The 57,671-nt window shown below is 71.4% G+C and carries 48 protein-coding genes and 2 tRNA genes (1 of these 50 only partly in view); 10 read left to right on the top strand and 40 right to left on the bottom strand.

Annotation, left to right across the window (positions count from 1 at the left end):
* Positions 1–470: the final stretch of an MFS transporter gene (locus tag CG723_RS17145; protein WP_100594259.1), read on the top strand. 907 nt of this gene lie to the left of the window's left edge; 470 of the gene's 1,377 nt are visible here — the last part of the coding sequence; the start codon falls outside the window, past its left edge; its stop codon occupies positions 468–470.
* Here CG723_RS17145 and CG723_RS17140 read toward each other — a convergent pair.
* The 9 genes from CG723_RS17140 to hrcA form a co-directional block, all read right to left on the bottom strand.
* Positions 431–1,435, bottom strand: a complete 1,005-nt coding sequence (locus CG723_RS17140) for an adenosine deaminase (RefSeq protein WP_100594258.1) — start codon at positions 1,433–1,435, stop codon at positions 431–433. The genes CG723_RS17145 and CG723_RS17140 overlap by 40 nt on opposite strands.
* 21 nt (positions 1,436–1,456) lie before the next feature.
* Positions 1,457–2,365: a ribonuclease Z gene (locus tag CG723_RS17135; protein WP_100594257.1), complete on the bottom strand. Its 909-nt coding sequence runs from the start codon at positions 2,363–2,365 to the stop codon at positions 1,457–1,459.
* Between the two features lie 20 nt (positions 2,366–2,385).
* Complete coding sequence (locus CG723_RS17130; RefSeq protein WP_100594337.1) at positions 2,386–2,739, bottom strand: histidine triad nucleotide-binding protein; 354 nt, start codon at positions 2,737–2,739, stop codon at positions 2,386–2,388.
* Positions 2,740–2,827: 88 nt separating this feature from the next.
* Positions 2,828–6,076 carry a S41 family peptidase gene (locus CG723_RS17125; protein WP_100594256.1) on the bottom strand — a complete coding sequence of 1,083 codons (3,249 nt, stop codon included), beginning with the start codon at positions 6,074–6,076 and terminating at the stop codon, positions 2,828–2,830.
* A gap of 91 nt (positions 6,077–6,167) precedes the next feature.
* Entirely contained in the window at positions 6,168–6,560 is a 393-nt protein-coding gene (locus CG723_RS17120; protein WP_100594255.1) for a VOC family protein, read from the bottom strand.
* 20 nt (positions 6,561–6,580) lie between these two features.
* Positions 6,581–7,324: a 16S rRNA (uracil(1498)-N(3))-methyltransferase gene (locus CG723_RS17115; protein WP_100594254.1), complete on the bottom strand. Its 744-nt coding sequence runs from the start codon at positions 7,322–7,324 to the stop codon at positions 6,581–6,583.
* Positions 7,321–8,394 carry a nitronate monooxygenase gene (locus tag CG723_RS17110; RefSeq protein ID WP_100594336.1) on the bottom strand — a complete coding sequence of 358 codons (1,074 nt, stop codon included), beginning with the start codon at positions 8,392–8,394 and terminating at the stop codon, positions 7,321–7,323. The genes CG723_RS17115 and CG723_RS17110 overlap by 4 nt, the downstream gene beginning before the upstream one ends.
* A gap of 112 nt (positions 8,395–8,506) precedes the next feature.
* Positions 8,507–9,643 (bottom strand): molecular chaperone DnaJ, encoded by a 1,137-nt coding sequence (dnaJ, locus tag CG723_RS17105; protein WP_100594253.1) that lies wholly within the window; start codon positions 9,641–9,643, stop codon positions 8,507–8,509.
* A complete protein-coding gene (gene hrcA, locus CG723_RS17100) occupies positions 9,644–10,660 on the bottom strand; it encodes a heat-inducible transcriptional repressor HrcA (RefSeq protein ID WP_100594252.1) in 1,017 nt (338 codons plus the stop codon). It abuts the gene before it with no gap.
* Positions 10,661–10,781: 121 nt separating this feature from the next.
* Here hrcA and CG723_RS17095 point away from each other — a divergent pair, with 121 nt between their 5' ends.
* Both CG723_RS17095 and CG723_RS17090 read left to right on the top strand, forming a co-directional pair.
* The gene (locus CG723_RS17095; RefSeq protein ID WP_100594251.1) at positions 10,782–11,513 is read left to right on the top strand and encodes an MBL fold metallo-hydrolase; all 732 of its coding nucleotides are present in this window, start codon (positions 10,782–10,784) and stop codon (positions 11,511–11,513) included.
* A 34-nt stretch (positions 11,514–11,547) separates the two neighbouring features.
* Entirely contained in the window at positions 11,548–12,432 is an 885-nt protein-coding gene (locus CG723_RS17090) for a DUF3097 domain-containing protein (protein ID WP_100594250.1), read from the top strand.
* 177 nt (positions 12,433–12,609) lie between these two features.
* On the opposite strand, the gene hemW is transcribed toward CG723_RS17090, so the two are convergent.
* A complete protein-coding gene (hemW, locus tag CG723_RS17085) occupies positions 12,610–13,842 on the bottom strand; it encodes a radical SAM family heme chaperone HemW (protein ID WP_100594249.1) in 1,233 nt (410 codons plus the stop codon).
* 54 nt (positions 13,843–13,896) lie between these two features.
* The gene (locus CG723_RS17080) at positions 13,897–15,849 is read right to left on the bottom strand and encodes an ATP-binding SpoIIE family protein phosphatase (RefSeq protein WP_100594248.1); all 1,953 of its coding nucleotides are present in this window, start codon (positions 15,847–15,849) and stop codon (positions 13,897–13,899) included.
* Positions 15,850–15,941: 92 nt separating this feature from the next.
* On the opposite strand from CG723_RS17080, the gene CG723_RS17075 reads away from it, so the two are divergent.
* Positions 15,942–16,235, top strand: coding sequence for a hypothetical protein (locus CG723_RS17075; RefSeq protein WP_100594247.1), 294 nt, complete (start codon positions 15,942–15,944; stop codon positions 16,233–16,235).
* A gap of 327 nt (positions 16,236–16,562) precedes the next feature.
* On the opposite strand, the gene CG723_RS17070 is transcribed toward CG723_RS17075, so the two are convergent.
* Together CG723_RS17070 and lepA are read right to left on the bottom strand one after the other, a co-directional pair.
* Positions 16,563–18,452, bottom strand: a complete 1,890-nt coding sequence (locus CG723_RS17070; protein ID WP_100594246.1) for an AMP-dependent synthetase/ligase — start codon at positions 18,450–18,452, stop codon at positions 16,563–16,565.
* A gap of 261 nt (positions 18,453–18,713) precedes the next feature.
* Positions 18,714–20,573: a translation elongation factor 4 gene (gene lepA / locus CG723_RS17065; RefSeq protein WP_100594245.1), complete on the bottom strand. Its 1,860-nt coding sequence runs from the start codon at positions 20,571–20,573 to the stop codon at positions 18,714–18,716.
* 220 nt (positions 20,574–20,793) lie between these two features.
* On the opposite strand from lepA, the gene rpsT reads away from it, so the two are divergent.
* Entirely contained in the window at positions 20,794–21,060 is a 267-nt protein-coding gene (rpsT, locus tag CG723_RS17060) for a 30S ribosomal protein S20 (protein ID WP_100594244.1), read from the top strand.
* 481 nt (positions 21,061–21,541) lie between these two features.
* On the opposite strand, the gene holA is transcribed toward rpsT, so the two are convergent.
* Positions 21,542–22,528 (bottom strand): DNA polymerase III subunit delta, encoded by a 987-nt coding sequence (gene holA / locus CG723_RS17055; RefSeq protein ID WP_100594243.1) that lies wholly within the window; start codon positions 22,526–22,528, stop codon positions 21,542–21,544.
* 57 nt (positions 22,529–22,585) lie between these two features.
* Between holA and CG723_RS17050 the strand changes: the two genes are divergently transcribed.
* The gene (locus CG723_RS17050) at positions 22,586–22,831 is read left to right on the top strand and encodes a hypothetical protein (RefSeq protein ID WP_100594242.1); all 246 of its coding nucleotides are present in this window, start codon (positions 22,586–22,588) and stop codon (positions 22,829–22,831) included.
* A gap of 102 nt (positions 22,832–22,933) precedes the next feature.
* On the opposite strand, the gene CG723_RS17045 is transcribed toward CG723_RS17050, so the two are convergent.
* The 6 genes from CG723_RS17045 to leuS form a co-directional block, all read right to left on the bottom strand.
* Positions 22,934–23,815, bottom strand: coding sequence for a YceI family protein (locus tag CG723_RS17045; RefSeq protein ID WP_100594335.1), 882 nt, complete (start codon positions 23,813–23,815; stop codon positions 22,934–22,936).
* Positions 23,816–24,049: 234 nt separating this feature from the next.
* Positions 24,050–26,689: a ComEC/Rec2 family competence protein gene (locus CG723_RS17040; protein ID WP_100594241.1), complete on the bottom strand. Its 2,640-nt coding sequence runs from the start codon at positions 26,687–26,689 to the stop codon at positions 24,050–24,052.
* Positions 26,686–27,525 carry a ComEA family DNA-binding protein gene (locus CG723_RS17035; RefSeq protein WP_324903393.1) on the bottom strand — a complete coding sequence of 280 codons (840 nt, stop codon included), beginning with the start codon at positions 27,523–27,525 and terminating at the stop codon, positions 26,686–26,688. Before CG723_RS17035 ends, CG723_RS17040 begins: the two co-directional genes overlap by 4 nt.
* Before the next feature lie 538 nt (positions 27,526–28,063).
* A complete protein-coding gene (locus CG723_RS17030; RefSeq protein ID WP_100594239.1) occupies positions 28,064–28,909 on the bottom strand; it encodes a DegV family protein in 846 nt (281 codons plus the stop codon).
* 63 nt (positions 28,910–28,972) lie between these two features.
* Entirely contained in the window at positions 28,973–29,719 is a 747-nt protein-coding gene (locus CG723_RS17025; RefSeq protein WP_100594238.1) for a hypothetical protein, read from the bottom strand.
* Positions 29,720–29,856: 137 nt separating this feature from the next.
* Positions 29,857–32,751, bottom strand: a complete 2,895-nt coding sequence (gene leuS / locus CG723_RS17020) for a leucine--tRNA ligase (RefSeq protein WP_100594237.1) — start codon at positions 32,749–32,751, stop codon at positions 29,857–29,859.
* A gap of 430 nt (positions 32,752–33,181) precedes the next feature.
* Here leuS and CG723_RS17015 point away from each other — a divergent pair, with 430 nt between their 5' ends.
* Positions 33,182–34,495, top strand: coding sequence for a ferric reductase-like transmembrane domain-containing protein (locus tag CG723_RS17015; protein WP_234374347.1), 1,314 nt, complete (start codon positions 33,182–33,184; stop codon positions 34,493–34,495).
* Positions 34,492–36,081: an NADH-ubiquinone oxidoreductase-F iron-sulfur binding region domain-containing protein gene (locus tag CG723_RS17010; protein ID WP_100594236.1), complete on the top strand. Its 1,590-nt coding sequence runs from the start codon at positions 34,492–34,494 to the stop codon at positions 36,079–36,081. Before CG723_RS17015 ends, CG723_RS17010 begins: the two co-directional genes overlap by 4 nt.
* 81 nt (positions 36,082–36,162) lie before the next feature.
* Here CG723_RS17010 and CG723_RS17005 read toward each other — a convergent pair.
* The 10 genes from CG723_RS17005 to CG723_RS46920 form a co-directional block, all read right to left on the bottom strand.
* Positions 36,163–36,235, bottom strand: a tRNA-Ala gene (locus CG723_RS17005).
* A 135-nt stretch (positions 36,236–36,370) separates the two neighbouring features.
* Positions 36,371–36,604, bottom strand: coding sequence for a hypothetical protein (locus tag CG723_RS17000; protein WP_016643127.1), 234 nt, complete (start codon positions 36,602–36,604; stop codon positions 36,371–36,373).
* A gap of 3 nt (positions 36,605–36,607) precedes the next feature.
* Positions 36,608–36,835, bottom strand: coding sequence for a hypothetical protein (locus CG723_RS16995; RefSeq protein ID WP_324903382.1), 228 nt, complete (start codon positions 36,833–36,835; stop codon positions 36,608–36,610).
* A 300-nt stretch (positions 36,836–37,135) separates the two neighbouring features.
* Positions 37,136–37,208 (bottom strand) — tRNA-Ala (locus CG723_RS16990).
* 97 nt (positions 37,209–37,305) lie between these two features.
* A complete protein-coding gene (locus CG723_RS16985) occupies positions 37,306–37,983 on the bottom strand; it encodes a histidine phosphatase family protein (RefSeq protein WP_100594235.1) in 678 nt (225 codons plus the stop codon).
* Entirely contained in the window at positions 37,980–38,438 is a 459-nt protein-coding gene (gene rsfS / locus CG723_RS16980; protein ID WP_100594234.1) for a ribosome silencing factor, read from the bottom strand. Before rsfS ends, CG723_RS16985 begins: the two co-directional genes overlap by 4 nt.
* A gap of 124 nt (positions 38,439–38,562) precedes the next feature.
* Positions 38,563–40,263 carry an LCP family protein gene (locus CG723_RS16975; RefSeq protein ID WP_234374346.1) on the bottom strand — a complete coding sequence of 567 codons (1,701 nt, stop codon included), beginning with the start codon at positions 40,261–40,263 and terminating at the stop codon, positions 38,563–38,565.
* Between the two features lie 16 nt (positions 40,264–40,279).
* On the bottom strand, positions 40,280–40,942 hold the full coding sequence (gene nadD, locus CG723_RS16970; protein ID WP_100594232.1) for a nicotinate-nucleotide adenylyltransferase: 663 nt from the start codon (positions 40,940–40,942) through the stop codon (positions 40,280–40,282).
* Positions 40,943–40,989: 47 nt separating this feature from the next.
* Positions 40,990–41,154, bottom strand: coding sequence for a hypothetical protein (locus CG723_RS46925; protein WP_199841792.1), 165 nt, complete (start codon positions 41,152–41,154; stop codon positions 40,990–40,992).
* 153 nt (positions 41,155–41,307) lie between these two features.
* Positions 41,308–41,472 (bottom strand): hypothetical protein, encoded by a 165-nt coding sequence (locus tag CG723_RS46920; RefSeq protein ID WP_199841791.1) that lies wholly within the window; start codon positions 41,470–41,472, stop codon positions 41,308–41,310.
* A 107-nt stretch (positions 41,473–41,579) separates the two neighbouring features.
* Between CG723_RS46920 and CG723_RS16965 the strand changes: the two genes are divergently transcribed.
* Positions 41,580–42,668, top strand: coding sequence for a M48 family metallopeptidase (locus tag CG723_RS16965; protein WP_100594231.1), 1,089 nt, complete (start codon positions 41,580–41,582; stop codon positions 42,666–42,668).
* Between the two features lie 12 nt (positions 42,669–42,680).
* Here the strand turns inward: CG723_RS16965 and CG723_RS16960 are convergent, their stop codons facing one another.
* The 5 genes from CG723_RS16960 to proB form a co-directional block, all read right to left on the bottom strand.
* Positions 42,681–43,754, bottom strand: a complete 1,074-nt coding sequence (locus CG723_RS16960; RefSeq protein ID WP_100594230.1) for an SCO2583 family membrane protein — start codon at positions 43,752–43,754, stop codon at positions 42,681–42,683.
* A gap of 101 nt (positions 43,755–43,855) precedes the next feature.
* Positions 43,856–44,443 (bottom strand): SCO2584 family spore wall biosynthesis protein, encoded by a 588-nt coding sequence (locus CG723_RS16955; RefSeq protein ID WP_100594229.1) that lies wholly within the window; start codon positions 44,441–44,443, stop codon positions 43,856–43,858.
* A gap of 78 nt (positions 44,444–44,521) precedes the next feature.
* On the bottom strand, positions 44,522–45,805 hold the full coding sequence (locus tag CG723_RS16950) for a glutamate-5-semialdehyde dehydrogenase (RefSeq protein WP_100594228.1): 1,284 nt from the start codon (positions 45,803–45,805) through the stop codon (positions 44,522–44,524).
* Between the two features lie 62 nt (positions 45,806–45,867).
* Positions 45,868–46,329 (bottom strand): hypothetical protein, encoded by a 462-nt coding sequence (locus CG723_RS16945; protein WP_100594227.1) that lies wholly within the window; start codon positions 46,327–46,329, stop codon positions 45,868–45,870.
* A gap of 174 nt (positions 46,330–46,503) precedes the next feature.
* Positions 46,504–47,610: a glutamate 5-kinase gene (gene proB, locus CG723_RS16940; protein WP_100594226.1), complete on the bottom strand. Its 1,107-nt coding sequence runs from the start codon at positions 47,608–47,610 to the stop codon at positions 46,504–46,506.
* A 369-nt stretch (positions 47,611–47,979) separates the two neighbouring features.
* On the opposite strand from proB, the gene CG723_RS16935 reads away from it, so the two are divergent.
* Positions 47,980–50,091 carry a hypothetical protein gene (locus tag CG723_RS16935; RefSeq protein WP_100594225.1) on the top strand — a complete coding sequence of 704 codons (2,112 nt, stop codon included), beginning with the start codon at positions 47,980–47,982 and terminating at the stop codon, positions 50,089–50,091.
* A 195-nt stretch (positions 50,092–50,286) separates the two neighbouring features.
* On the opposite strand, the gene obgE is transcribed toward CG723_RS16935, so the two are convergent.
* The 5 genes from obgE to CG723_RS16910 all read right to left on the bottom strand — a co-directional run.
* A complete protein-coding gene (obgE, locus tag CG723_RS16930) occupies positions 50,287–51,723 on the bottom strand; it encodes a GTPase ObgE (protein ID WP_100594224.1) in 1,437 nt (478 codons plus the stop codon).
* Between the two features lie 193 nt (positions 51,724–51,916).
* Positions 51,917–52,171, bottom strand: coding sequence for a 50S ribosomal protein L27 (rpmA, locus tag CG723_RS16925; RefSeq protein ID WP_100594223.1), 255 nt, complete (start codon positions 52,169–52,171; stop codon positions 51,917–51,919).
* 14 nt (positions 52,172–52,185) lie between these two features.
* Positions 52,186–52,506 carry a 50S ribosomal protein L21 gene (gene rplU / locus CG723_RS16920; protein WP_055566950.1) on the bottom strand — a complete coding sequence of 107 codons (321 nt, stop codon included), beginning with the start codon at positions 52,504–52,506 and terminating at the stop codon, positions 52,186–52,188.
* Positions 52,507–52,721: 215 nt separating this feature from the next.
* Positions 52,722–54,074, bottom strand: coding sequence for a phospholipase D-like domain-containing protein (locus CG723_RS16915; protein WP_100594222.1), 1,353 nt, complete (start codon positions 54,072–54,074; stop codon positions 52,722–52,724).
* 219 nt (positions 54,075–54,293) lie between these two features.
* Positions 54,294–57,671, bottom strand: a 3,378-nt coding sequence (locus tag CG723_RS16910) for an Rne/Rng family ribonuclease (protein ID WP_234374344.1), incomplete at its 5' end; no start/stop codon positions are given.

Raw genomic sequence — 57,671 nt, 5'->3', positions numbered from 1 at the left:
TCCTGTCGTATCTGATCGGCCTGGCCGCGTCCCTGGACCCGCGCGGCCGCTGGGCGGTCCTCGTCGGCTCGGCGGCGTCGCTCGGCACGGCCTGCGGCCCGCTCACCGGCAGCGTCCTGTCGCAGACGGCGGGCTATCCGGCGATGGGCACGACGCTCGCCGTGGCGCTGCTCGTCCTGGCACTGCCGCTCACGGCGGTGGCGCTGCACACGGGCGGCAGCCCGCTGCTGCGGCCCGGCACGGTCCGCAGGAGGGGCGGCGCCCCCGCCGCTCTGGTGGCCGGCGTGACGGGCGCCCCGGCGGGCGCGGTCCCGCAGATGGGCGCGGCCGAGCAGCCGGTCGTGGAGATCACGGTGAGCACACCCCAACCGGCCCCGACGCAGGAGGAGTTCTCCACGGCGGGACCGCGGGGCGGCTCGGCGGCGCTCGGTCAGTCGTCGAACGCGAACGCGTCGACCTCGGCGAGGTAGCGCGAGCGCAGCTCCTCGTCGTCGTCGAGGAACGACGCGACGAACGAGTTGCGGGCGAGCTCCCGCAGCCGCTCGTGGTCGAGCGCGAGCGCCTCGTGGACCGCGTGGAAGGTGTCTCCGACGTATCCGCCGAAGTAGGACGGGTCGTCGGAGTTCACCGTGCAGAGCAGACCGGCGTCCATCATCCGCGGCAGCGGGTGGTCTTCGAGTACGTCGATGGCGCGCAGCCGCACGTTCGACAGCGGACACAGCGTCAGCGGCACCCGGTCCCGCACGAGTCGCTCGACGAGCGCCGGGTCCTCGACGCAGCGGAGCCCGTGGTCGATGCGCTCGACTCCGAGCACGTCGAGCGCCTCCCATACGTACGAGGGGTCGCCCTCCTCGCCCGCGTGGGCGACCTTGCGCAGCCCGAGCGCGCCCGCGGCCTCGTACACCTCGCGGAACTTGGAGGCGGGGTTGCCGACCTCGGCGGAGTCGAGGCCGACGCCGACGATCCGGTCGAGGTAGGGCTTCGCGGACTCCAGGGTCTGCATCGCCGACTCGGCGGACTGGTCGCGCAGGAAGCACATGATGAGACGGGTGGAGACGCCGTGGCGCTCCACGCTCTTCGACAGGGCGGCGCTCAGGCCCTCGACCACGGTCCCGATCGGCACACCGCGGGCGGTGTGGGCCTGCGGGTCGAAGAAGATCTCGGCGTGCCGCACGCCCTGCGCGGCGGCGCGCGCGAGGTAGGCGTCGGCGAGCTGCTCGAAGTCCTCCTCGGTGCGCAGGACGGCCATCAGGCCGTAGTACAGGTCGAGGAAGGACTGCAGGTCTTCGAAGAGGTAGGCCTTGCGGAGGGCCTCGGTGTCGGCGAACGGCAGGTCGACGCCGTTGCGGGCCGCGAGTTCGAAGGCGAGCTCGGGTTCGAGGGTGCCTTCGATGTGCAGGTGGAGTTCGGCTTTGGGGAGCGAAGCGAGGGACATCAGAGCATGGTACGCCCGGGATTAGACGCGTTTGGGCACCTGTACGCGGTCGAGGTCCCGCGCCACGGTGAGCTCGCCGGCGAAGCCGGCGGCGCGGGCCTGGCGCTCGAACTCCTCGGGGTCGGAGTAGCGCTGGCTGAAGTGGGTGAGCACGAGATGCCGCACCCCGCCCTCGGCCGCGACGCGCGCGGCCTGCCCGGCGGTCAAGTGGCCGTGGTCGGAGGCCAGTCGGTGGTCCCCGTCGAGGAACGTCGACTCGATGACGAGCATGTCGCACCCCTCGGCGAGCTCGTTCACCCCGTCGCAGAGCCGGGTGTCCATGACGAACGCGAACCGCTGCCCGCGCCGCACCTCGCTCACGTCGTCGAGGGTGACGCCGCGCAGGGACCCGTCCCGCTGGAGGAGCCCCACGTCGGGCCCGGAGATGCCGTGTTCGGCAAGCAGGTCCGGCAGCATGCGGCGCCCGTCGGGCTCCACGAGGCGGTAGCCGTAGGACTCGACGGGGTGGGAGAGGCGGCGCGCGTCCAGCGTGTACGACGGCGTCTCGGCGAGCACGCCGCCCTCGCCGGACACCGGCTCCTCGGCGAGCGCGACGCTCTCGCGGTACGCGGTGGCGTACCGCAGCCGGTCGAAGAACCGCTGACCGGAGCGCGGGTAGTGCGCCGTGACGGGGTGCGGCACCCGGTCCAGGTTGATGCGCTGGATGACCCCGGCGAGGCCGAGGGAGTGGTCGCCGTGGAAGTGGGTGACGCACAGCCGGTTGAGGTCGTGCGCGGCGACGCCGGCCCGCAGCATCTGGCGCTGCGTGCCCTCGCCGGGATCGAAGAGGATGCCCTCCCCGTCCCAGCGCAGCAGGTAGCCGTTGTGGTTACGGTGCCTCGTCGGCACCTGACTCGCGGTGCCGAGCACCACCAATTCCCTTACGGACACGGCGCGTTGCCCGGCGCCCGCTAGCCGGGGGGCCACTGGAGGCCGCGGCCCCCGAGGACATGGGCGTGGGCGTGGAAGACGGTCTGGCCCGCGCCGCTGCCGGTGTTGAACACGACGCGGTAGCTGTCGAGCTTCTCCTCGGCGGCGACCTCGGCCGTCTCCCGCAGCACGTCGGCGGCGATCTGCGGCTCGGCGGCGGCGAGGGCCGCGGCGTCGCGGTGGTGGACCCGCGGGATGACGAGGACATGGGTCGGCGCCTGCGGGTTGATGTCCCGGAAGGCGACGGTGGTCTCGGTCTCGCGTACCAGCGTGGCCGGGACCTCCCCCGCGACGATCTTGCAGAACAGGCAGTCGGCCTGCGGCTCTCCGGCCACGATCACGTCTCCTCACACCGTCCGGTCACTACGCCGGGAATGCTATCCGGCCCGCCGCCACCCGCGGCGCCTGCCTCCACGACAGGCCTCACTCCCGTACGCGCGGTTCCGGGAGTTCGGGTGCCGTGCGCGCCGGGTTCTCGGCGAGCGCCGCCAGCGCGATGCGCACGGCCTCGTCGAGCTGCGGGTCGCGCCCGGCCGCGTGGTCCTGCGGGGCGGCGACCACTTCGACGTCGGGGTCGACGCCGTGGTTCTCCACCCCCCACTCGTAGCCGTCCAGCCAGGTCGCGTACTTCGGCTGGGTCACCAGCGTGCCGTCGACGAGCCGGTAGCGGCTGTCGATGCCGATGACGCCGCCCCAGGTGCGCACACCGACCACGGGGCCGATCCCGAGCGCCTTGATCGCCGCGTTGACGATGTCGCCGTCGGAGCCGGAGAACTCGTTGGCGACGGCCACCACGGGGCCGCGGGGCGCGTCCATCGGGTAGCTGAAGGGGCGGGAGCCGCGCGGCAGGTCCCAGCCGACGACCCGGCGGGCCAGCTTCTCGACGACGAGCTGCGAGGTGTGTCCGCCGCGGTTCTCGCGCACGTCGACGATGAGCCCCTCGCGCGCCACCTCGACCCGCAGGTCGCGGTGGATCTGGGCCCAGCCGGGGGCCTGCATGTCGGGCACGTGGAGATAGCCGAGGCGGCCGCCCGACTGCTCGTGGACGTGGGCGCGGCGGTCGACGACCCAGGCGTGGTAGCGCAGCGGCTCTTCGTCGGCGACGGGGACGACGACCGCGTGGCGCGGGTCGCCGCCGCCGGCCGGGGAGACGGTCAGCTCGACGGGCTTGCCCGCTGTCCCGACGAGGAGCGGTCCCGGACCGGTGACGGGGTCGACGGGGCGTCCGGCCACCGCGATGATCGCGTCACCCGCGCGCACGGCCACCCCGGGCGCGGCGAGCGGTGCGTGGGCGCGTGGGTCGGACGTCTCGGTGGGCAGGACGCGGTCGATGCGCCAACTGCCGTCCTCGTGGCGGGAGATGTCCGCGCCGAGGAGGCCCTGCCGCCTGTCGCCGCCGCTCCAGCCGCCGCTCGGCGTGACGTAGGCGTGGGAGGTGCCGAGTTCGCCCTGGACCTCCCACAGGAGGTCGACGAGGTCGTCGTGGGTGGCGACGCGGTCGAGGACGGGCCGGTAGCGCTCCAGGACGCCGTCCCAGTCGACGCCGTCCATGTCCGCGCGCCAGAAGTTGTCCCGCATGAGGCGGCCCGCCTCGTCGTACATCTGCCGCCACTCGGCGACGGGGTCGACGTCCTGGCGGACCCGGCTCAGGTCGACCGTGATGTTGGTGTCGCTGTCGTCGTCGGAGGAGGCGCGCCGGTCGCTCGGCACGACCTTGAGCTTGCCGTCGGTCCACAGCAGGACGCGCTTGCCGTCGCCGCTGACGGTCAGGTGGTCGGCGTCCGAGGCGAGGTGCTCGATGCGCTGCTGGGCGAGGTCGTAGCGTTCGAGCTCGCTCTTGGGGTCGGGGTCGTCGGGGGTGGCCCGGGACGCGCCGAGCACGCCCTGGACCGGGTGCCGCAGCCACAGGACGCCGTCCTTGGCGGCCCGCAGGGTCGTGTAGCGGGCGGCCTCCACGGGGAACGCGACGATGCGGTCGGCGAGCCCTTCGAGGTCGATACGGGTGGTGGGGGTGCCCTCGCTGTCGGGGGTCTCGGCGCCGGGGCTGTCCGGGGTGTCGAAGGGACGGCCGTGGCGCTGGGGGCCGAACGGGGACGGCGTGGCCGCGGCGAGCGTGATCAGGTGCGGCCGCGAGCCCCCGACGAACGCGAGGTCGAAGACGTGCTCGTCGTAGACCGGGTCGAAGGAGCGCGCGGAGAGGAACGCGAGGTGTTTGCCGTCGAGGGTGAACGCGGGCGCGTAGTCCCGGAACCGCAGCGGCGTCGCCTCCGTCACCGACAGGTCGGCGGTGTTGGCGAGCTTGAGCTGGCGCAGGGGCGAGGGGCCGGGGTGCGACCAGGCGAGCCACGCCGAGTCCGGCGAGAAGACGAGGCCGCTCACGTGGCCGTCCTCGCTGCGGTCGACCTCCCTGACCTCGCCGTTCTCGCGCTCGACGAGCAGCACACGCCCGTCGTGCGAGGCGACGGCGGCCCGGCTGCCGTCGGGCGCCATCGCGAGGTTCAGTACGCGGCCGAGCTGCCCGGCGGCGAGCCTGCGCGGGGTGGCGCCGGGCGCGATGCCGGTGGCGGGCGCGAACTCCAGGGCGTCGTCGCCCTCGGCGTCCGTCACCCACACCACGTGTTCCTCGCCCTCGACGCGGAAGGTGCGCGGGAGGCGGGCCCGTACGCCGGGCCGGGCGGCCAGCGCGCGGGCGGGCCCGGAACGGTGGGTGACCCAGTGGACCGCGCCGCGCACCGAGACGGCGCTGCCGCGCGCGGTGTGGTCGGGTGCCGCCGCGCCGAACCAGCGGGCGGCGCTGACGGGGTGGGGCTGGAGGTCGACGCGCTGCCCGCCGAGGCGGATGTCGAGGCGGCGCGGCACGGCGCCCTCCGCGCCGGCCGCGCTGTCGAGGGCATCCACGATCCACAGCTCACCGGCCGAGGAGTACACGACGCGCGTGCCGTCGCTCGACGCGTGCCGGGCGTAGAAGCCGTCGACCGGCGTGTGCCGGCGCAGTGAACTGCCGTCGGCGAGCGACGAGTACAGGGCGCCGACACCTTCGTGGTCGGACAGGAAAGCCACCCGGTCGCCGACCCACATCGGGTACTCGATGTTCCCGTCGAGCTCCTCGTGGAGGCGGACGAACTCGCCGTCGCCCGCCCGGTCGATCCACAACTTCCCTGCGGTGCCGCCCCGGTAGCGCTTCCACCAGGCGGCCTCGCGGCCCATCGGCGCGGACAGCAGGACGACCTGCCCGCCGGGCCCGGTCACGACGTCGCCCACGGGCCCGTACGGCAGTGTGGTGGCGGGTCCGCCGTCGAGGGGTACGGCCCTCGCCCAGCTGCGGCGCAGGGACGCCTGGCCCTGGGTGCTGAGCGCGAGGACCCGGCCGTCGGGGGTCCAGCCGCGCACCGTCGTCCTCGAACTGCCCCAGTACGTAAGGCGTTTCGAGGGTCCGCCGTCGACCGGGGCGATGTGCACCTCGGGGGCGCCGTCGCGGGTGGACGTCCAGGCGACGGTGGTGCCGTCGGGCGAGATCCGGGGATGGCTGACGGGGACGTTGTCGGCGCTGACGCGCCAGGCGCGCCCACCGTCGAGAGAAGCGACCCAGACGTCGTCCTCGGCGGTGAAGGCGGCCAACTCGCCGTGCAGATGCGGGAACCGGAGATATCCAGAGTGCGCTGTCCGTGTCACCCGATCACCCTAGGCACGCGCGCACGGCCAGGTCAGGGGGTTTGGTCACTTGCCCCGGACCGCTGCGCGACGCCACCGCCGGCGAGGGGGGTCAGCCGCGCATCAGGAGCCACTCCTGGAGCTCCACGATGTTGCCCTCGGGGTCCTTGAGGTGGGCGACCCGCATCCGGTCGGTCATCGGCGCGGGCCCGTGGAGGATCTCGGCGCCGCGCGCGACGATCTGCTCGCAGTACTCGTCCAGGTCGTCGACCCGCAGCACGACGAGGGACCGGTGCCCGTCCGGGGCGTCACTCAGATCGCCGATGACCTGCGCCATCAGCGCCCGGTCCTCGAGCCCGATGCCCGCGGAGCCCGCCGTGGGGCTGAACTTCTCGTACGGCCCGTCCTCCGCGCCCGACTGCGGCTTGAGGCCGAGCACGTCCGCGTAGAAGTGGTAACAGGCACGGAAGTCGGAGACGAGGAGTCTGACCTGGGCGAGTTCCACGCGTTCCCCTCAGGGGTTGATCAGGACCAGCGGCCGGTGCGGCCGAGGAGCAGCGCCGTCGCGGCGGTCCCCGCGGTCGACGTACGCAAAACGCTACGCCCGAGCCGGTACGGGCGCGCGCCCGCCTCGGCGAACGCGGCGAGCTCGTCGGGCGAGACGCCGCCCTCCGGGCCGACCACGAGGACGACGTCCCCGGCCGTGGGCAGCTCCACCGTGGCGAGGGCGCCGCTGTCGCAGTCGCGGTCCTCGTGCAGTACGGCCGCGAAGTCCGCCCCGGCGAGCAGTGCCGCGACCTGCTTGGTCGACGCGGCGTCCGCGACGTCCGGGAAGCGCACCCGGCGGGACTGCTTGCCCGCCTCACGCGCGGTGGCCCGCCACTTGCCGAGCGCCTTGGCACCGCGGTCGCCCTTCCACTGCGTGATGCAGCGGGCGGCCTGCCACGGCACGATCGCGTCGACGCCGGTCTCCGTCATGGTCTCGACGGCGAGCTCGCCCCGGTCGCCCTTGGGCAGGGCCTGGACGACGGTGATCCTGGGTGCCTGCGCGGGCTCCTCCTGGGCGGGGCCCGCCGTGACGACGAGCCGGTCCTTGCCCTCGGCGGCCTCCACGACCGCCTCGGTCCAGCGCCCGCGACCGTCGGTCAGGACGACGTCCTCACCGGCGCGCAGCCGCTTCACGGACACCGCGTGCCGTCCCTCGGCCCCGTCGAGCACGAACGTTCTGGCGGACGGCACCTCGTCGACGACGAACACCGGCGCCGTCATGCGGCACCCCGCGCGCCCAACGCGTCCTTCGCCTCCGCGAGTTCCGCCGCGAGCGCCTCGACGAGCCGGCCGGCGGGCAGCTCACGGGCGAGCCGGTGGCCCTGCCCGGCCCACAGCGCCATCCCCTGCGGGTCCCCCGCCTTGGCGGCGGCCTTGCGCAGCGTCGACGTCATGTGGTGGATCTGGGGGTAGGCGGCGGGCGCGTACGGGCCGTGCTCGCGCATGAACCGGTTCACGAGGCCGCGCGCGGGGCGGCCCGAGAAGGCCCGGGTCAGCTCGGTCCGCACGAACAACGGGTTCGTCATGGCCTGCTTGTGCAGGACGTTGGCGCCGGACTCGGGGCAGACCAGGAAGGCCGTGCCGAACTGTCCGGCGTCGGCGCCCGCGGCGAGCACGGCGGCGAGCTGTCCGCCGCGCATGAGTCCGCCGGTGGCGATGATCGGGATCTGTACGGCCTCGCGGACCTGGGTGATCAGCGCGATGAGCCCGATGCCGGATCCGTCGGCCTCCGGGTTGTCCCGGTGGGTGCCCTGGTGGCCGCCCGCCTCGATGCCCTGGACGCACACCGCGTCGGCGCCGGCCCGCTGGGCGGCCTGCGCCTCGTCCGCGGTGGTCACGGTGACGGCGGTGAGGGTGCCGACGCGGGCGAGGGAGTTGAGGACGTCGCGGCTCGGGCAGCCGAAGGTGAAGGTGACGACCGGTACCGGGTCGTCGAGGAGGATGGCGAGCTTCGCGTCGAAGCCGTCGTCGAGGCCGCAGTCCGGGTCCCCGAGCTGTGTGTCGTACCAAGCGGCCTCACCGGCGAGCTGGCTGGCGTAGACGGCGACGGCCGCGGGGTCCGCGTACTCGGACTGCGGCATGAAGAGATTGACGCCGAACGGCTGGTTGGTCAGCCCCCGTACCTGCTTGATCTCCTGGTACATCCCGTCGGCGGTCTTGTACCCGGCGGCGAGGAATCCGAGCCCGCCGGCCTCCGACACGGCGGCGGCGAGCTGCGGACAGGAGGCACCGCCCGCCATGGGTGCCTGCACGATCGGATAGTGACAGAGATCGGTCAGCGTGGGGGACATGACCGCATCGTGCCACGTCCCCCGCATCGGACCGAATCGGCCCTTCCGCGTGGCATGTGCCACGCGTGATGCGGGGGACGTGGTCCCTGCTTCTTGCCTGCGCCGGGCTCGGTCAGCGCCCGTTGAACGCGTCCTTCAACCGCGAGAACAGACCCTGCTGCCCCGGCTGGAACTGCCCCGTGGGCCGCTCCTCGCCGCGCAGCTTCGACAGCTCACGCAGTACCCGCTCCTGCTCCGGGTCCAGCTTGGTCGGCGTCAGGACCTCGACGTGCACGATGAGGTCACCGCGGCCGCCGCCGCGCAGGTGCGTGATGCCGCGCCCGTGCAGCGGGACCGACTGGCCGGACTGCGTGCCCGGCCGGATGTCGATCTCCTCCAGGCCGTCGAGCGTCTCCAGCGGCACCTTGGTGCCGAGCGCCGCGGCCGTCATCGGGATGGTGACGGTGCAGTGCAGATCGTCGCCGCGCCGCTGGAAGACGGGGTGCGCCAGCTCGTGGATCTCGACGTACAGGTCACCGGCGGGGCCACCGCCGGGGCCGACCTCGCCCTCGCCCGCGAGCTGGATCCGCGTGCCGTTGTCGACGCCGGCCGGGATCTTCACCGTGAGCGTGCGCCGCGAGCGGATGCGGCCGTCACCGGCGCACTCCGGGCACGGCGTCGGCACGACGGTGCCGAAGCCCTGGCACTGCGGGCACGGCCGCGACGTCATGACCTGACCGAGGAAGGACCGCGTGACCTGGGACACCTCGCCGCGACCGCGGCACATGTCACAGGTCTGCGCGGACGTACCCGGCGCGGCACCCTCGCCGCTGCAGGTCGTACAGACGATGGCCGTGTCGACCTGAATGTCCTTGGTGGTCCCGAAGGCGGCCTCGTCCAGCTCGATCTCGAGCCGGATCATGGCGTCCTGGCCGCGGCGCGTGCGCGACCGGGGACCACGCTGGGACGCCGTTCCGAAGAACGCGTCCATGATGTCGGAGAAGTTCCCGAAGCCACCGGCGCCGAAGCCGCCGGCCCCGCCTCCGCCCGCCTGCGAGAGGGGGTCGCCTCCGAGGTCGTAGACCTGCTTCTTCTGCGGGTCCGACAACACCTCGTAGGCGGCGTTGATCTCCTTGAACCGCTCCTGTGTCTTCGGGTCCGGATTCACATCCGGGTGAAGCTCACGGGCCAGCCTGCGGAAGGCCTTCTTGATCTCGTCCTGGGAGGCGTCGCGGCGCACGCCGAGTACGGCGTAGTAGTCCGTGGCCACTTACGACTCCGCCAGGATCTGTCCGACGTAACGTGCCACTGCGCGTACTGCTCCCATCGTTCCCGGGTAATCCATGCGGGTCGGTCCGACCACGCCGAGTTTGGCGACTGCCTCGCTGCCCGAACCGTAGCCGACCGAGACCACGGAGGTGGAGCTGAGTCCCTCATGGGCGTTCTCGTGACCGATCCGTACGGCCATGCCCGAATCGTTAACCTCACCAAGGAGCTTGAGGAGCACGACCTGCTCCTCAAGGGCCTCGAGGACGGGCCGGATGGTGAGGGGAAAGTCATGTCCGAAGCGGGTGAGATTGGCGGTGCCGCCGATCATCAGCCGCTCCTCGGTCTCCTCGACGAGCGTCTCCAGGAGAGTGGAGAGCACCGTCGAGACCGTGCCGCGGTCCTCCGCGTCGAAGGACTCCGGCAGGTCCTGCACCAGCTGCGGGACGTCCGCGAAGCGGCGTCCCGCGACCCGGCTGTTGAGCCGGGCCCGCAGATCGGCGAGAGAGGTCTCGCCGAACGGCGCCGGGCAGTCGATCATCCGCTGCTCGACGCGGCCCGTGTCCGTGATCAGTACGAGCATCAGACGGGCGGCGGCGAGCGAGAGCAGTTCCACGTGGCGCACGGTGGACCGCGTCAGGGACGGGTACTGCACCACGGCGACCTGCCGCGTCAGCTGCGCGAGCAGCCGCACGGTCCGGCCGACGACGTCGTCGAGGTCGACGGCGCCGTCGAGGAAGTTCTGGATGGCGCGGCGCTCGGGCCCCGTCATCGGCTTGACCGCCGTCAGCTTGTCCACGAACAGGCGGTACCCCTTGTCGGTGGGGATCCGCCCGGCACTCGTGTGGGGCTGGGCGATGAAGCCCTCCTCCTCGAGCGCCGCCATGTCGTTGCGCACCGTCGCCGGTGAGACGCCGAGGCTGTGCCGCTCGGTGAGCGCCTTGGAGCCGACCGGCTCCTCGGTCCCCACGTAGTCCTGGACGATGGCGCGCAGCACTTCGAGCCTGCGTTCACTGAGCATTCGCGCGCACCTCCAGCTGTGTCGTCCGCGGCTGGCACTCGGTGCGGCCGAGTGCCAATGGTCTCCGGGTCAGTGTACGGCCGGTGGGTACGGGCCCGGCAAGGGCGCTAGCGTCGGACCCATGGACGACCTGGACTGGAATGAGGTGGGCTGGGAGGAGCTGTCCGCTCGGGCGGGGCGCATCCGGCTGCCGGGCTGGGACTGCACGACGGGCCTAGTGGTGGGCGACGGGGCGGCGTTGCTGATCGACACGGGTTCCTCACTTCGCGAGGGCGCGGCGCTGCGGGCGGACACCCGGCGCCTCATCGGGCCGCACGCGCGCGTGACGCATATCGCGCTGACGCACCCCCATTTCGACCATGTTCTGGGCACGGCGGCCTTCGCCGGTGTCGAGGTGTACGGCGCCGCGGGCATCGACACGGTGTTCACGCGGGGCCGCGACGAACTGCGGGCGTCCGCGGTCGCGCACGGCGTGCCGCACGAGGAGGCGGCCGATGCGGTGGACGTGCTCGTCGTGCCGCACCACCGGGTGTGCGGGGAGTGGACGCTCGATCTGGGCGGCGGGCTCCAGGTGCTGCTCGCGAACGTGGGCCCGGCGCACAGCGGGCACGACCTGGCGGTCCTGGTCCCGGGCACGCCCGAGGTCGTCTTCTGCGGCGACCTGGTCGAGGAGTCGGGCGAGCCGCAGGCGGGCCCTGACGCGGTGCCGTCCCGTTGGCCGGCCGCCCTCGACCGGCTGCTGGAACTGGGCGGCGAAGACGCCGTGTACGTCCCCGGGCACGGAGCCGCGGTGAATGCGGAGTTTGTCCGTGCGCAGCGTGCCGCGCTGGCGGCGCGTTTCGGCGTGTCGTAACCGCACGGCAGTTCGTACTCCTATCGTCTGCAGAATGCTCCCACCCGTCTCCCGCCACCGCCCCTCCAACGAGGGCCCTTCGGGCCCGCAGAGGCGTCTGTACTCCCCCGACCTCACCCCGCCCTGGAAGAAGCAGCAGGCCGCGCCCGAGGTGGCGGCGGACGTGGATCTCGTGGTCGAGGAGGTCACGACCGGGTTCTGCGGGGCGGTCGTCCGCTGCGAGAAGACGGCCCAGGGCCCGACGGTGACCCTGGAGGACCGCTTCGGCAAGCATCGGGTGTTCCCCATGGACCCGCGCGGCTTCCTGCTCGAAGGCCGGGTCGTCACCCTCGTACGTCCCGTGGCCGCAGCGCCCGTACGTCCCACGCGCACGGCCTCCGGATCGGTCGCGGTCCCCGGGGCGCGGGCGCGGGTCGCGCGGGCCGGGCGCATCTACGTGGAGGGCCGGCACGACGCGGAGCTGGTGGAGCGGGTCTGGGGCGACGACCTGCGCATCGAGGGCATGGTCGTGGAGTACCTGGAGGGCGTCGACGACCTGCCCGCGATCGTCGCCGAATTCGCTCCGGGGCCGGACGCGCGGCTCGGCGTCCTCGTCGACCATCTGGTGCCCGGCTCGAAGGAGTCGCGGATCGCGGCGCAGGTCACCGGCGAGCACGCGCTGGTCGTCGGCCACCCCTACATCGACGTGTGGGAGGCCGTGAAGCCGTCGGCCGTGGGCATCCGGGCGTGGCCCCGGGTGCCGCGCGGCCAGGACTGGAAGACGGGCGTGTGCCGGGCGCTCGGCTGGCCCGAGAACACCGGGGCGGCCTGGCAGCACATCCTGTCGCGGGTGCACAGCTACCGCGACCTGGAGCCCGAACTCCTGGGCAGGGTCGAGGAGTTGATCGACTTCGTGACGCTGCCCGCGGACCTGAGCTAGGGCCTTTCGTTTGGATCAGACCGGATCAGGGAGCGGGGTCATGGGGGTCCCCCTGCCCGAGCGCGGCCGAGAGCTTGGGGGAGTCGGCGACTGACGACAACGCCGCGAGGTGCGGTGCCAGACCCCACGAGCCCGGCATGATCCAAACGAGAGGCCCTAGCCCGCTCCGGGCCCGCCTCAGTCGACCAGGTCGCGCACGACCGCGTCGGCGAGGAGGCGGCCGCGCAGGGTGAGGACGGCGCGCCCGGACTCGTACGGGGCCGCTTCGAGCAGGCCGTCGGACAGGGCCCGGCCGGCGGCGGCGCGGCCCGCGGGCTTCAGGAGCGACAGCGGGCAGCCCTCCAGGAGACGCAGCTCCAGCAGGATGCGCTCGACGCGCCGGTCCTCGTCCGAGAGGAGCTCGCGACCGGCGCCGGGCGAACGTCCCTCCGCGAGGCGTCCGGCGTAGGCGCCCGGGTGCTTCACGTTCCACCAGCGCACCCCGCCGACGTGGCTGTGCGCGCCGGGGCCCGCGCCCCACCAGTCGGCGCCGCGCCAGTACAGCTCGTTGTGCAGGCAGCGCCCGGCGTCGGTGGTGGCCCAGTTCGACACTTCGTACCAGTCGAAGCCCGCCCCGCCGAGGACCTCGTCCGCGATCAGGTAGCGGTCCGCGTGGACGTCGTCGTCCGTCATCGGGACCTCGCCGCGGCGGATGCGCCGGGCGAGCTGGGTGCCCTCCTCGACGATCAGCGCGTACGCCGACACATGGTCGGGCCCGGCGCCGATGGCCGCCTCCAGCGAGGCCCGCCAGTCGTCGTCGCTCTCGCCGGGGGTGCCGTAGATCAGGTCGAGGTTGACGTGGTCGAAGCCCGCGGCGCGCGCCTCGGCGACGCAGGCCTCGGGGCGGCCGGGGGTGTGGGTGCGGTCGAGGATCTTCAGGACGTGCTGCTTGGCGCTCTGCATGCCGAAGGAGATCCGGTTGAAGCCGCCCTCGCGGAGGGTCTCCAGGTAGGCGGGGCCGACGGACTCGGGGTTGGCCTCCGTCGTCACCTCGGCGTCGGGCGCGAGCCCGAACTCGTCACGGATCGCCCCGAGCATGCGTACGAGGTCGTCGGCCGCGAGGAGCGTCGGGGTCCCGCCACCGACGAACACGGTCCGCACCTGGCGCGGGGCGTCGCCGAGAACCTTGCGGGCGAGACGGACCTCGTCGACGAGTGTGTCCGCGTAGTTGTCACGCGAGGCGAGCACACCGCCGGAGCCGCGCAGCTCGGTCGCGGTGTACGTGTTGAAGTCGCAGTAGCCGCAGCGCGTGGCGCAGTACGGGACATGCAGATAGAACCCGAGGGGCCGCTCCGCCGCCCCGGCCAGGGCGGAGGCGGGCAACGCGCCGTCATCGGGGACGGGCTCACCGTCGGGAAGTGCGGAAGGCATGGACCCATTGTCCCGCAGCCGCGAGGTAGTCCCGCCGGTCGCGCCCGTGAGGACTTACCGGGCCTGCAGTACCAGCAGGGCCAGGTCGTCGTCCGGTGGGCTTTCGGAGAATTCGTGGACCATGCGTCTGATCCGTTCGGCGAGCAGAGGTGCGGTGAGGCCCGTGCAGCCGGCGAGGGCACGGGAGAGGCCGTCGCCGTCGTCGAACTGCCGGTGCCCGTCCCGGCGCTCCGTCACCCCGTCCGTGACGCACAGGAGGGTGTCGCCGTCGTGGAGGACGAGGCTCTCGCTGGTATAGCCGGGATCGTCGACGACGCCGAGGAGCACCTGGGGCTCGGCGGCGCACTCGACCAGGCCGTCGGGCCGCAGCAGGAGCGGCAGCGGGTGTCCGGCGGACGCCAGGGTGCAGCGCATCCCGTCCCCGGTGGGCACCAGCTCCCCGTAGAGCAAGGAGAGGAAGCGGGGCGCGCCCTCGGGTGTGAGGCCCTCGCCGCCGGCGGCGGCGAGCGCGCGGGCAGCCGCGTCGGCAGCCTCCGTGGCGTCGTCGAGGAGGAGCCGGTTGAGCCGGTCGAGGACCTCGGCGACCTGGTACCCCTCGCGGGCGAGCAGCCGCAGCCAGGGCCGGGCGAGGCCGATGACGACGGCTGCCTCGGGGCCCTTTCCCTGGACGTCGCCGAGCGCGAAGCACCAGCGGCCGTCGCCGGCGGGGAACACGTCGTAGAAGTCGCCGCCGGGGCCGCCCGCGTCGCGTGGCTCGTACACGAGCGCGGACTCGATGCCGGGGATCTGCGCGACGGCGGAGGGCAGCAGTCCGCGCTGGAGGATGCGGCTGATGGTGGCCTGCCGGGTGTAGCGGCGGGCCGCGCTGACGGCGAGGGCGACGCGGCGGGCGAAGTCCTCGACGAGGCCGGTGACCTCGTCGGGGAAGCGCGTCAGGCCGGCCCGTCCGATGAGAAGGGTGCCCACCGCGCGACCGCCCGCGCTGAGGCGGTAGGCGAGCGCGGCGCCCGCCGGGTCGCCGCCGCGGCTCTCGAAGGGCCACGGCACGGGGACGGCCGCGCTTCGCGCCGCGTCGGTGGGCTGCGGCGGGTCCTTCTCCAAGATCTTGCGGAGCTCCTCCATGCGGTTCTCACTGGTGTGCCAGACGCGGGCGAGGCGGGGCGTGGCGAGGGCGCCGGTGCCGCGGCCCGCGCGGTCGGCGGCGCCCCGGTCGGGCCTGCCGTCCTCGTCGTCGAGCCAGACGGCGCACCAGTCGGCCATGCGCGGCACCAGCATCTGTCCGGCGAGCGAGGCGACCTGGTCCTCGTCGAGCTGTCCGGCGAGCAGGTCGGAGGCCTCGGCGAGGAAGGAGAGCGCACCGCGGTTGACCCAGTCCTGGTCGTGGGGGAAGCGGCGCGGCGTGGGAGCCAGTATTTCCGCGGAGCGCAGCCCGCGCTGAAAGGTTCTTGCGCCGGGGTGCGCCTCCGGGGCGTCGCCGCCCCGGCCGGCTTCGTCGACGGGGAGCCGGGCCCAGACGGTCTTGGTGCCGGGCTGGTACGTGATGCCCCAGGCGTCGGAGAGAGAGGCCACGAGGCGCAGCCCGCGCCCGCACTCGGGGGTGTCGGGGCCCATGTCGACGCGGTCGCTGCGGACGGCGCGGGCGGGGTGATGGTCGGAGACCTCGATGACGAGGGCGGCGGGCGCGCACGCGCCGTCCGGGTCGTCGGGGTGGCCGCTTTCGAGGCGGCACAGCAGCTCGACATTGGTGCCTGCATGGACCACAGCGTTCGTGACGAGTTCGCTGAGTACGACCACGGCGTCGTCGGTGAGCCGGTCGCCGCCGCCGGACGTGGTGGTCAGGCCGAGTTCGGCCCAGTCGGCGAGAGCGCCCCGTACGAAGCGGCGCGCCGCAGCCGGGGCCAGCGGGTTTCCGGGCAGCGAGGTCCGCACGACGGCCGGTGCTCCCGGGGGGCGGGAGGGCTCGTCGGTGGCGTACGTGGTCTCCCGTTGCAGCGGAATGGACCCCACGGTGCGGCTCCTGAGCAGTTCGGGCAAAGACGCCTCAGGCGACACGGACAGAGTGACAGACCGGCCCCACCCATAAGCACCGAGTTATCGAAGTGGGCCACCATGAGCGCGAACAGTGCTACACGTGTTCAGGATCCGGCCGGATCGAGGCCACCGAACTGCGTGCGCTTCTCGCCGCGATGACGTCGGCGCGGGACGGCGATTTCACCCAGGCCCCGGAGACCGGGGAGGGCCTGGCGGCCGAACTCGGCGCGATGTTCGACCAGATCACGGACCGCAGTCGGCACTGCAACGCCGAACTGACGCGCGTGCGGCGGGAGATCGCGCGGCACGAGGGGGTTCGCCGAGCTGACGGCCCGCCTGTCCGCCGTCGAACGCGAAACTGACGGCCGGCACCCTGCCGGACGGCGCCGAACTGCGCCGCCAGGTGACACATATGGAGGAGCTGTTACGCGAGATGCGCCGCGGCCGCACACCGTAGTGGCAGGCCGCGACGCATCCCTCGAGCGGTGACGCGGGACGTCACTCCTCGCGTGAACCCGCGTACATCCCGTCGATCAGATGCCCGGCTGCAAGCTCCCGGGGGACGACCCCCGCACCCCCAGCCGAGCCCGACTCAGACCGCCGCACCGTCGGCGCCCCCGACCCGCCGGACCCGGCGACGCAGGCGCGCAACCGGCCACCGACCCCTGCCACGCCCACACAAACCCGGCCTACTTCTCGCGTGAACCCGCGTACATCTCGTCGATCAGGTGCCCGTACTCACGCTCGACGACCGGCCGCTTCAGCTTCAGGCTCGGGGTCAGCTCGCCGTGCTCGATGTCGAGGTCGCGCGGCAGGAGCTTGAACTTCTTGACGGTCTGCCACTTCTGGAGGCCCAGGTTGAGCTCCTTGACGTAGCCCTCGACCATTTCGACCGTGGCGGGGGCCGCGACCACATCGGCGTACGACTTGCCCTCCAGGCCGTTGTCCTTGGCCCACTCCAGGATGGACGGCTCGTCGAGAGCGATGAGCGCCGTGCAGAAGTTCCGGTCGGCGCCGTGCACCAGGATGTTCGAGACGTACGGGCAGACGGCCTTGAACTGGCCCTCGACCTCGGCGGGCGCGATGTACTTGCCGCCCGACGTCTTGATCAAGTCCTTCTTGCGGTCGGTGATCTTGAGGTAGCCGTCGGGCGACAGCTCACCGATGTCGCCGGTGTGGAACCAGCCGTCGGACTCCAGGACCTCGGTCGTCTTCTCGGGCAGCCCGTGGTAGCCCTGCATGACGCCGGGGCCGCGCAGCAGGATCTCGCCGTCGTCCGCGATCCGCACCTCCGTGCCGGGCAGCGGCTTGCCGACCGTGCCGGTGCGGTAGGCCTCACCGGGGTTGACGAAGGACGCGGCGGAGGTCTCCGTGAGGCCGTAGCCCTCCAGGATGTGCACGCCCGCGCCGGCGAAGAAGTAGCCGATCTCGGGGGCGAGCGCGGCGGAGCCGGAGACACAGGCGCGCAGCCGGCCGCCGAACGCCTCACGCAGCTTCGAGTAGACGAGCGCGTCGGCGACCTTGTGCTTGGCGCCGAGCGCGAACGGCACCGAGGCCGAACCGGTCCTGCGGAAGTTGTCCTGGCTGGCCTTCGCGTACTCGCGCGCGACCTCGGCGGCCCACTGGAAGATCTTGTACTTGGCGCCGCCGCCGGCCCGCGCCTTGGCCGCGACCCCGTTGTAGACCTTCTCAAAGATGCGCGGCACCGCGGCCATGTACGTCGGCTGCACGACGGGCAGGTTCGCGATGATCTTGTCCACGCGGCCGTCGACGGCGGTGACGTGCCCGACCTCGATCTGCCCGGAGGTGAGGACCTTGCCGAAGACGTGCGCGAGGGGCAGCCACAGGTACTGCACGTCGTCCGGGCCGACCAGGCCGGTCGAGGCGATGGCCTTCGCCATGTACGACCAGTTGTCCTGCGGGAGGCGCACGCCCTTGGGCCGGCCGGTGGTGCCGGAGGTGTAGATCAGGGTCGCGAGCTGGTCCGCGGTGATCGCGCCGACCTTTTCCTTGATCAGGTCCGGGTTCTTCTCCAGGTGGGCGGCGCCGCGCTTCTCCAGGTCGGCGAGCGTGAGCACCCAGCCTTCGGGGTCCGCGGCGTCCGGCTCGACCCCGGCCTCGTCGATGACGACGACATGGGCGAGGTCGGGCAGGTCGGCCCGGCGCTCGCGGGCCTTGGCCAGCTGCGCCGCGTCCTCGGCGATCAGGACCTTGCTGTCCGAGTCCGCGAGGATGAACCCCGACTCCTCGGCGTTGGTCTGCGGGTAGACGGTGGTCGTGGCGGCCCCCGCGCACAGGATGCCGAGGTCGGCCAGGATCCACTCGACCCGCGTGGAGGAGGCGAGTGCGACCCGCTCCTCGGGCCGGACGCCGAGCTCGATGAGGCCGGCCGCGATGGCGTAGACCCGCGCCGAGGCCTGCGCCCAGCTCAGCGACTTCCACTCCTCGGGGCCCTCACCGGAGGCCGATGGCACCGGGTAGCGGTAGGCCTCGGTATCCGGCGTGGCCGCCACGCGCTCCAGGAAGAGGGCCGCCACGGACGGCGGACGGTTCTCGATCAGGGTCTGTGTGTCGCTCACGACGTCCTCCGGGGGCCCGCGGCAGCGCGGCGAGACTGGGCGCGGCTGGCTGTTGGCGGCTGTTGTTTAACTGGCGAGTAACTACCGAGCAGTGATCAGAGTAGAGCGCGGTCGCCCGGTGCGTAAGGGGCCGCAGCCTGTCACTTCTTGTCGACAGCCGCTGTACACACGGCCCCCACAAAAGACCCGCACAACAATGCCGGGAAATCAAGAGGCCCGCCGCACTGACGCGCGACGGGCCCCGGACCGCTGTGACGCGGCCTACTTCTTCTTCGAGCCGCTGTCGTCGCTGGAGAGCACGGCGATGAAGGCTTCCTGCGGCACCTCGACGGAGCCGACCATCTTCATGCGCTTCTTGCCCTCCTTCTGCTTCTCGAGCAGCTTGCGCTTACGGGAGATGTCACCGCCGTAGCACTTGGCGAGGACGTCCTTGCGGATCGCGCGGATCGTCTCGCGGGCGATGACCCGGGAACCGATGGCGGCCTGGATCGGCACCTCGAAGGCCTGCCGCGGGATGAGCTCGCGCAGCTTGGCGACCAGCCGCACGCCGTACGCGTACGCCGCGTCCTTGTGCGTGACCGCGGAGAAGGCGTCGACCTTGTCGCCGTGCAGCAGGATGTCGACCTTGACCAGGCTGGAGTCCTGCTCGCCGGTGGGCTCGTAGTCCAGGGACGCGTAGCCGCGCGTCTTGGACTTGAGCTGGTCGAAGAAGTCGAAGACGATCTCCGCGAGCGGCAGCGTGTAGCGGATCTCGACGCGGTCCTCGGAGAGGTAGTCCATGCCGAGCAGCGTGCCGCGACGGGTCTGGCAGAGCTCCATGATCGAGCCGATGAACTCGCTGGGGGCGAGGATCGTGGCGCGCACGACGGGCTCGAAGACCTTGTCGATCTTGCCTTCGGGGAACTCGCTCGGGTTCGTGACCGTGTGCTCACTGCCGTCCTCCATGGCCACGCGGTAGACCACGTTGGGCGCGGTGGCGATGAGGTCGAGCCCGAACTCGCGTTCCAGGCGCTCACGGATCACGTCGAGGTGGAGCAGGCCGAGGAAGCCGACGCGGAAGCCGAAGCCGAGGGCGGCCGAGGTCTCCGGCTCGTAGACGAGCGCGGCGTCGTTGAGCTGCAGCTTGTCGAGGGCCTCGCGCAGGTCCGGGTACTCCGAGCCGTCCAGCGGATAGAGACCCGAGAAGACCATCGGCTTCGGGTCCTTGTAGCCGCCGAGGGCCACGGTGGCGCCGTTGTGCAGGGAGGTGATCGTGTCACCGACCTTGGACTGACGGACGTCCTTCACGCCGGTGATGATGTAGCCCACCTCGCCGACGCCGATGCCGTCGGCCGGGGTCATCTCCGGCGAGGAGACACCGATCTCGAGCAGCTCGTGCGTGGCGCCGGTGGACATCATCCGGATGCGCTCGCGCTTGTTGAGCTGGCCGTCGACGACTCGTACGTAGGTGACGACGCCGCGGTAGGAGTCATAGACCGAGTCGAAGATCATCGCGCGGGCGGGTGCGTCGGCGACACCGACCGGGGCCGGGATCTCGGCGACGACCTTGTCGAGCAGCGCCTCGACGCCCATACCGGTCTTCGCGGAGACCTTGAGCACGTCGTCCGGGTCGCAGCCGATGAGGTTCGCGAGCTCCTCGGAGAACTTCTCGGGCTGGGCGGCCGGCAGGTCGATCTTGTTGAGAACCGGGATGATCTTGAGGTCGTTCTCCATCGCCAGATAGAGGTTGGCGAGAGTCTGCGCCTCGATGCCCTGGGCCGCGTCGACGAGCAGGACCGTGCCCTCACATGCCGCGAGGGACCGTGAGACCTCGTACGTGAAGTCCACGTGCCCCGGGGTGTCGATCATGTTGAGGATGTGAGTGTTGCCCGGGTCCTCGCTCGGGGCCCAGGGCAGACGCACCGCCTGGGACTTGATCGTGATGCCGCGCTCGCGCTCGATGTCCATCCGGTCGAGGTACTGAGCACGCATCTGCCGCTGATCGACCACACCGGTCAGCTGGAGCATCCGGTCGGCGAGCGTGGACTTGCCGTGGTCGATGTGCGCGATGATGCAGAAATTGCGGATCAGAGCCGGGGCGGTACGGCTCGGCTCGGGCACATTGTTAGGGGTCGCGGGCACGCAGGGTCCTGTCTCTTGAGGCGCCTGTCGCCTCGGGTCGGATCGATACGTAGATTCCATGGTCCCACGGACGCGGGACTGCGCCCGGTTTGGGCCGCTCGGAGCACGGCTGGTAACGTGGACAGCTGTGTCTCTTGCCCTCTCGGCACGAGGCACCTCAAGAGAAATCACCGGCATGTGGGTGTGAGCCCGCGTGCCTGAACCTGAAAAGGCTCATTTCGTGGCGAACATCAAGTCCCAGATCAAGCGGATCAAGACCAACGAGAAGGCTCGTCAGCGCAACAAGGCTGTCAAGTCCTCCCTCAAGACCGCGATCCGCAAGGCCCGCGAGGCCGTTGCCGCGGGTGACACCCAGAAGGCCGAGGAGCTGACGCGCGAGGCTTCGCGCAAGCTCGACAAGGCCGTCTCCAAGGGCGTCATCCACAAGAACCAGGCCGCCAACAAGAAGTCGGCGCTTGCTTCCAAGGCTTCTTCCCTCAAGGGCTGAGCACCCACTCCCTCACGGGACGGGCACTCCTTTGATGTGATCGCCGGACGGACCCGAGCGGGCCCTCTCTCTCCGCTCCCGGCCGGCACCCCGGATCTGCACGCGACTGCGTTCGCCACGCGGGTGCGGATCCATCGAGCTTGAACCTGAGACCCCGCACGGCTGTCCTTCCCCAGGATGGCTGGGCGGGGTTTTGGCGTGTGTGGGGGCTGCGCGTGGCAGGGGGTACGGGGGCTGCGCATGTCGGCGAGGGCCCCGCGTGGACCGGCGCCCGCGTGAACCGGAGCCCGCGTGAACCAGGGCCCGCGTGAACCGGAGCCCGCGTGAACCAGGGCCCGCGTGAACCGGAGCTCGCGTGAACCAGGGCCCGCATGGACCGGAGCCCGCGGAACCGGGGCCCGCGTGAACCGGAGCCCGCGTGAACCGGAGCCCGCGTGGACTGGGGCCTTACGGGAGTGAGGTGGCCGTGGGGCTGTGTGGCTCAGCCGCGGCGGGAGCGGGCGGCCCTTGCGATGGTGACCACGGCCTTCTCGAGGGCGTACTCGGGATCGTCCCCACCGCCCTTGACGCCCGCGTCGGCCTCGGCGAGGGCCCGCAGCGCGACGGCCACACCGTCCGGCGTCCAGCCGCGCATCTGCTGGCGCACCCGGTCGATCTTCCACGGCGGCATCCCCAGCTCGCGGGCGAGATCAGCGGGCCGGCCGCCCCGTGCCGACGAGAGCTTGCCGATGGCGCGGACCCCCTGCGCGAGCGCGCTGGTGATCAGCACGGGCGCCACCCCGGTCGACAACGACCACCGCAGCGCCTCCAGCGCCTCCGCGGCACGGCCCTCGACGGCCCGGTCGGCGACGGTGAAGCTGGAGGCCTCCGCCCGGCCCGTGTAGTACCGCGCGACGACCGTCTCGTCGATGGTGCCCTCGACATCCGCGCCGAGCTGCGTGACGGCGGACGCCAGCTCCCGCAGATCACTGCCGATCGAGTCGACCAGGGCCTGGCACGCCTCCGGCGTCGCGGAACGGCCGATCGCCCGGAACTCGCTGCGCACGAACGCCAGCCGGTCCGCGGGCTTGGTCATCTTGGGGCAGGCGACCTCGCGGGCCCCCGCCTTGCGGGCTGCGTCGAGCAGCCCCTTGCCCTTGGCGCCGCCGGCGTGCAGCAGCACCAGCGTGATCTCCTCGGCAGGCGCCGCGAAGTAGCCCTTCACGTCCTTGATCGTGTCGGCCGAGAGGTCCTGCGCATTGCGTACGACCACGACCTTGCGCTCGGCGAAGAGCGACGGACTGGTCAGCTCGGCGAGCGTGCCGGGCTGAAGTTGGTCGGACGTGAGGTCACGCACATCCGTGTCCGCGTCGGCGGCGCGAGCGGCAGCCACCACCTGCTGCACGGCGCGGTCGAGCAGCAGGTCCTCCTGCCCCACGGCGAGGGTGACAGGGGCGAGCACGTCGTCTGTTGCAGTCTTCCTGGCCATCGCGGTCAAGCATCCCACGCGGCACTGACAACGCCCGCCGTGCCGGAGAATGGCCAGGTGACCGACGCTCGACATGTACTGGTGCTGCCCGACCGCGACGCCGCGGAGGAGGTGGCCGAGGAGCTTCCCGACCGGTTCGGCGTCACCGAGGAGCCCCAGCTCGTACGCGACGCGCTGGCCGGTGAGGACGACGCCGAGGACGCCCAGTGGCTCGTGGTGATCGAGGACCCCACCGGCCGCCTCGACCCCGCCTCACTCGACGAATTCGCCGCGGAGCACGAGGGCTGGCTCGAGGCTCCTTAGCCGCGGCGGCATCGGGGCAGCGGCTCGGCTCCGCGGCATCGGAACGGCGGTTGAGGGCGGACCTTCGAGGGCTGACTGACCGTTGAGGATGCTGCGGGGGCGTCAGCTCTTCGGGACGATCTGGATGTCGAGCTCGATCTTCACGCTGGAGCCGACCGCCGCGATCCCCCGGGCCAGCATCGTCTGCCAGTTGACCGTGAAGTCGTCCCGGTGCAGCTCCGTGGTGGCGCGGCAGGCGGCGCGGGTCTCCCCCTCCATGCCGTTGCCCAGGCCCAGATACTCCGCGTCGAGCGTGACCGTGCGGGTCACACCGTGCAGCGAGAGCGCACCGGTGATCGCCCAGCGGCTGCCGCCCTTGTGCGCGAACCGTTCGCTGTAGAACTCGAGCGTCGGGAACTGGTCCACGTCGAGAAAGTCGGCCGACCTGAGATGGTCGTCGCGCATCTTCACGTTCGTGTCGATGGACGACGCGTCGATGACCACATGCATCGCGGACCGCTCGACCCGCTCGGCGATGCGCAGCGCGCCCGCGAACGTGTTGAACCGGCCGTGGATCCGCGCCAGTCCGATGTGCCGCGCCGTGAACCCGACCGACGAGTGCATCATCTCGATCTCCCAGTCCCCGGCGTCGGGCAGGGCAGGCGGCTGGGCGACCTGGAGCATGACGTCGCCGAGTGAGGAGTGCGCGCTCTCGCCGACCGAAGCGTTTCCCCGGTACGGCGTGTAGCCCTCCGCCGTGACCGCGAGCCGGTAGTCACCGGCGGGCACGGCCGCGACGAACGAGCCGAACGGGTCGGCCCCGCCACTCACGACCGTGCGCCCCATGGCGTCGCTCACCGCGAACTCGGCGCCGCGCACCGGCTCGTTGACGGGGTCGAGCACGCGGCAGCTGACGAATCCCGCACCGGGCGGCACGCTCATCCCCGCGAGGGGACTTGTCCCTTGAGCCCGGTTCGTACGGCTTCCCAGCCAGCGGCCGACCATGTGCGAGACACCCCAGTGAAGCTTGACCACCATCAACGAAGATGCATTCGACCACCGTTGCGGCATTCGGTGCAACACAGGCCCACATCGCGGGAATGCCAGAGACTGTCACCGCCCGTACAGAGATGCCTGAATTAGCCATTCCGCTTACCGTTTCGCCAGCTCGGAGGCATTTCTACCAGCGGGTAATGCCACGGGAGCCACAGGGACGCGGCACCTGTCATGACCCACCCGTCACCACACCGAGCCCCGCCCCTCCCCCGACGCCTCCCCGGAACGCACCGAACCGGATCTGTTCTGCCCCGATCCGGTGACCGCCAACGCCCCGTCCCGGTCCGTCCGGAGGACTGCCGCTCCACCGGCCCGCAACTCCGCGACCGTGCGCGCCGACGGATGCCCGTACGGGTTGTCCTCGCCGCACGAAATCAGGGCAAGACGGGGCGCGACCCGCCGCAGGAGTACCGGATCCTGGTAGGCCGAGCCGTGGTGGGCGACCTTGAGAACGTCCACGGCTGGCAGGGCCGCCGCCACGGGGGATCTCAACAGGGCGCGCTGCGCCGGTGGTTCGAGGTCACCCAGGAGCAGCAGGGTGAGGCCCGCAGTGCGGACCAGCAGGGTGACGCTCGCGTCGTTCGGGCCGTCCGGGTCGGGAGCGGGTCGCGGCGGCGGCCACAGCACCTGCCATGCGAGCCGGCCCGTCCGCCGCTGCTCCCCCGCGACGGCCCGGGTCATCGTGATGTGCCGAGCGTGCGCCAACCCCCGTACGAATCGCGCCTGTTCCGGTGGCTCGTCGAACCCTGTCGTCTCGATCGCCCCCACCTCGCGCCCCCGCAGCACCCCGGGCAGACCCGCGACATGGTCCGCGTGAAAGTGGGTCAGCAGGACGAGCGGGACCCGGGTGATCCCGAGCGAGCGCAGACAACGGTCGACCAGTACCGGATCCGGCCCCGCGTCGACCACCACCCCGGCCCCCGCGCCCGCCGCGAGCACCAGCGCGTCCCCCTGCCCCACATCGCACATCACCATCCGCCATCCCGGCGGGGGCCACCCCGTGATCACCCGGGTCAGGGGCCTCGGCTGCATGACCACGAGGATCAGGAGCAGCACACATATCCCCATGACCCACGGGGACTTGAGCACCCGGCGGCCCACGAGGACCACACCCAGGGTGACCACCGCGAGCAGCAGCCCACCGCTCGGGCCCCCGGGCCAGTCCACGCCTCCGCCGGGCAGTGCGGCCCCCGCGCGTGCGATGTCCGCGATCCATCCGGCGGGCCAGCTCGCGCACCAGGCGAAGACTTTCGCAACCGGTATCGCCAGCGGCGCGGCGGCCAGGGCGGCGAACCCCAGCACCGTCGCCGGCGCGACCGCGAACTCCGCGAGCAGATTGCACGGCACCGCCACCAGGCTCACCCGGGACGCGATGACCACGACCACCGGCGCACACACGGCCTGCGCCGCCCCGGCCGCCGCGAGCGCCTCCGCCAGGCGCGGCGGACATCTGCGCCGCCGCAGTGCCGCACTCCAGCGCGGGGCGAGGGTCAGCAGCGCGCCTGTGGCCAGGACGGACAGCAGGAACCCGTAACTCCGGGCCAGCCAGGGGTCGTACAGGACCAGCAGCAGTACGACCGTGGCCAGTGCCGGGATCAGGGACCTGCGTCGCCCGGTGCCGATGGCGAGCAGTGCGACGAGCCCGCAGGCCGCCGCCCGGAGCACACTCGGCTCCGGCCTGCACACGATCACGAAGCCGAGCGTGAGCGCGCCGCCGAGCAGAGCGGTCGCCCGCAACGGGATCCCGAGCCTCGGGGCGAGGCCACGGCGCTCCGCCCGGTGCGCGGTGCCGGGCGGACCGATCAGCAGAGCGAGCAGGATCGTGAAGTTCGCCCCGCTGACCGCCGTCAGGTGCAAGAGGTCAGTGGCCTCGAATGCCTCGTGCAGCTCGGGCGGGACACGAGACGTGTCCCCGACCACGAGCCCGGGAAGCAACGCGCGGGCATCCGCCGGCAGCCCCTCGGTCGCTTCCCGCAGCCCGCCCCTCAGCTTCCCCGCGAAGCGCTGAGCCGCGGAGGGTGCGCCGACGATCCGAGGGCTCTCGTCGCGTCCGACGCGGAGCAGGGCCGCGACCCGGCCGCCGTCGGCCGACGCGGGCGCCAGCCCTCCGTGCACGACCAGCCGCGTGCTGGGAAGGAGCGACAGCCACGGCGTCCTCCCCGGAGCGGCGCGGTCCACGTCGACGAGGACCAGAACCGGCGTCCGCACCCGCGTCCCGACGCCCGAGGGCCCGCCCTGCCCCGCGTCGCCGACTCTCAGCACATCGGCGGCGATGACGACGGACGAGGGAGCCGCGTGGTCCCCCTTCACGCGGGGGCGCGTCAGCCGCGGGTCGGCCGTCACTTCCAACTCGACCGTCACCCGAGCGAATTGTCGGGCGAGCCCGGGAACGGGACCGCGCGTCAGATCCGCACCGTGCAGCGCGGCCGAGGCCCCGGACGCGGCGACGCAGAGCAGCACGGCGGCCACGGACATACGAGGCCGGAGCGAGAACACTCTGCGGGGAGGGCTGGGTGGCGGGGGCCGTAACTCCGGGGACGGGGGCGCGGGCGGCAGTGGCGCTGGGGATCGCGGCTGGGACGGTGGCTCCGTCCTCCCCTGCCGCCCCCGTGTAGCCCCTCCCAGTAGCAACACTCCCGCCACCGCCGCGCAGGTCAGCGCCAGGGCCGTCACCCACGCCGCCGGAGCGTCCAGCATCACCGCTGCCGTGGCCCATGCCGCGAGCGCCGGAGGGACGAGACGGAGATCCGCCGGGCCCTCCTGCCGGGGGTTGGCGTCACCCGAAGTGAGGTCCGAGGGCGGTGCAACTCCCGTGCTGCTCATGGCCGTACGAGGTTCTGGAGGTCGGAGAAGCGACGGTCGCCGATGCCGTTGACCTCGCGCAGTTCATCGATGGAACGGAAACCCCCGTGCTCCGTGCGGTAGTCGATGATGTGCTGGGCCAGCACGGGTCCGACGCCCGGCAGCGTGTCGAGCTGCTCTGCGGTGGCGGTGTTGAGGCCGATCGGCCCCGCCGCCGCAGCCCCGGTTCCGGCACCCGTACCGGCAGAACTCGCCGAACCCGCAGAACCGCCCGCGCCGGTCCCTCCGGGTGCCGCCGGTGCGCCCACGACCACCTGCTCGCCGTCCGCCAGCAGTCGCGCCCGGTTGATTCCCGTGGGGTCCACCCCCGGACGGATCCCTCCGGCGGCGCGCAACGCGTCGGCGACCCGGGATCCGGCCGGCAGCCGATGGATCCCGGGACTCCGCACCTTCCCGCTGACGTCCACGACGATCCCCGCCGCAGCCGCCCCGGCCGGCCCATCCGTCCCGCCCGCAGCCGACGGCCCGGCCGGGGCGGGTGCCGACGGCCCGGCGCCCGGCTCCTGACCGGCGTCGAGCTGACCCGCCGCCCCCTCGGGCGCCGCCGATCGCACCACCTCGGGCGCGCTCACCGGCTGAGCCCGTCCGGTCCAGAAGTGGTGCACGGCGAAGCCCGCCGCCGCGACCAGGACCACTACCAGAGCGATCACGCTCCGCCGCTCGAGCCCGCACCGCGTCTGCATCCACAGCGGCAGCCGCTCCCGCACGGCAAGCCCAGCCCGCTCCCGCCACGAGGGCGCCCTTTCGGCCTCGCCCGCCGGTTCGTCCCGCTCCCCCGTGAACTCCCCCGGAGCCACACCCGCCACCCAGACCCCGCCGTCGTCGGAATCGACATCGGCATCCGCATCCGCATCCGCATCCGCATCCGCCCGAGCCCACCGAGGAGGACGTGACGACACCGTCCCGGCCCACCGTGGAAGAGACGGCCGCACCCACTCAGGTGGATCCGGCGAGCTCGGCACACCCGGTGGACCGGGCGAAAGACTCGGCGCGCCAGACCAACCCGGCGGCCCACCCCGCCCCTCCGCGAACAACGCCTCCGCCCGCAGCCTCAGCGCCTCGGCCGACGCCTGCCGATAGCGCCGCCGCACACGCCTACGCCGTTGCCACGTCCCCGACGCTCCCCCCGGCGCCACATCTCCGGCAGCCGCCTCGAGCGTCTCCGAACGTACTGCTGTCTCTGAAAGTGCTGGTCCAAATGCCATGCCACGAACGCTAGGCACTCCACCGAATCCGCGGTGATCTTGCTCAATTCCCGGGGACAACCCGCCAGTTGTGGATAACTCCGTCACCCACAAGAACCCCCAGCCTCAGGGCACCGCACCACAAGGCACCTCACCGAGGCGAAACAACCGCCCCCAGCAACCCCGGCCCCGTGTGCGCCCCGATTACCGCGCCGACCTCGCTGACATGCAGGTCCAAGAGCCCAGGCACCCGCTCCCGCAGCTTGTCCGCGAACATCGCCGCCCTGTCCGGCGCGGCGAGATGGTGCACCGCGATGTCGACCTCGCTCGTGCCCGCGCGCTCGGCGACGATCTCCTGGAGACGGGCGATCGCCTTCGACGAGGTACGCACCTTCTCGAGCAGCTCGATACGACCGCCTTCGAGCTGCAACAGCGGTTTTACGGCGAGCGCCGAGCCGAGGAGGGCCTGGGCGGCGCCGATACGGCCACCGCGGCGGAGGTAGTCCAGGGTGTCGACGTAGAAGTACGCGGACGTGGCGGCGGCCCGCTTCTCCGCCGCCGTCACGGCCTCGTCGACCGTGCCGCCGCCGTCGGCCACCTCGGCGGCGGTGAGCGCGCAGAAACCGAGGGCCATCGCGACCATGCCGGTGTCCACGACTCTGACCGGCACCGGCGCCTCGCGCGCGGCGAGTACCGCGGCGTCGTAGGTGCCGGAGAGTTCGGACGACAGATGGAGCGAGACGACGCTGGTCGCGCCCTCTTCGGCCAGCTTGCGATAAGTGGCGGCGAAGATCTCGGGGCTCGGCCGGGACGTGGTCACCGGCCGGCGCTTCTGCAGGGCTTCGGCGAGTGAGCGGGTGGAGATCTCGGCGCCCTCTTCGAGGGCCCGGTCGCCAAGGACCACGGTCAGGGGGACCGCGATGATGCCGTGGCGCTCCATCGTCCGCTGCGGCAGGTAGGCCGTTGAATCCGTGACGATCGCGACATGGCGGGACATGAGCTGGAGATTACCTGCCCGGGCCGGTGGACGGCAGCCCGGCCCCGGTGGCCCGGGCACGCGTCAAGTCGTGCTCTCCGGGCGGGCTTTCTTCTGCCAAGGATAGGCGGGGCGCGAGTCGGTGGGCGAGAGCGCGGGCCGGTCGGGCGCTTCGGCCTGCCCGCCCTGCGGAGTCCCTGGCCAGGTCTGATGCGCGGCAGGGCGCTCAGGGGCCGGTGCCTCGGGCCACGGGGGCGGCGTCTGCACGGGCTCGGGCGACGGTTCCGTCGTCCAGTGCCGCAGCGCTCCCGCCTCGATGTCGATCTGGGCACTCAGGGAATCCAGGTCGTCGTCGGCGATCCGGTGGGCGCGGTCCCTGGCCGCCCGGCGCAGGGAGTCGGCCGACGCGGTGATCTGCTCCGTCCGCTTGCGCAGATCGGGCAGGAGCTCGGCGAGATGCGCCTTGTCCGGCTCGGTCTCAAGACGCTTGAGGTCGTCGTCCAGCTCGTGCGCGTGCACGCTGAGCCGGCCGAAGAGGTCCAGCGACTCCTTGAGCGAGGCGTCCTCGGCCACGCGCGCGTGGAGCGCGTCCTGAGTGGACCTCATCGACGTACGCAGCTTGAGCCGCAGTTGCGCGAGCTCGCCGGCCGCGCCCGGCTGCACGAAGGTCCGCGCCTTGAGCGTCGTGTCCTCGACGGACCGGCGGGCCTGCGCGACCGTGCGGTCCACTCCCCGCTTGGCGGCGCCGACGACCTTCACCGTCACATACGCGCCCAGGGCCAGGAACAGTACGAACATGAGCGCCACGATCGCGATCACGGCCTCTCCCATGACGCTCCTCCCGACAAGGTCGGCGGTCCGTCCGCCTCTTCCACGGTAAACGGAAAAGGCAGGCCGGAGGTTCCAGCGGAACCCCCAACCTGCCCGTAGGGAACAACCCTGATCCGGCTAAGCGGAGCGGTCGTCGCTCACGCAGGAACGATGTTCACCAGCTTCGGCGCCCGCACGATGACCTTGCGGATACCGGCGCCGTCCAGCGCGGCGACGACCCGCTCGTCGGCCAGGGCCACCTTCTCCAGCTCCTCGTCGGAGATCGACGGGGACACCTCCAGGCGCGCCTTGACCTTGCCCTTGATCTGCACGACACAGGTCACGGACTCGTCCACGACGTACGCGGGGTCGGCGACGGGGAAGTCCTGGTGGACGACGGAGTCGGTGTGGCCCAGCTTGCGCCACAGCTCCTCGGCGATGTGCGGGGCCAGCGGCGCGACCAGCAGCACCAGGCGCTCGGCCACGCTGCGCGACAGCGGGCCGCCCACCTTGGTCAGGTGGTTGTTCAGCTCGGTGACCTTGGCGATGGCGGTGTTGAACCGCATGCCCTCCAGGTCCTGGCGGACGCCGTCGATCGCCTTGTGCAGGGCGCGCAACGTGATCCCGTCGATGGCGGAGTCCTCGGTGTCGACGACGGTGACCTCGCCGCTCGCCTCGTCGACGATGTTGCGCCACAGGCGCTGCAGCAGACGGAACTGGCCCACCACCGCGCGCGTGTCCCACGGCCGCGAGACATCCAGGGGGCCCATCGCCATCTCGTACAGACGCAGGGTGTCCGCGCCGTACTCGGCGCAGATCTCGTCCGGCGTGACGGCGTTCTTCAGGGACTTGCCCATCTTGCCCAGCAGGCGGGAGACCTTCTCGCCCTCGAAGTAGTACGCGCCGTCGCGCTCCTCGACCTCGGCGGCGGGCACCGCGATGCCGCGGCTGTCGCGGTACACGTAGGCCTGGATCATGCCCTGGTTGTACAGCTTGTGGAACGGCTCGGCCGACGAGATGTGGCCCAGGTCGAACAGCATCTTCGACCAGAAGCGGGCGTACAGCAGGTGCAGCACGGCGTGTTCGGCGCCGCCCACGTACAGGTCGACGCCACCGGTCGGCTGGCCCTCACGGGGGCCCATCCAGTACTGCTCGATGGCCGGGTCGACCAACTTGTCGCTGTTGTGCGGGTCCAGGTAGCGCAGCTCGTACCAGCAGGAACCCGCCCAGTTGGGCATGGTGTTGGTCTCGCGGCGGTACTTCTTGGGTCCGTCGCCCAGGTCCAGCGTGACGTGGACCCAGTCGTCGTTGCGGGACAGCGGGGTCTCGGGCCGGGTGTCGGCGTCGTCCGCGTCGAACGTGCGGGGGCTGTAGTCGTCGACCTCCGGCAGCTCCAGCGGCAGCATCGACTCGGGCAGCGAGTGGGCGACGCCGTCCTCGTCGTAGACGATCGGGAAGGGCTCGCCCCAGTAGCGCTGGCGGCTGAACAGCCAGTCGCGCAGGCGGAAGTTGACGGTGCCGCGGCCGATGCCGGTGCGCTCCAGCCACTCCGTCATGCGCGCCTTGGCGTCGGTGACGCCCATGCCGTCGACGGAGATCTGGTCGCTCGCGGAGTTGACCAGCCGCGCGTCGTAGGAGGCGAACGCGTCGTCCCACGTGGAGGTGTCGGTGCCGCGGTCGTCCGAGGGCTCCACGACGCAGCGCATCGGCAGCTCGAAGGCGCGCGCGAACGCGAAGTCGCGGGTGTCGTGCGCGGGGACGGCCATGATCGCGCCGGTGCCGTAGCCCATCAGGACGTAGTCGGCGATGAAGACGGGGACCTGCTCGCCGCTGACCGGGTTGGCCGCGTACGCGCCGGTGAAGACGCCGGTCTTGTCCTTGGCCTCGGCCTGGCGCTCGACGTCGGACTTCGAGGCGGCCTGCTTGCGGTAGGCGGCGACGGCCTCGGCGGGGGTCGCGTGGCCGCCCGTCCAGACGTCGTGCGTGCCCTCGGGCCACGCGGCGGGGACGATCCGGTCCACCAGGTCGTGCTCGGGCGCCAGGACCATGTATGTGGCGCCGAACAGGGTGTCCTGACGGGTGGTGAAGACGGTGATGGCCTCGTCGCCGACGGGGAAGTCGACGCGGGCGCCCTCGGAGCGGCCGATCCAGTTCCGCTGCTGCAGCTTGATCGCCTCGGGCCAGTCCAGGGCGTCCAGGTCGTCCAGCAGGCGGTCCGCGTAGGCGGTGATGCGCATGTTCCACTGGCGCAGCTTGGCCTTGAAGACAGGGTAGTTGCCGCGCTCGGAGCGACCGTCGGCGGTGACCTCCTCGTTGGCCAGGACAGTACCCAGCCCGGGGCACCAGTTGACGGGCGCCTCGGAGGCGTACGCCAGCCGGTACTCACTCAGCACGTCGGCCCGCTCGGCCGCGTTCAGCTCGTGCCACGCGCGCGTGGAGTCCGGTACGGCGCGCTCACCGCTCTCGAACTGCGCGATCAGCTGGTCGATCGGACGGGCCTTCTTCGCCTCGTCGTCGTACCAGGAGTTGAAGATCTGGACGAAGATCCACTGGGTCCACTTGTAGTACTCGGGGTCGATCGTGGCGAACGACCGGCGCTTGTCGTGGCCCAGGCCCAGCCGGCGCAGCTGGGACTTCATGTTGACCATGTTGGCTTCGGTGGACGTGCGCGGGTGGGTGCCCGTCTGCACGGCGTACTGCTCGGCGGGCAGGCCGAAGGCGTCGAAGCCCAGGGTGTGCAGGACGTTGTGCCCGTTCATGCGCTGGAAGCGCGCGAAGACGTCCGTGGCGATGTAGCCCAGCGGGTGGCCGACGTGCAGGCCCGCGCCCGAGGGGTACGGGAACATGTCCATGACGAACTTCTTGGGCCGGGCGGCCATCGCCCGGCCCGCCTCGGTGTCCCCCGCCAGGTCACCGCTCGGGTTGGGCGCCTCGTACGTGCCGTCGGCGTCCCAGAAGTCCTGCCAGCGTGCCTCGATGTCGGCGGCCATCGCCGCCGTGTAGCGGTGCGGCGCGGCCACCTCGGAAGCGGCAGCGGAATTCGTCTCGCTCATGATCCTCAAAGCTCCATCGATCGTCTCTGCTTACGGAACTGACCGCGCTGGCCAAACAAAAATGCCCCTCGCACAGGAGGGGGCGCCGCGCCGATTCCGATCCGCGATTCGTCAGCGGTCGGGACTGATCAGCGCGGCTCACTAAGCAGAAGGCGTACGGCACGCATGGCGTCAGGGTACCGCAGGGCCCACAGGGGCCGCGACGGGCTTACCGGGGAGGGCCGAGGGACGGCTGCGCAAGGGCCGAAGGAGGCCTTCGGAAGGTGCATGGGCCAAGGGTTACTCCGCGTACCGACCCCTATCGGGGCAACACAAAGTCCACACCTCCGATAGATAACAACGAGATAACTCAAACCCCGTACTGGCTGGTATGGGTCGACCTAGAGTGCGGCAGCGGGACCACTTTGCCGAACCATTCGGAGTCGCCCCCATGAACCCTCCACTGAACTCCCCGTTGAACTCCCCGACGAACGGGCAGCCGCTGAATCCGTTCCCCCAGCGTGGAAATACCCAGCGCCCCCGGCGCAGGATCCGCCCGTCCCCCGCGCCCAGCCGGGCGACCCGAGGGGCCCTGTGCACGGCGGCACTGCTGCTGATACCCCTTGTGGTCCTCGTCGGGAGCGACGCCTTCCGCGCCGCGCTCGACTTCACCACCGGGGTGCTGTCCCTGGTCTCCCTGACGGCATCCGTCGTCTGGGGTCTGGTCGCCTCCGACCGGCTGTTCCTGACCTCGCGCCAGCGCCTGCTCTCCCAGGGCGTGCACCGGGCCACGGCGGTCGCCTCGATCGGCTTCCTGCTCCTGCACGTCACCGTCAAGCTGGCCCTCGACCATGTGTCCGTGGTCGGCGCGCTGATCCCGTTCGGGCTCGGCGTGACCGGCAGCGCGGGCCTGATCGGCCTCGGCTCGCTCGCCGGGCTCCTGATGGTCACCACCGGCGTCACCGGCGCCCTGCGCAAGGCCTTCGCGTCCCCCGCCCAGATCGCCTCCCGCTGGCGCGCCCTGCACATGCTGGCCTACCCCGCCTGGTGCTCCGCGCTGATCCACGGTCTGTACGCGGGCCGGCAGCCGAAGACCTACGTAGTCGTCCTGTACTGCTTGTGCCTGGTCGCGGTGGGCGGTGCGGTCGCCCTGCGCGCGGCGCCGGGACCGGTCAAGCGCAAGGTCGCCGCCCGCGTCCTCGCGCTCCTCGACGGCGACGGCAGAACGCAGGGCACCCGCCGCAGGGACGTCACCCGATCCCCGCTGCCCGGCGGCGCCGGCCGCCCCGCACCGTCCGACGCCCGCTTCGACGTGAACCGCGAGCCCCCGCCGCGGCCGCGCGAAAATCCGCTCCCCATGCTGTCCCCCGACATTCCACCGCTCTACGAGGCTCCGGCGCGCCCCGCGTTCGAGCCGCGCCCCGCCACCGCGGGCGTCGGCTTCTCGGCCGCCTACCGCGCGGTCTCGACCCCGGTGGACCCGCTCTTCGGCGACCCGCCCCCCGGGGAGCCGCTGACGCTCCTGGACCTCCAGCCCACCGAGTCCCTCCCGTTCGTCGACCCCGAGCCCCCCGAGCGCTGGCCGGCCCCGTCCCCGCCGCCCCCCGCCCCGGCACCCCCCTCGGCGTACGACCCCACTCTCGACACCCCGTACGGCGGCATCCCGAGCTTCGAGGAAGAGTCCGCCACCGAAACGCTGCCCGGCCCGTTCCAGGCCCCCGCCGCGGGTGAGCCCTGGAACACGCCGCCCGGAGGCACTCAGTGAACACCGCGCTGCCCGACGTCCCCGAAGTCCGCGTCGTCGGTCTCCCCCAGCTCACCTCGGGCTTCGACCTGGTCGAGCGACTCGACCTCGACATGCATCTGAAAGTGCACGGTCCGCTCGAACCGATGGGCGGCGAGCAACTCGCCGCGCTGGCCGGGCAGATATCCCTGCGCGGCCGCGGCGGCGCCGGCTTCCCCTTCGCCAAGAAGCTGCGCGCCGTCGCCCAGTCCGCGATTCGCCGCGGGGTGCGCCCCGTCGTCGTGGTCAACGGCAGCGAGGACGAACCCGCCTGCCGCAAGGACACGGTCCTGATCAACCGCGCCCCGCACCTCATCCTCGACGGCGCGCTCCTGGTCGCCGAGGCGCTCGGCGCCCGCACTCTCGTGGTGGGCGTGACCCGCGACTCCACCGAGGCGTCCATGCAGGCCGCGCTCCTCGAAAGGGGCCTGTCCAACCGCCGCGGCGCCCCGCTACGCGCGCGTGTGCAGCGCAACCCCGTACGCATGGTCACCGGGGAGTCCTCCGCGCTGATCCGCTCGGCGGACGGCGGGCCCCCGGTGCCTCCGGGCCGCAAGGTGCGCGCCTCCGACTCCGGGGTGGGCGGCGCGCCCACGCTGCTGTCGAACGCCGAGACGTTCGCCCAGCTCGCCGTAGCGGCCCGCACCGGACCCGAGCGCTACTGCCGCACGGGCCTGCGCGACGAGCCCGGCACGATCCTGCTGACCCTCTCCGGAGCCGTCGCCCGCCCGATGGTCCTCGAAGTCCCTGCGGGGGTTCCCCTGCGGTACGTACTCCAGCTCGCGGGCGCCCCGCCGATGCCCCAGGGCGTACTCACGGGCGGTTACCACGGCAAGTGGCTCGACGCCTTCACGGCGCAGGAGGCGGTGGTCTCCCGCGCCTCCCTGGAGGCCGCCGGGGGCGCGCTCGGCGCGGGCGCGATCCTGCCGATCGGCCCGGACACCTGCCCGCTCGGCGAGGCGCTCCGGGTGGCGCAGTGGCTGGCCTCGGAGAGCGCGGGCCAGTGCGGTCCCTGCTATCTGGGCCTGCCGGCGGCGGCGCGCGGCCTGGAGGACGTACTGAACGGCGGCGGCCCCACCGCCCTCGAAGCCCTCCAGCAGGTCACCAGGGCGGTGAAACGGCGCGGCGCGTGCAAGCACCCGGACGGTTCGGCGGCGTTCCTGGAGTCGACGATCTCGGCGTTCACGGACGATCTCGCCGCGCACGTCCTGGGCGGCGGCTGCGGGCGCCCGGTGCAGGGCGTGCTGCCGCTGCACACGGAGGCACCGCAGGGCGAGTCCCCCAGCGGCCGGCGGCTCGCGGTGGACTGGACGCTGTGCGAGGGCCACGGCCTGTGCGCGGACATCATCCCGGAGCTGATCCAGCTGGGCCCGGACGGCTACCCCTCGGTGGCGGAGGCCCCGGTGGCACGCTATTCGGAGGCGCGCGCCGTACGGGCCGTGCGCCGGTGCCCCGCGCTGGCGCTGCGTATCGAGGAGGACCCGGCGGCGGCTCCGGCCCGCCCGGCCCTGCCACCCGCGCTCCCGCCTGGCCGCGGGCGCAGGGCCCTGGGCAGCGGGCGCGGCTGACGCTCGCGGGCGCGCCCCGCGGGACGGCATACGAAAGCGGGCCACCCTGTTCGGGTGGCCCGTCTTCATGTCCATCTACTGTGGAGCTAAGGAGAATTGAACTCCTGACCTCCTGCATGCCATGCAGGCGCTCTACCAACTGAGCTATAGCCCCTAGCGTTCATGCGGCCGAGCCGCATGTTCACCGTGTCGCCCGGCTTCCCCGGCGGCGACGCCAACATTACCGGGCACCCGGTGCATCACCAAATCGTTTCCACCCTGGTCCGATTTGCCCGAATTTAAGGCACCCTCAGGCCGTGGCGAACGAATAGAACCGCTTGAGCGTGCAGTGCTCGTCGAGCAGGCGGCCGTAGATCGGCTCGCCCTCCAGTTCCCGGTACGTCTCGATCGGGTCGCCTTTTATGATCAGCGCCCGCGCGCACTCCTCGCACCAGTACTGGTAGTCGGGGTTGACCGGCTCCATGTCCCTGACGATGGGCGTGCCGCTGCCGCACCAGTCGCACTTCCTCCTGTGTGCACCCATCGATCAGCTCCAGCTGTGGCCGCAGGCCGTGCACACGTACGAGATCCCGCCGTTGTCGCCGAGCATCAGCGCGACGTGGAAGGAACCGCAGGACGGACAGTCGAGGAAAGGGAAAGAAGACGAAGAAGAGGAGGAGGGGGAAGGAACGTGCTGCCCGGAATGGGCCGCTTCGGCCGGTCTCACTGTCACGCCGAGGGGGCGGTCGGCCGCCTCGGTGATGCGCGCGGGCATCGCGTTCTCCCTCCCGTCGGACCGTCTTCGTCGATCGGACGCGGCCCTCTACCGGCCGTCCGATTCTGCCACGGCCGGAGCGTCACGGTCAGCGACGCATGGGTACCGGTCCGGACACGGCGCCGAGTTCGCCCGCTCCGGCCAGCACTTACGCACACACCGACACACGAGGACCACATCCGCAGACCTATACGCCCCCGAGACACCAAGCGCCTCAAGGCAGTTGGAAAGAGTGTGCCGGGTAACAAAAAATCCCGCCCTTACCCGGACGGGATCTCTGTGAAGCGGACGCTTCGACTGTGGAGCTAAGGAGAATTGAACTCCTGACCTCCTGCATGCCATGCAGGCGCTCTACCAACTGAGCTATAGCCCCTTGCGTTCTCCCCGCTCTGCGCGGCTGCGAACAAGAAGAACTTTAGCCTGCGACCTGCCGGAAAGTGAAATCCGGCCGTCCGGCCCCCGTCGGGGGCTCAGTCGTCGTCGCCGAGCACCGGCTCCGGGAGCGTGCCCGCGTTGTGCTCGAGCAGCCGCCAGCCGCGTGCGCCCTGGCCGAGGACGGACCAGCAGCAGTTGGAGAGGCCGCCGAGGCCTTCCCAGTGGTGGGACTCGAGACCGAGGAGGCGCCCGATGGTGGTGCGGATCGTGCCGCCGTGGCTGACCACGACGAGTGTGCCGTCCTGCGGCAGCTTCTCCGCGTGACCGAGCACGACGGGAGCGGCCCGGTCGGCGACCTCCGTCTCGAGCTCGCCGCCGCCGCGGCGCACCGGCTCGCCGCGCTTCCACGCGGCGTACTGGTCGCCGTAACGGGCGATGATCTCGTCGTGCGTGAGGCCCTGCCACTCACCGGCGTAGGTCTCGCGCAGGCCCTCGTCGTGCGTGACGTCGAGGCCCGTGAGCGCGGCCAGCTCGGCGGCCGTGGCGGAGGCCCTGCTGAGGTCGGACGCGACGATGGCGTCCGGCTTCAGCGAGGCGAGCAGCCTGGCAGCCCGGCGGGCCTGGGCGACGCCGGCCTCGGTCAGGCCGATGTCCGTGGAGCCCTGGAAGCGGCGCTCCAGGTTCCAGGCGGTCTGCCCGTGGCGCCACAGGATGACGCGCCGTCCGCGGGCCGGTCCCCCGGCCGGTCCGGTACCGGCCCCCCCGGCGGTCAACGCAGCTCTCCGCCCAGCTCGCGAAGCTCCTCGGCCTCCTCCGCGGCCTGCGTCGCCTGGGCGTGCTCCGCCGCCTTGCCGCGGGTGGCCTTGGCGTCCGCGGGAAGCTCCAGCTCGGGGCAGTCCTTCCACAGGCGCTCGAGGGCGTAGAAGACGCGCTCCTCGCTGTGCTGGACGTGGACGACGATGTCGACGTAGTCGAGGAGGATCCAGCGGGCGTCGCGGTCGCCCTCGCGGCGGACCGGCTTGGCGCCGAGCTCCTTGTTCAGGCGCTCCTCGATCTCGTCGACGATCGACTTGACCTGGCGGTCGTTGGGCGCGGAGGCCAGCAGGAAGGCGTCGGTGATCGACAGCACATCGCTGACGTCGTACGCAATGATGTCGTGCGCGAGCTTGTCGGCAGCCGCCTGTGCGGCGGCGGTGATGAGCTCGATGGAGCGGTCAGTGGCGGTCACTACAAGGCTTTCCGTCGGCGGGCAGTAATCCCTTGAAGGGATACCCCAAGGGTCTCACGGACCGCCGACGGCCCTTACTGGATTGCCCGGCCGGGGAGACGCGCCCCCGCGGCCGGGCGCGCGCCTACTGTCCGCCCGTGTAGTTCTGCCCGAGGACCACGGACACGTCCGCGTTCGCCACGGTCTTCCCCTTGCGCACCGCGCTCGTCGGCAGTCCCAGGGTCTTGGCGACCTCGACGGCGTCCTGCTTGCGGTCGTCGTCCTGATACGTGACCTGCGACGCGGCCTGGGCCGGGGTGCCCGTCCCGGCGTCGACGAAGGTGTAGCCGCCGTTGACCAGCGTGACCCTGGCCTTCTCCGTGCGGGTCTTCACGCCCGTGGCGTTCTTGATGCCGACGCGTACGGAGGCGTCCTTGCCGGGGTTCTTCACCGTGCCGCCGAGGACGTCCTTGACGACGCTGCCGGTGGCCTGCTCGGAGAGGGTGCCGTCCTGCTGCACGGGCAGGAGCGCGGTCTTGTAGTCGCCGCCCTTGGCCCGGTCGGCGAGCTTGGCGAGGAACGCGCCGAGGTCCTTCTCGCCCAGCGAGGGGTCGAGGATCTGGGCGAGGGACTGGACGGTGACGGTGGCGGCGTGCGGGTCGGACGACAGCTTGCGCAGCACGCCCTGCATGACCTGGCCGAACCGCATGAGCTGCGCGGTGTCGGACTCGCCGGGCGCGCGGTAGGTGGCGTACGCGACGGCCATGGGGCCGCTCAACGTCTGCTGCTTCCCCTTCTTGACCAGCGGGGACGTCGCCTTCTTCCTGTCCTTCCCGGACTTGGCGGCCGGGTCGGGGACGTCGGCGTTCGTGTCGATATCGATGTTGCCGACGAGTTCGACGAGGTTGTTGAGGTAAGGGGTGTCGAGCCGCCACGTGCCCTCGACGTCCGTGCCGAGGACCGTGTCGATGGCGTCGCGCGTGCCGGAGGACCCGTCGCCGTCGACGGACTTGCCGAGCGTCGTCGCGCTGCCCTCGTCGTCCGTCAGGGCAAGGGAGTTGGGGAGCAGGACGGTGGTGCCCTGCTTCGTGGTGGTGTTGTTGACGAGCAGCGCGGTCGAGGTGCCGCCGCCCTTGGTGTTGTGCATGTGGACGACGATCACATCGCGGTTCTGCGAGCCCGCGGTGTCGGCGGCACCCTTGCCGGAGTCCTTGGAGCCGAAGCCGGGCAGCTTGCCCGCGTACCAGAGGTAGCCGACGCCGCCGGTCACACAGAGCACGAGGACGACGACGAGGGCGACGATCCGGCTGCGGCCGCGGCGGCGGGCCTCCTCGCGGCGCTCGGTGCGCGACTCGGTGAACTTCAGCCAGTCGATGACGTCTTCGGAGTTCTCGTCCGGCTCCTCGACGAAGGAGAACTGCTCGGTCCGGTAGTCGGGCGCCCCGTCACGTCGATCGCGCGCGGCGGGTTCGGTCCGGGGAGCGGCCTGCGCCGGGATGTGGGCGGTCGTGGTCTGCTCCTCGACCCGCTGCTGCTGCCCCGTTCCCGCGGCACTCCCGTAGGGGTCGTAGGAAGGGGGCGGTCCCTGCTGCGTGGGCGTACCCGCCCCGTAGGGGTCGTACGTGTCGTACGAGGGCACCGGCGGCTGCTGGCCGGTGGCGTACGGGTCGTAGCCGTAGCCCTGGTCCTGGGACTGCTGCGGATACTCGTACTGCGCAGGCTGCTGGGGCACCTGCCGGTACACGGGCTGCCCGTACTCGTCGTAGCCGACGAGCTCGTACTGGTCGGACGTGTTGGACGCGTCCCCCGAGTAATTGCCCGAGTAACCGTCGTATCGGTCGTTCACCGGTGCCCCTCTCGGCTCACTCGCCGCGGTACAGCTCGCGCTTGTCGATGTAGCGCACCACACCGTCCGGGACCATGTACCAGACGGGGGCACCCTTGGCGACCCTCGCACGGCAGTCCGTGGACGAGATGGCGAGGGCCGGCACCTCGACGAGCGAGACACCGCCTTCCGGCAGACCGGGGTCGGTCAGCGGGTGGCCCGGCCGGGTGACCCCGATGAAGTGCGCCAGGGAGAACAGTTCTTCCGTGTACCGCCAGGTGAGGATCTGACCCAGGGCGTCTGCGCCGGTGATGAAGAAGAGGTCCGAGTCCGGATTGAGCGCGCGCAGATCGCGCAGTGTGTCCGTGGTGTACGTCGGCCCGCCGCGGTCGATGTCGATACGGCTCACCGAGAACTGCGGGTTCTCGGCGGTCGCGATGACCGTCATCAGATAGCGGTCCTCGGCCGGAGTGACAGTGCGGTCCGCCTTCTGCCACGGCTGCCCGGTGGGTACGAACACGACCTCGTCGAGGTGGAACTGCGCGGCGACCTCGCTGGCCGCCACCAGGTGTCCGTGGTGGATCGGGTCAAACGTTCCGCCCATGACGCCGAGACGCCGCTTGGCGGTGCTGATCCGGGCCCGGTCCGGGCCGCCGGCCGGGCCGTTCACCGGGCCGGTAGGCATGTCCTGCTCTCCCATGCGTGCAGAGCCTACTGGCCCGGTCGGAGTGCCTTCGCCGTCAGGGCCTAGCGGTCCCGGTTGAAGCGGGTGACGATCCACAGCATCAGCAGCAGCAGGAACAGGGCGCCGCCGCCCGTGAGGTAGGGACTGAGGCTCGGGTGGTTGCCGCCGTGCTCGCCGCCCTCGGCGGCGAGGGTGGCCAGCTGGGCAGCGGTGCTGTGGAGGCTCATCGTCAGCAGGACCTATCCGGGTGAGACGGGATGGGGAGTCGGGATCTGGGTGGTGACATGAAGTCTGGATAAAGACTTCCCGCTCATCGTATGCGGGGGTGTCCTCGGCGATCACGCCGACTCTGCCGTATGCACGTCCGTCCCGCAGCCGTATCAGTCGTCGCGCTTGTAGCCGCGCAGCAGGAACCAGCCCAGGAACACGCTGCCGAGGAAGCCCACGACGATGACGATGCGCAGCAGATTGCCCGCGCCCTGCTGGTCGGAGGCTGCGGCGCTGACCGCCTGGGTGAGCCAGGCTGCGTCGGGTGTGTGCTCCATGGCGTTTCGCTCCTTCAGTGTGCTGCCCCGCCACGGTATCTCCGCCTACTGTGGAGACCTCCTCGGGGGCACAACCGAACACGACGGCACACGAACATGGGGGACGCATGTCCGACGTCAACGACGGCAACGACGGCCAGCGCGAGCACGTACCGAGCAGGCAGCGGCGACGCTTCGAGGGGATCTCCTCGCGGGCGTACGAGCACCCGGCGGACCGTTCGGCCCTGGTGGCCCTGCGCAAGCTCACCGGTTTCGACACGGTGTTCAAGGCCCTCAGCGGGCTGCTGCCCGAGCGCAGTCTGCGCCTGCTGTTCCTGTCGGACTCGGTCCGGGTCTCCGACGACCAGTTCGCGCACCTCAACGACATGCTGCGGGACGCCTGTTACATCCTGGACCTGGAGAAGGTCCCGCCGATGTACGTCAACCAGGACCCCCAGCCGAACGCGATGTGCATCGGCCTGGACGAGCCGATCATCGTCGTCACGACCGGCCTGGTGGAGCTGCTCGACGAGGAGGAGATGCGGGCGGTCGTCGGCCACGAGGTGGGCCACGCGCTGTCCGGCCACTCGGTCTACCGGACGATACTGCTGTTCCTGACCAGCCTGGCGCTCCGCGTCGCGTGGATCCCGCTCGGCAACCTCGCGATCATGACGATCGTCACCGCGCTGCGCGAGTGGTTCCGCAAGTCGGAGCTGTCGGCGGACCGCGCCGGCCTGCTGGTCGGCCAGGACCTCAACGCGTCGATGCGCGGCCTGATGAAGATCGCGGGCGGCAACCATCTGCACGAGATGAACGTGGACGCGTTCCTCAAGCAGGCCGAGGAGTACGAGGCCGGGGGCGACCTGCGCGACTCCGTGCTGAAGATCCTCAATGTGCTGCCGCGTACGCACCCCTTCACCACGGTCCGCGCGGCCGAGCTGAAGAAGTGGGCCGCGACCCGCGACTACCAGCGGATCATGGACGGCCACTACCCGCGCCGCACCGAGGACAAGGACACCTCGGTCACCGACTCGTTCCGCCAGTCGGCCTCGCACTACGCGGACAACATGCGCAACTCCAAGGACCCGCTGATGAAGCTGGTCACGGACATCGCGGGCGGCGCGGGCGACCTGGGCGGCAAGCTGCGCGGGAAGTTCGGCGGCGGCAACGGCGGCGCGCACACGGGCAACCACGGGACGCCGGAGGACGGCGAGTAGGTCCCGCGGGGCTCAGAGCGAAGGCTGGGCGCCCGGCGCGAGAGCACCGCACAGCGAGGCGGTGCCACCCGTGGCGTACGGGTCGGTGCCGGCCGGGCCGCCCTCCTTCGGTGCCTGCCCCGCGAGCAGCGGGTGCAGATGGGCGGCCGAGTCGACGGAGCAGGACAGCGGCCCGGCCTGCGTATAGCTGACGAGCACCTCGGCCTGGTGCATGCGCAGGTCGTCACGGTCGAAGCGGAAGTGCAGCTCGCGGCGGACGGTGAACAGGGACGCCTTCGCGTCGGAACCGGCACCGGCCGGGCGCAGCGCGTAGACGAAGGTGTGGTCGGAGACGACCTCGAGGGTGTTCGCGTCGGACTCCGTGGCGCGCAGGGTGCCCTGGACGCGGATCCCGGTGCCGGCGAGCTCGGCCTGCTTCGGGTCGAAGCGGACGAGCCAGCCGGTGGCCTCGTGCCGTCCGTCGGCGGCGGGCCGGTCGAAGCTCCGGTCGAACTGGTCGAGCTGCTGCGGGTCGAGCAGGATCCGCACGGGCCGCACGGCCTTCCCGGTGAGCACGTCGGGGTCGAGCGAGGACTCGACGAGATAGTCCTTGACGGTGGTCAGGGCGGCGTAGACCTGGCTCTCGGAGAAGTGCGAAGTGCGCTGCTCCGGGGGCAGGTTGATGCCTTCGGCGGCCGTCCTGAACTCGGCGGCGGGGCTGTGCTTGTAGAGCTGGGACACCGAGACGGCGCCGGGCACCTTGCCCTGCGGCGAGAGCGGGATGACGGTCATGCGCAGCGGTTCGGGCCGGCGGGCGGTGGCGGGGCTCTGGTACGGGTTGCGCACGCCCATGTAGATCGCGGTGCCGAACGCGACAACGATCAGGATGACGAGGATGACGGCCTGCCGGGTGAAGCCGCGGCGCAGTCCGGGGCGCCGGCGTACGGCGGGCGCGTGGTCGGTGATGCGCTCCTGCGCGGAGAACTCCTGGAGCCGGGCAGCACGGATGAACGACTCGTCGAAGACGACGGATCGGTACTCGTCCTCGCCACCACCGCCGGGAGCGCTCTCGGGGGTCCCCTCCGGTGGGTCTCCTGGCTCGCCCATACCTTCAGGGTAGGTCTGCCGGGGGTCCGGTAAACGCCCTGGTACACGACAACTTCCGACAGGTTCTCGACCCTGTGCTCACGGGGTGTACCCGTCCGTGGTCAGGGGGTCCGCGGGGTCGCGGGGACCGGTGGCTGGAAGTATTCTGCCGAAGCGCTGGGGGCGGTCGGGAAGCCCTTCTCCAGCTCGGTCGTCGCGGGCGGCGGGACCCGGTCCTGGCGGCCGCCCGACGAGGCGCCGCGGTAGACGGCGGTGAAGGCGAGCGCGACCATGCCGATGCCCATGACGAGGGCGAGCAGCCAGGCGACGGGGCGGCGCCAGCGCACCTTCGCGGCGCCGGGGCGCGGGTAGCCGTCCTCGTCGACATCGGGATCGTAGAGGTCGTCCACCTCCGGGCCGTGGGCGTAGCCGCCTCGCGGGTCGGGGCCGTACCCGTCGTCGTAGAGGTCGTCGTCGACCGCGGAGCCACGCGTGCGGGCCCTTCGTGCCTCGGCTTCCTGGGCCTCGGCGCGCGCCTGCGCCGCGGCGAGCAGCCGCTCGACCGCGGTGGGTTCATGGACCTCGGCGGCTTTCACGAAGTCCTCGTCGAAGACCACGGAGGCGAACTCTTCGTCCGCACCCCCGCGGTCGCGGTCGTCGTCGGGCTCCCAGCCGTCAGGGAACGGCGTGCCCCCCACGTCCTCCGGCACGCGTCCAGAGTAGACCTGGGGGGTCGTTTTGGGCAGTCGGTGCGGGAATTCCCTTTGTTCCCGTCCGCATGCCCGCGACTACCGGGTGTGGCCGTCGCCGGTGACGATGTACTTGGTGCTCGTGAGCTCCGGAAGGCCCATGGGGCCCCGGGCGTGGAGCTTCTGGGTGGAGATGCCGATCTCGGCGCCGAAGCCGAACTGGCCGCCGTCGGTGAAGCGCGTCGAGGCGTTCACGGCGACCGTGGTGGAGTCGACCAGTTGGGTGAAGCGGCGGGCCGCCTGCTGCGAGGTGGTGACGATGGCCTCGGTGTGGCCGGAGGACCAGAGGCGGATGTGCTCCACGGCAGCGTCCAGGGAGTGCACGACGGCGGCCGCGATGTCGTACGAGAGGTATTCGGTCTCCCAGTCCTCGGGGGTCGCCTCGACGACGGTGGCCTTGGAGCCCTCGGCGTACGCGAGAACGCGCTCGTCGGCGTGCACGGTGACGCCGGCCTCGGCGAGGGCCGCAAGGGCGCGGGGTACGAAGGCGTCGGCGATGTCCTGGTGGACGAGGAGGGTCTCGGCGGCGTTGCAGACGCTGGGGCGCTGCGCCTTGGAGTTGATCAGGATGTCGACGGCCATGTCGAGGTCCGCGTGGGCGTCGACGTAGACGTGGCAGTTGCCGGTGCCGGTCTCGATGACGGGGACGATCGAGTTCTCGACGACGTTCTTGATGAGGGAGGCGCCGCCGCGCGGGATGAGGACGTCGACCAGGCCGCGCGCCCGCATCAGCTCGTTGACGGAGTCGCGGCTCTCCCCGGGCACGAGCTGGATGGCGTCGGCGGGCAGCCCGGAGCCGCCGACCGCGTCGCGCAGCACCCGCACGAGGGCGGTGTTGGACTCGTACGCGGACGAACTTCCGCGCAGGAGAACGGCGTTGCCCGACTTGAGGCAGAGGGCGGCGGCGTCCACGGTCACGTTCGGGCGGGCCTCGTAGATGATGCCGACGACGCCGAGCGGGACGCGGACCTGGCGCAGGTCGATGCCGTTCGGGAGGGTGTTGCCGCGGACGACCGTGCCGACCGGGTCGGGCAGGGCGACGACGTCGCGCACGTCGGCGGCGATGGCGCGGACCCGCTCGGGCGTGAGCGTGAGGCGGTCGATGACCGACTCGCTGGTGCCGGCCTCGCGGGCGCGGGCGATGTCCTTGGCGTTCGCCTCGACGATCTCGGCCGTGCGCACTTCGAGGGCGTCGGCGATCGCGGCGAGAGCGTCGTCCTTCGCGGCCCGCGGCAGCGGGGCGATCACGCCGGCCGCGGACCGGGCGCGGTAGGCGGCCTGGGTGACGGGGGTCATCGAGTCGTACGGCGAGAGCGAGGTCATATCGGCAGGGTAATGGGCGCGCGAGGGCTGTCCGGCGGCTGTTCCGAACCCTGAGATGTGACCTAAAACGGGTGTACACCGACCGGGGTGGCCGGCAGGGGCCCGTAGCCCTCGGCTATGCGCTGGTGGTACGTGTCGCGGTCGATGACCTCGAGGCCGACGATCTCCCACGGCGGGAGCTGGGAACTCTGGCGGTGCTCGCCCCACAGGCGCAGCGCCACGGCGGCCGCGTCGTGCAGGTCGCGGGCCTCTTCCCAGTAGCGGATCTCGGCGTGGTCGACGGCGTACCGGCTCGTCAGCAGAAAGGGATGGTCGTGCGCCAGCTGTTCGAGTCCCCGCCGAACCTCGGCGAGGGGCGCGTCGGCGCCGGAGACGCTGAGAGTGACATGCCAGAGGCGGGGGCCTTCCTCCGTCACGGCACTCTCCTCCTGCCCGCTGCCCTGGTACGACTCGCCGGCCGCGACGCTGGTCAGTGCCCGCTCCGCCGACCCTCGGGACGTCGCCCCCGGGCGCGCTCGTCTCACGACGGCCTCCTTTGCGCAATGGTCGTGCGGAACTTCCTGCACCAAAGTTGAGCAGGCCAAGCGCCCTCGTGGGGCGGTTTTGGGGAAGGTCCCCCGCGGGAGGCCCGGCTTTCGGCCGTCTACACGGTTTACGCCCGGCGCGGACGCCGGATCTTCACGAGTACGCCGGGGCGGTCAGGGGTGCAGCAGCACCAGATCGTCCCGGTGGACGACCTCACGCTCGTACGCGGGCCCGAGCTCGCGGGCCAGCTCGCGGGTGGAGCGGCCGATGAGCTGTGGGATCTCCTTGGCGTCGAAGTTCACCAGGCCGCGTGCGATCGCCCGCCCCTTGGCGTCGCGCAGCTCGACGGGGTCGCCCGCGCCGAACTCGCCCTCGACGGCCGCGATGCCTGCGGGAAGGAGCGACTTGCGGCCCTCGACGACGGCCTTCACCGCCCCGTCGTCGAGCGTGAGCGCGCCCTGCGGGGTGGAGGCGTGCTGGAGCCACAGGAGGCGGTCGGCGCTGCGCCGGCCCGTGCGGTGGAAGTACGTGCCCGTGTCGCGGGCGGCGAGCGCGTCGGCGGCGTGCACCGCGCTGGTGAGGACGACGGGGATGCCCGCGGCGGCGGCGATCCCGGCCGCCTCGACCTTGGTGACCATGCCGCCGGTGCCGACGCCCGCCTTGCCCGCGCTGCCGATCTTGACGTGCGCGATGTCGGCGGGGCCGCGGACCTCGGAGATCCGCGAGCTGCCGGGCTTGGCGGGGTCGCCGTCGTAGAGGCCGTCGACGTCCGAGAGGAGGACGAGGAGGTCGGCGTGGACGAGGTGGGCGACGAGAGCGGCGAGCCGGTCGTTGTCGCCGAAGCGGATCTCGTCCGTCGCCACGGTGTCGTTCTCGTTCACGACGGGCAGAGCACCCATCGCGAGGAGCTGGTCGAGGGTGCGCGACGCGTTGCGGTGGTGGGCGCGGCGGGCCATGTCGTCGCTGGTGAGCAGGACCTGGCCGACGCGGACGCCGTAGCGTGCGAAAGAGGCGGTGTAGCGGGCCACCAGGAGGCCCTGGCCGACGCTGGCGGCCGCCTGCTGGCGGGCGAGGTCCTTGGGGCGGCGGCGCAGGCCGAGTGGGGCGAGCCCGGCGGCGATGGCGCCGGACGAGACGAGCACGATCTCCTTCTCGCCGCCGCTGCGGGACTTGGCGAGCACGTCGACGAGGGCGTCGACCCGGTCGGCGTCGAGGCCGCCCTCGGCGGTGGTGAGCGAGGAGGATCCGACCTTGACCACGATCCTGCGGGCTTCCGCCACGCCCTGCCTCATGTCCTGCCCTGCCGCTGACACGTGCGTTCCCCATCAGTGCTGACCGGCCGTGGGCCTCGTCCCGGCCACGGCCCTGGTCCTGCAATCTACGTGAGCGGTACGGCGCGGCGCCTCCGGGTTCCGAGGGGCGGACGGCAGGCTCACCCCAGAGGAATTCCGCCGGAGGCCGCGGAAGGAATCGTCACCCAGAGCCCTTGGGGCCTTTGCCCCTTTATCCGGTGATTGCTGTCACGAAGGATTGCTAGCGAGGGCGCGAAAGTCATACGGTCAGTGGTCGGCCTTCATCGAAGAATGCCGCGCACCCCCCGCAAATCTTTCCCCCCGCCATCCGATCCCCCCTGCCAGGAGCCCCGCCCAGTGCCCTCCGCCGGCCTTGCCTCCCGCCGCGTCGTGCAGCTCTCAGCGCTCTTCGCGATGTTCGCGCTCTACACGGCCCAGCTCGTCAGCGCGCTGATCCCGTACGTCCCGGTGTTCGTCGCCGCGAGCGCCGCGGGTCTCGCGCTCGACACGTATCTCCAGTACAAGCAGCCCGGCCTGCTCTCCCTCCTCGGCAAGATCCGCTTCGATGTCACCGTCCGGCAGCTGCTGCGCGACATGCTGATCCTGGTCGGTCTCCTGCGCATCGACGGCATCGAGCCGCTGGCCGAGCAGTCCCCCCTCACCATCGCGCTGCTCGCCTTCTACGCCCTGCACTTCGTGTGCCAGGCCGTGGCCGTCCTGGTGCGCCGCACGCGCGCGCTGCCCATCGTGACGCGGAACATCGACGCGTCGGAGCTGCGGCTGTCCGCGGCCCCGCCGCGCATCCTGGCCCGCCGCCAGGGTCACCGCCTGCTCGGCTTCGCCGCCCCCGGCACCATCGGCCTGCTGATCACGGCGGCCACCACCGACGCGCTCTGGGGCGTCATCGGCCTCGGTGTCTCGATCGTGCTGCTCGGCGGCGGCACGGTCTATCTCGCGACCTGGCTGCTCCCGAAGAAGCGCGCCTTGAGCGAGCAGAAGGTCATGGCCTGGCTCGACCGCTGGCTGGCCGACTACAAGCCGACCGTCGCGATGTACTTCTCGGGCGGCACGTCGTCCGCGTACCAGGCGAACATGTGGCTCTCCACACTCTCCGAGGTCGACGGCAAGCCGCTGATCGTGCTGCGCGAGCGGTTCATGGTCCAGAAGATCGACGCGACCGACGTGCCGATCATCTGCTTCCCGAAGGTCGCCACGATGTTCTCCTTGGAGAACTCGACGCTGAAGATGGTGCTGCACCCGGCGAACGCCGCGAAGACCTCCCAGGTCCTGCGCATCCCGACGATCAAGCACGCGTTCATCAACCACGGCGAGAGCGACAAGCTGTCCTCCTGCAACCCGTACGCGAAGGCGTACGACGAGGTGTGGGTGGCCGGGCCCGCGGCCCGCGAGCGCTACCAGCTCGCCGACATCGGCGTCGAGGACAAGGACGTCGTGGAGGTCGGCCGCCCGCAGCTGTCGCCCATCAAGCGCTCCACCGGCGCGCCGCAGGACCCCCGTGGCGGAGCCACAGGTGAACGCTTCACGACGGTCCTCTACGCCCCCACGTGGGAGGGCTGGGACGGCAACCCGGGCAACACGTCGGTGGTTCTCGCCGGCGAGAACATCGTCAAGCACCTGCTCGCCGATGACTCCGTGCGCCTCCTCTACAAGCCGCACCCGATGACCGGCTCGGTCGACCCGCGCGCGGGCGCCGCGAACGAGCGCATCAAGGCGATGGTCCGCGAGGCGGCCGCGAAGCGCTCCGGCGCGCGGCCCGGCCCCGAGGCCGCCGCCGAGCTGGTCCGCCGCGCGGCGGAGCTGGACAAGCTGACGTCGACCGCGTTCCGCTCCAGCGCGGACGAGATGGAGCGCATGCTGCTCCAGGGCACGCCCGACGGGGGCCGGCAGGCCGCCGTCGCCGAGGCGACCGCCGCGTGGGAGTCCGCGTACTGGGCGTCCTTCCCGGAGTGGGAGCACCTGGTCATCACGGACGCCCGCCCGGCGATCTTCACCTGCTTCAACCAGGCCGACGTCCTCATCAGCGACGTCTCCTCGGTCGTCTCGGACTGGCTGACGAGCGAGAAGCCGTACGCCGTCGCGAACACCTCCGGCATGACCGAGGGCGATTTCCGCGCCGGATTCCCGACGGTCAGCGCGGCGACGATCCTGACGCCCGCGGCAACGGAGGTACCCGCCCTTCTCGCGGCCGTACGCGCCCCGGAGACGGATTCCCACGCGGAGGCCCGCGCGGAGCTCAAGGAGCACCTCCTGGGCCCCTCGGACCCGCCGTCCCTGGACCGCTTCAACGACGCGGTGCGCGCGCTGTGCGCCCGGGCCGACGAGCGACGCGTGCGCATGGAGTCCCGCCTCGCGGCGGAGATCCCCGGCCAGCGCGACACGGACACCGCCGACGAGATCGCCGAGGCCCTGGAATCGGATCCGGAGTCGGGCGACACGGTCACTGCGTAGCGTTCCGCGCGCAGGCTGAGCATGGGGAAGGCCCCCGGGAGAATCTCCCGGGGGCCTTCCCCATGCTCAGCTGTTCCATACGGTGGGCTGAAGCTCCCCACAGCAGCCCTCACACCGCCCGGCCGCAAGCGGCCGCCCAGGCTTCGGGACAGCCGCGCCGGACTCCGTCCGTCGGCCCCAGCACCACCCGACGACCTAGAACGGCTTGAACTCGTCGTACTCCTGCTCCGCATCGTCCCGCTCCGCCTGCTTGTCGCGGCGACGCTGGGCAGCGGGGCGGGGCTCCTCCATGCGGTGGTCCTCGCCTCGGCGGCCGAGCATCTCGGCGCCTGCCATGACCGTGGGCTCCCAGTCGAAGACGACCGCGTTGTCCTCGGGGCCGATGGCCACGCCGTCGCCGGCGACCGCGCCGGCCTTCATCAGGGAATCCTCGACGCCGAGGCGGTTGAGGCGGTCTGCGAGGTAGCCGACGGCCTCGTCGTTGTTGAAGTCGGTCTGGCGCACCCAGCGCTCCGGCTTCTCGCCGCGCACGCGGAAGAGGCCGTCCTCCTCCTGCACGACCGTGAAGCCCGAGTCGTCGACCGCCTTCGGACGGATGACGATGCGGGTCGCCTCCTCCTTGGGCTTGGCGGCACGCGCCGAGGCGACCATCTCGGCGAGGGCGAAGGACAGCTCCTTGAGGCCCTTGTGGGCCACGGCCGACACCTCGTAGACCCGGTAGCCGCGGGCCTCCAGGTCGGGGCGGACCAGGTCCGCGAGGTCCTGGCCGTCCGGCACGTCGACCTTGTTGAGGACGACGAGGCGCGGACGGTTGTCGAGGCCGCCGTACTGCTTGAGCTCCGCCTCGATGATGTCGAGGTCGGAGACCGGGTCACGGTCCGACTCGAGGGTGGCCGTGTCGAGTACGTGGACCAGGACCGAGCAGCGCTCGACATGGCGCAGGAACTCCAGGCCGAGGCCCTTGCCCTGGCTGGCGCCCGGGATGAGGCCCGGCACGTCGGCGATGGTGTAGACGGTCGAGCCGGCCGTCACCACGCCGAGGTTCGGGACGAGCGTCGTGAACGGGTAGTCGGCGATCTTCGGCTTCGCGGCCGACAGGACCGAGATGAGGGACGACTTTCCGGCGCTCGGGTAGCCGACGAGCGCGATGTCCGCGACCGTCTTGAGCTCGAGGACGATGTCCTGGAGGTCGCCGGCCACACCGAGGAGCGCGAAGCCGGGCGCCTTGCGGCGGGCCGAGGCCAGCGCCGCGTTGCCGAGGCCGCCGCGGCCGCCCTGGGCGGCGACGTACGTCGTGCCCTGGCCGACGAGGTCGGCCAGCACGTTGCCCGCCTTGTCGAGGATGACGGTGCCGTCCGGCACGGGCAGGACGAGATCCTGGCCGTCCTTGCCGGAGCGGTTGCCGCCCTCGCCGGGCTTGCCGTTCGTGGCCTTGCGGTGGGGCGAGTGGTGGTAGTCGAGGAGCGTCGTCACCGACTGGTCGACGACCAGGATGACGTCACCGCCACGGCCGCCGTTGCCGCCGTCCGGGCCGCCGAGCGGCTTGAACTTCTCACGGTGAACGGAGGCACAGCCGTGGCCTCCGCTACCCGCGGCGACATGCAGTTCGACGCGGTCCACGAAGGTGGTCATGGTTCAGTGCCTCCTGGGGGGTTCCCCCGACGAAAGGCCGGAGGAGTACGAAATGTCTTTGCTCTGCGTCTATTGGAAACACACGAAGGGCGGACCTGCTTCCCGATCCGGAAGCCGAAGCTTCTGGCCGGGCAAGCAAGGTCCGCCCTCGCGAAAACGCTCTACGGAGCCTGAGTCCTAGGAACTAGGGGTTTCAGGCGACCGGAACGATGTTCACGACCTTGCGGCCGCGGTGCGTACCGAACTCCACCGCACCGGCGTTCAGCGCGAACAGGGTGTCGTCGCCACCGCGACCGACGCCCGTGCCGGGGTGGAAGTGGGTGCCGCGCTGGCGGACCAGGATCTCACCGGCGTTGACGGTCTGACCGCCGAAGCGCTTCACACCGAGCCGCTGAGCATTGGAATCGCGCCCGTTCCGAGTGGACGATGCGCCCTTCTTGTGTGCCATCTTGTCTCAGTCCCTTACTTCGCAGCCGTGGGGATGCCGGTGATCTTGATCGCCGTGTACTGCTGGCGGTGACCCTGACGACGGCGGTAGCCGGTCTTGTTCTTGTACCGAAGGATGTCGATCTTGGCACCCTTGTGGTGGTCAACGACCTCGGCCTGCACCTTGATGCCGGCCAGCACCCACGGGTCGCTGGTCACAGCGTCGCCGTCGACAACGAGCAGCGTAGAGAGCTCTACGGTGTCGCCAACCTTGGCAGTGGAAATCTTGTCAACCTCAACGATGTCGTCGACAGCAACCTTGTGCTGGCGACCACCGCTGCGCACGATGGCGTACACGCGGATCTCTCTTTCGCTCGGAACGAAACCCCTGAAGCCAGCCGCTCACACGTGCCCGAGGGCTCATGATGTTCCGGATTGGACGAGCGGCCTCCCCCGGCGGACCGGGAGGTGAGGTGCTCAGGGGTGCGGCGCTCAACAGACGCCGACGGTCAAGGTTACGGGTCACCCGCCGAAAGGGTCAAACCAGCCCCCTTCCGCCGCGTGCGCGCGGGCTACGCGGGCGGCTTCTCACCGTCCTGCGGCAGCGGCTTCACGCCCTTGCACAGGTCCGTGGCGTCGGCCGTGCCGGGCCAGGCGACGTTCCAGACGCGGTTGAAGTGGTCGCGGTAGGCGTCGTGCACGGAGTCGTCGTCGACCTTGACGATCGCCTCGTCGTTCTCGCGCAGCGCGGGGCCCGTGTAGTTCTGCGACCCAGTGAAGGTGATCTTGTTCCGCTTGCCGTCGTACATGCCGTCCACCAGCAGGTACTTCGAGTGGATGATGTACGGCGTCGTGAGCTTCTTGCCGGGGTTCAGCGGGTCCCGGTCGTCGTTGAGGCAGCGCAGCGAGGGCCCGCCCGTGGCGTGCAGACCCTCCCACGTCCCCTTGGGGCCGCCCAGGCTCTTGGCGCTGTCGGTCTCCGCGTACATGAGGCTGACGGAGCAGCCCTGCTTCTTCAGCGAGACCAGCTTGTCGGCGATCTGCTTGCGGGTGACCTTGAAGATCGCGGCCCGGATGACGGTCTTCTTCGCGGCGCCGGTCACCGGGTCCTTGTAGGAGCACGCGACGTTGTTGAGGACCGAGTACATCGTGTCGGACTCGTTGACCGTGCCGGCCCGCGGGAAGAAGTACGCCTTGTACAGGCCGCTGCTGACGGTGCGGTAGTCCCACGTCGACCAGCTCTTGCCGGTCATGTCCGTGAAGTAGTCCGAGTACGCCTCGTACATCACGCCGTTGTTCGGCAGCATCAGCGCGTCGTTGTAGAACTTCGTGTGCGCCGACGGCGTCGAGTTCGACGTGGTCTGCACGACGACGTTCGTGGCACCCTCGACCGCGGAGAACAGCCAGAACTTGTTGTGCATGATCGACTGCCCGTACTTGGGGTCGCCCAGGCAGGACTTGTGCGCCGGGCAGAGCGTCACGAAGGACGGGCTCGTCCTACTGGTGCCCAGAGCTGCCTTCAGCGAGGCGTACGACGTGTTGGTGGGGCGGTCGCTGACGCTGGACTCGTCGAGCAGTATCTGCACGTTGACTCCGCGCTTCTTGGCCGCGACGAGCGCGTCGACGACCGACTGCTCCCACACGTGGTAGACCGCGACCTTGATCACCGAACCGGGCAGCGCCGCGTTCGTCAGCTGGATCAGCCTGGTGCGGATCGCGTACTGCTGGTCCGTGGTGCCGTGCGGGTCGTTGAAGATCGGCCCCTCGGTCCACGTGGGGGTGTCCGCGGCGGCGGTCCCCACGGACGCGGTGGCCTGGATCCCGGCCGCCGAGAGAACCGTGGCGATTGCCACGGCCTGCCTGCCGCCCTTGACCGGCTTCACGGCACGGTGACGGCCCGTGCCTCTCAGGCGCGCGTGCGCCATTGCTACCCCTCCCCAGTTTCACGGGCCGCGTGTTCTCCCCAACGCGCGGTCGCGTGATCGTTCTTGTTCACTCGTGCGACTCCATGAGTTTTACAGGTAGTTGGCCGGCCTCCAAGAGGCAGGGGTGCGGCTCAGTGGTGTGACGTGACCTGTGACACGCCGACGCCCCCGTTCCGCACGTGCGGAACGGGGGCGTCGGGTCCGGATCTACCGCGTTGCTCAGGCCTCGTCGGCCGCGGCGGAGACGGACGGCTGAGCCTGCTGCTCGGCCGCCACGGTCTTCTTCGCGGTCGCCTTCTTGGCGGCGGTCTTGGTCGCCGCCTTCTTGGCCGTCGTCTTCTTCGCGGCCGTCTTCTTGGCCGCGGTCTTCTTGGTGGCGGCCTTCTTCGCCGTCGCCTTCTTGGCCGTCTTACGGGCCGCCTTCTTGGCGGCGGGCGCCTCTTCGGCGGCCTCGGACTCGGCCTGCTCCGGCTGGGCCTGCTCCGGCTCGGCCTGCGCCTCCGTGGCCGACGGGACGACCATCACGGCCGTCTCCTCGGACGCGGTCGGCGCGGTGGCCTTGCGGACGGCGCGACGACGCGGGCGGGCCGGAGCCGCGCTCTCGACGGGCGCCTCGGCCTCAGCGGCCTTGGGCTCGGCCTTCTCCTCGGCCACGGCGGGCTCGGGCTCGGGCTTGGCGGGCGCCGTGACGGTCACCTCGGCCTCGGCGGCGGCGTTCGGCGAACCGGCCGGGGCCGTCGCCTTACGGGTCGCCCGACGGCGCGTACGGCCCTTGGGAGCGGCGTCCTCGACCGGAGCGGGCTCCGCCACGACCGGCTCGGCCACGACCGGCTCGGCCACGACGGGCTCGGCCACGACGGGCTCGGCCTCGAACTGCGGGGCCTCCACCTTGGGAGCCTCCGCCTTGGCGGCCTCCTTCGGGGCGGCCTCGCCCTTGGGCGCGCCGGCCGGAGCCGACGCCCTGCGGGTCGCACGACGGCGCGAACGGCCGCCACGGGCCGCGGCCTCCGCCTCGGCGGGGCTGCTGTACAGCTCCTCGTCGGGCACGAACTCGGGCTCGGCCAGGGCGACCGGCGCCGCGACCTCGGCGGCGACCTCTTCCTCGGTCTCCACCTCCGTCTCGAGCGCCGCCTGCTCGTGGTCGTGCTCGTGCGTGTGCTCCGCGCCGTTGCCGCCACGGCCGCGCTTCTTGCGCTTGCCGCCGCCGCCACCGGCGGACGTGGGCTGCTCCATGTGGACGATGACGCCACGGCCGTTGCAATGGACGCAGGTCTCGGAGAAGGACTCCAGGAGGCCCTGGCCCACGCGCTTACGGGTCATCTGGACCAGGCCCAGCGAGGTGACCTCGGCCACCTGGTGCTTGGTCCGGTCACGGCCCAGGCACTCGAGGAGCCGGCGCAGGACCAGATCCCTGTTGGACTCCAGGACCATGTCGATGAAGTCGATGACGACGATGCCGCCGAGGTCGCGCAGGCGCAGCTGGCGCACGATCTCCTCGGCCGCTTCGAGGTTGTTCCTCGTCACGGTCTCTTCGAGGTTGCCGCCCTGGCCGGTGAACTTGCCGGTGTTGACGTCGACGACGATCATCGCCTCGGTCTTGTCGATCACCAGCGAGCCGCCGCTGGGCAGCCAGACCTTGCGGTCGAGCGCCTTGGCGAGCTGCTCGTCGATCCGGTACGTCGCGAAGACGTCGACCTCGGAGGTCCACTTCGAGAGGCGGTCGGACAGGTCGGGCGCCACGTGGTTGACGTAGCCGTGGATGGTCTCCCACGCCTCGTCACCGCTGACGATGACCTTGGAGAAGTCCTCGTTGAAGATGTCGCGCACGACGCGGACGGTCATGTCCGGCTCGCCGTACAGCAGACTCGGCGAGCTCGTCGAGATCTGCTTCGACTTCTTCTGGATCTCCTCCCACTGGGCCTGCAGACGCTCGACGTCGCGGCTCAGCTCCTCCTCGCTCGCACCCTCGGCGGCGGTGCGCACGATAACGCCCGCGTCCTCGGGGACGATCTTCTTGAGGATGGTCTTCAGACGCGCGCGCTCGGTGTCGGGCAGCTTGCGGCTGATGCCGGTCATCGACCCCTCGGGGACGTAGACCAGGTAGCGGCCGGGCAGCGAGACCTGGCTGGTCAGGCGGGCGCCCTTGTGGCCGATCGGGTCCTTCGTGACCTGTACGAGGACGGACTGGCCGGACTTGAGGGCGGTCTCGATGCGGCGCGGCCCGTTGGCCATACCGAGCGCCTCGAAGTTGACCTCACCGGCGTACAGCACCGCGTTGCGGCCCTTGCCGATGTCGATGAAGGCGGCCTCCATGGACGGCAGCACGTTCTGGACCTTGCCCAGGTACACGTTGCCGACGTACGAGGTCGACTGCTCCTTGTTGACGTAGTGCTCGACGAGGATGTCGTCCTCGAGCACGCCGATCTGGGTGCGCTCGCCGTGCTGGCGGACGACCATCACACGCTCGACGGCCTCGCGGCGCGCCAGGAACTCGGCCTCGGTGATGATCGGCACACGACGGCGGCCCTGCTCGCGGCCCTCGCGGCGGCGCTGCTTCTTCGCCTCGAGACGCGTCGAACCCTTGATGGACTGCACCTCGTCGGCACCGGTGCCGCGTTCCTCCTGCTTGCGGGGCTCGCGGACCTTCACGACCGTGCGCTCGGGGTCGCTGTCGCCCGGCTCGCCGTCGGTGGAGGAGTCACCCGCGCGACGGCGACGGCGACGGCGGCGACGGCTGCTGCTGGAGCCGGACGGGCCGGACTCCTCGCGCTCGTCGGCCTCGTCGGCCTCATCGCCCTCGTCGGTGGGCTCGGCCTCTTCGTCGGTGGGCTCGGCCTCTTCGTCGTGGTGCTCGTCGGACTCGGCGTCCGCGGAGTCACCGCGACGGCGGCGGCGGCCACCGCGGCGCCGGCGGCGCGTGGGGCGGTCGCCCTGCTCGTCGTGGTCCTCGTGGTCCTGGTCACCCTCGTCGGCGCCCTCGGCGTCCTCGGCCTCGGCGGGCTCCTCGACGGCGGCGGGCCGCTGCGGCTCGGCGGCCTGGGCGGCGGGCTGCTCCTCAGCGGCGCGGCCACGGCGACGGCGACGGCGCGGCGTCTCCTCAGCGACCACGTCGGCCACGGTCACGGCCTCGACGGGAGCCTCGGCCTCGACCGGCTCCTCCACCACGGCCTCGGCGGCTGCCGCGGCGGCAGCGCGCTCCGGGGTCTGGAACATCGGCTCGGCGAAGACCGGCGCCTGGAAGACGGCGACGGACGGCCGCGCGGGACGGCGCGAACCCTTTGTGCCCTTGGTCTCGTCGGCGGCGGGCTCGGCGGCGGCGGCGCGCGTGGCGGCCTTCCTGGCGGAGCGCTGCGCGGGCTCGGAGAAGCCGACCGCGGCCTTGCGGGTGGCGCGGCGACGGGGGCGGCGCCCACCTTCGGCGTCCTCCTCGGCTGCGGCGGGGACCTCCGTCTTGGGAGCCTCGGCCTTGGCGGGGGTCTCCGTCTTGGGAGTCTCGGCCGCGGCGGGCTCGGCGGCGGCCACGGGCTCGGCCTGCTCGGGCGCCCCGGCGGGGGCGGTGGAGCGGCGAGTGGCGCGGCGGCGGCCGCGCCCGGCTGG

It is taken from the genome of Streptomyces sp. CB01635 (assembly GCF_002803065.1).
GTDB lineage: Bacteria > Actinomycetota > Actinomycetes > Streptomycetales > Streptomycetaceae > Streptomyces.
Note: the sequence above shows the minus strand (reverse complement) of the source record. Positions and strands in the feature narration are given on the sequence as shown.

Coding starts and splice junctions, on each gene's coding strand:
- CG723_RS46925 (WP_199841792.1), bottom strand. CDS start 41,154: ATGAGCCTCCACAGCACCGCTGCCCAGCTGGCCACCCTCGCCGCCGAG.
- CG723_RS46920 (WP_199841791.1), bottom strand. CDS start 41,472: ATGGAGCACACACCCGACGCAGCCTGGCTCACCCAGGCGGTCAGCGCC.
- CG723_RS17000 (WP_016643127.1), bottom strand. CDS start 36,604: ATGGGTGCACACAGGAGGAAGTGCGACTGGTGCGGCAGCGGCACGCCC.
- CG723_RS17025 (WP_100594238.1), bottom strand. CDS start 29,719: ATGGGAGAGGCCGTGATCGCGATCGTGGCGCTCATGTTCGTACTGTTC.
- CG723_RS16960 (WP_100594230.1), bottom strand. CDS start 43,754: ATGGGCGAGCCAGGAGACCCACCGGAGGGGACCCCCGAGAGCGCTCCC.
- obgE (WP_100594224.1), bottom strand. CDS start 51,723: ATGACCACCTTCGTGGACCGCGTCGAACTGCATGTCGCCGCGGGTAGC.
- CG723_RS16950 (WP_100594228.1), bottom strand. CDS start 45,805: ATGACCTCGCTCTCGCCGTACGACTCGATGACCCCCGTCACCCAGGCC.
- CG723_RS17040 (WP_100594241.1), bottom strand. CDS start 26,689: ATGAGCAGCACGGGAGTTGCACCGCCCTCGGACCTCACTTCGGGTGAC.
- CG723_RS17110 (WP_100594336.1), bottom strand. CDS start 8,394: ATGTCCCCCACGCTGACCGATCTCTGTCACTATCCGATCGTGCAGGCA.
- hrcA (WP_100594252.1), bottom strand. CDS start 10,660: ATGCTCAGTGAACGCAGGCTCGAAGTGCTGCGCGCCATCGTCCAGGAC.
- CG723_RS17030 (WP_100594239.1), bottom strand. CDS start 28,909: ATGTCCCGCCATGTCGCGATCGTCACGGATTCAACGGCCTACCTGCCG.
- CG723_RS17045 (WP_100594335.1), bottom strand. CDS start 23,815: ATGGTCGGCCGCTGGCTGGGAAGCCGTACGAACCGGGCTCAAGGGACA.
- nadD (WP_100594232.1), bottom strand. CDS start 40,942: ATGGGAGAGCAGGACATGCCTACCGGCCCGGTGAACGGCCCGGCCGGC.
- holA (WP_100594243.1), bottom strand. CDS start 22,528: ATGGCCAGGAAGACTGCAACAGACGACGTGCTCGCCCCTGTCACCCTC.
- leuS (WP_100594237.1), bottom strand. CDS start 32,751: ATGAGCGAGACGAATTCCGCTGCCGCTTCCGAGGTGGCCGCGCCGCAC.
- CG723_RS17115 (WP_100594254.1), bottom strand. CDS start 7,324: ATGACGGCGCCGGTGTTCGTCGTCGACGAGGTGCCGTCCGCCAGAACG.
- CG723_RS16965 (WP_100594231.1), top strand. CDS start 41,580: ATGTCCGACGTCAACGACGGCAACGACGGCCAGCGCGAGCACGTACCG.
- CG723_RS17015 (WP_234374347.1), top strand. CDS start 33,182: ATGAACCCTCCACTGAACTCCCCGTTGAACTCCCCGACGAACGGGCAG.
- rpmA (WP_100594223.1), bottom strand. CDS start 52,171: ATGGCACACAAGAAGGGCGCATCGTCCACTCGGAACGGGCGCGATTCC.
- CG723_RS17140 (WP_100594258.1), bottom strand. CDS start 1,435: ATGTCCCTCGCTTCGCTCCCCAAAGCCGAACTCCACCTGCACATCGAA.
- CG723_RS17095 (WP_100594251.1), top strand. CDS start 10,782: ATGGACGACCTGGACTGGAATGAGGTGGGCTGGGAGGAGCTGTCCGCT.
- CG723_RS16915 (WP_100594222.1), bottom strand. CDS start 54,074: ATGGCGCACGCGCGCCTGAGAGGCACGGGCCGTCACCGTGCCGTGAAG.
- hemW (WP_100594249.1), bottom strand. CDS start 13,842: ATGCCTTCCGCACTTCCCGACGGTGAGCCCGTCCCCGATGACGGCGCG.
- CG723_RS16995 (WP_324903382.1), bottom strand. CDS start 36,835: ATGCCCGCGCGCATCACCGAGGCGGCCGACCGCCCCCTCGGCGTGACA.
- CG723_RS17090 (WP_100594250.1), top strand. CDS start 11,548: ATGCTCCCACCCGTCTCCCGCCACCGCCCCTCCAACGAGGGCCCTTCG.